Genomic DNA, 53,977 nt, shown 5'->3' with positions numbered 1-53,977 from the left:
CCACCACCCGGATCCAGCCCCTGCCCGACATGTCCGCCGCCACCGACCAGGCCGCCCCGTAGAGGGCCAGGATCATCACCGGGAAGATATAAAACACCTGCTCGCTCTTGGTGACCCAGGCGATGGCGAGCATCCCCAGGAAGGTGGTGAAGATCGCGAAGCCGACCGACGACCAGGCCGAGCCGGTGGCCTTGTTGACCGAGGAATTGGCCCCCGCCTGGCCGCGCGTGCGCTTGATCAGGATGGCGCAGGCGATGCCGAACAGCGCCCCGGCCCCAATCCAGATGCCCAGGAACATCCACTGGCTGACCCGCAGGATGCCTGACTGGACCATCCAATGCAGCACCGAGGCCAGGCCGAAGATCAGCCCGGCGGCGGCGCTGATGCCGCCCCCCAGCATCGGAACCTGACTCCCCTCCTCGGCCAGCGCCCGCATGAAGGCGATGTCGTCACGGACCGATTGAATCTGATCTTTGGTCATCGGGGGCGAATCCCTGAAAAGCCCTGAGTGTGTGCGTCCGTATAGCCACGGCACTTTGCATTGTAAAGTGCTTTTTCGATGTGGTGCTTGCAGGGCGACGTCTCGCGTTCGACAGTCTCCGGATGGACATCCAGGACGCCCTGGCGATCCGCTTCGCCTTCAATGCCGAGATCATCTCCTGGCGCGGCCCCTCGCCCTTCTTTTTCGCCCCGATCCCGGAGGCGCTGACGGCCGACCTGCGGCTGGCGGCCAAGGCGGTGTCCTATGGCTGGGGCGTGATTCCGGTCGAGGCGTCGGTCGGCGGCGTCGCCTTCACCACCTCCCTGTTTCCCCGCGATGGCGGCTACCTCCTGCCCCTCAAGGATGCGGTCCGCCATGCAGCCGGGGTCACGGCCGGCGACGGGATCACGGTCGAAATGAGCCTTCGCCCGCCCCGCCGATAGGGGTTGGTTGACGCTCCGTCCGTTCGCCTACGGTGGGAAAAAGACCGAGGAACCGCCCATGACCACGCCGATCCTGCATCACTACGCCACCTCGCCGTTTTCGGAGAAGGTGCGGCTGCTGTTCGGCCTCAAGGGCCTCAGCTGGTCGTCGGTCGACATCCCGGTGATCATGCCCAAGCCCGACTACACCCCCCTGACCGGCGGCTATCGCCGCACGCCCTCGCTGCAGATCGGCGCCGACGTCTATTGCGACACCCAGGTCATCCTGGCCGAGCTGGAGCGCCGCTTCCCCGACCCGCCGGCGGTGCGCGGCGGCCTCGACTGGGCGATCAACCTGTGGGCCGACCGGCTGTTCTTCCAGACCACCGTGCCGGTCATCTTCGGCGAGCTGGGCGAGCACGTCCCCGCCGACTTCATCAAGGACCGCGAGGCCCTCTCGGGCCGGCCCTTCGACACCGCCGCCATGAAGTCGGTCGCCCCGGCCCTGGCCGGCCAGTGGCGTGCTCAAGCCTGCTGGATCGAGGATCAGCTGGATCAGGGGCCCTGGATGTCGGGTTCCAAGCCCGGCCTGGCCGATATCGCCGCCTACATGAATGTCTGGTTCCTGGGCCGCACCCTGCCGGCCATGGTCGAGCGCCTGACCCAGGGCCTGCCGCGCTTTCCCGACTGGCAGGCCCGTGTCGCCGCCATCGGCCACGGAACCCGCACCGAAATGTCAGGCGCCGACGCCCTCGCCGTCGCCAGGGCGGCCACGCCAGCCCCTGTCTTCGACCACGACGCGGCCAACCCCCAGATGCTCACGCCCGGGCAGCCGGTGACGGTGATGGCCGACGACTACGGTCGCGACCCCGTGCAGGGGATCCTGGTCGCCGCCGCCCCTCACCGCACCGTCATCGCCCGCGAGGACCCCGCCGTGGGGACGGTCCACGTCCACTTCCCGAAGACGGGCTACCTGGTGTTTCCGGCCTGACCCCTAGGGCTATGAGGCGCCGCGACTCTCCCTTCTCCATCGAGGGGGGCTATCGCATATGGAACCAGCTGGCCAAGACTGGGGCAGCCGCCGTGAGAGGTCCCTTCTCCCCTTGTGGGAGAAGGTGGCGCGAAGCGCCGGATGAGGGGTCGATAGGTCTTTCAGCCGCGCGGAGGCGGTCGCGACAGGCTGTTTCGGATAGCGGGGAGCCCCCTCATCCGCCGGCTTCGCCGGCACCTTCTCCCACGAGGGGAGAAGGGAGCCCAGAGGCGAACTCACAAACATCCCGTCGCGGTCATATGCGATACCCCTGCCCCTGGAGGGGGGAAGGGAGCGATGTGAGATCGTCAAATCGCGCCCTGTTTAGGCCCGGTTTCCCGAGCCCGTCGGCGAGCCCGCCGGTTCAGCCCGGGCGATCCGGATCGGACGCGTGCCGACCGGCGCGCCGGTCGCCCGGTCGATGGTGACAGCATCGATCTGCGTTCCCGTCTCAGCGTCGAAGAAGCGGGTCACGTCGCCCGTTCCACGGTGCTTGCGCCCCCAGGCGTCGATCGCGAACAGCACCGGCAGAAAGTCGCTGCCGGCCTCGGTCAGCACATACTCGTCCCGCGGCGGCCGCTCGGAATAGCGCCGCTTCTCCAGCAGCCCCTCCGCCGTCAGCGACGCCAGCCGCGTCGTCAGCATGGTCGGGGCGATGCCGAGGCTTTTGCGAAACTCATCGAAGCGGGTCAGCCCGGCGTGGGCGTCCCGCAGGATCAGCATGCTCCAGGCGTCGCCGACAAGCGCCAGGCTCCGGGCGATCACGCAGGGTTGGTCGGCAAGATTTTTCATGTCCATATCTTTTTGATAGTGACTTCATACTGTTTTGATAGTAACTGGTTGCTTCTCGATATTCCACGACAAAATGAAGGTCCGAATCGATGAGCAAGACAGAACGCGGCGTCGCCCTGGTCACGGGGGCGTCTTCCGGCATCGGGCTGGTGACGGCGCAGGCCCTGCGGCGCAACGGCTACCGCGTGTTCGGCACCAGCCGGCGACCGCTGCCCGACACCCCGGACGGCATCGCCATGCTGGTCTGCGACGTCGTCGATGAGACATCCGTGCGCAAAGTCGTCGACGAGGTGCTGAGCCGCGCCGGACGCATCGACCTGCTGGTCAACAACGCCGGCATCGGCCTGCTCGGCGGGGCCGAGGAATCCACCATGCTGCAGGCCAAGGCCATGTTCGACGTCAACCTGTTCGGCGTCATTCGCGTGACCAACGCGGTGCTGCCGGTCATGCGACGCCAGGGCCGTGGCCGGATCGTCAACCTCAGCTCCGTGCTCGGCCTGATCCCCGCGCCCTTCAACGCGCTCTACGCCTCCACCAAGCATGCGGTGGAGGGCTATTCGGAGTCCCTCGACCACGAGGTGCGCACCCAGGGCATCCGCGTCGTGCTGGTCGAGCCTGGCCTGACCCGCACGTCCTTCGAGGAGAACCTGACCCGGCCGGACCGGCCGCTGGCCATCTATGACGCCATCCGCGCCGACGCCGAGATCCTGATGCGTGAGCTGATCGGCAAGGGCGATCCGCCCGAGGTCGTGGCCAAGACGGTGCTCAAGGCCGCCAACACCCCGTCGCCCAAGCGCCGCTACACGGCCGGCAAGGCCGCCGGCCAGATCCGCTTCCTGCGCCGCTTCATGCCCGAGGTCCTCGTCGACCAGAGCCTTCGCAAGTTCAACCAGCTTCCCGACTGAACGCGGCCCGTCGGGAGGCGCCTAGCCTGATGAATATGTCTAGACATATTGATCTGGGCCCGGATCGGGCCGACCGCGCCGGCGGCCCAGGCGTAGGTCGAGGCGGGCCCATCCCGACCAACATCCGGCAACGGGCGACCCACGGCCCGACCCACGCCCGGGGCCACATCCGGCAACAGCCGGACTACCGAAAAGGCACGGGATAACAAGGTGATAGGCAGTTTTCAGCGCTTGCCGCCCGGCGACCGCGCTATAATGGTTGGTCGCTTCGATAAGCCCTACAGCTTCAGCCCGCCCTCAAGCAGCTTGCCGTAGGTCGCCTTGGTCAGCTTCACATAGGCCTTCTTGGCCGGGCTCTTGAAGTAGATCGGATCCTTGGTCCTGGCCGGGTCGAAACCGTCCTCGACCAGATCCAGCTTGCGGTACTTGAAGGTGCCGGTGGTCTCGATATGCCGCTGCAGGCGCAGGAACATCGGCTGGGCGTAGGCCGGCATGTCCTTCTCGACCCGCTGGTAGAGGGTCGCCACGTCGAAGTCGTCGTCGACCGTCAGCGCCGCCATCCCCGCCTTGCCGTCCTGGCCGGGCACCGGCACGCCGTAGACATTGGCCTCCAGCACCCCCGGCGCCTGGGCCAGCTGTTCGGCCACCTCGGCGGTGGAGACGTTCTCGCCCTTCCAGCGGAAGGTGTCGCCGATGCGGTCGACGAAGTAGATGTAGCCCTCCTCGTCCTTGCGCATCAGGTCGCCGGTGCGGAACCAGGCGTCGCCCTTCTCGAAGACGTCGTGCAGCACCTTCTTCTCGGTCGCCGCCTTGTCGGCATAGCCGGTGAAGTTGGTGCGGGCGTCGCCGGCGTCGATCTTGCCGATGCATTCGCCGACCTGGCCGGGGCCGCACTCGATGCACAGGCCGCCGACGCCCCGGATCGGCTGTTCGGTGTCGAGGTCGAACTGCACGATCCGCGCGTTGACCCGCTTCTTCAGCCACTTGGGGATCCGCCCGATGGCGCCCACCGTGCCGTCGAAGTTGAACATCGACACATTGCCTTCGGTGGCGCCGTAGAACTCCAGCACCTCGGGGATGGCGAAGCGTTCCTGCAGCTGCGCCCAGACATCGGCCCGCAGGCCGTTGCCGAAGGCCAGTCGCAGCTTGTGGTTCCGCTCTTCCGGATGCGGCTCGGCGTTGACCAGGTAGCGGCACAGCTCGCCGATGTAGACGAACATGGTGCAGCCCTCGGCCGCCACGTCGCTCCAGAAGTGGCTGGTCGAGAACTTGCGCTTGAGCACGATCGAGCCGCCGGTCAGCAGCGCCGCCCCCATGGCGCACATGCCGCCGGTGGCGTGGTACAGCGGCAGCACCTGGTAGATGCGGTCGGTCTTCTCGGCCCCGGTCGAGCCGGCGAAGCCGCGCATGTAGAGCTGGGCCCGCATGTGGTTGATGCGGGCGGCCTTGGGCATGCCGGTGGTGCCGCTGGTGTAGATGAACAGGGCCGTGTCCTTGGCCCGCAGATCGCCCCGCGCCGTCAGCCGATCGGGCCGAAGCTGGCTGCAGCTCTTCAGGGCCGTGGTCAAGTCACGCCGATCGCCGCTGACCGGGCCCAGCGTCCACTGGTTCATGTGCCGGGCCAGCTGGCCGCGCACCGCCTCGAAGGCTGGCGAGGTCTCGGCGTCGACGATGCAGTGCAGGGCCCCGGAGATGTTCAGGCAATGGGCCAGCGCCGCGCCGGTCAGGTTGTTGTTGATCAGGGCGGTCGAGATGCCGACCTTGGTCAGGCCGTACCAGATGGGCAGGTATTCCAGCCGGTTGGGCAGGAACAGCGCCACCGTCTGGCCGCGGGTGATGCCCTGGCCCTTGGCCCAGTGGGCGTAGCGGTTGGCGATGGCGTCCATCTCGCCGTAGGTGACGGTCTTGCCCTCGAAGGTGATGGCCGGCCGCTCACGGTGCTCGTCGATGGCCCGCTCCAGGTCGTCGCAGATCAGGTTCGGGGAGTCCGGGGCAATGGGCTTGACCCATTTCAGCGTGCGCCGAAGCCCCTGGAAGAACTTCCAGTCCCGCGCAAGCCGCGCCCTCAGCTTCATGGCATGGCCCCTCTGCTAAAGCCCCCTTTGCAATGCCCGGGGGGCTCACTCCCGGTCAAGGCGAGGTTGGCGCCGAGGTCTTGAGGCGGTGTGAACGTGGCGCCGACGCCTCACCTGATAGGCGAGTTATGCGGCCGAGCGGCCCTTGGAAAGGCCGAAACATGGCAAGGGCTCGGCAGAATAACGGCGCTCTCTCCAAATAGACTTTCGACCGCCGGATAGACGTCATTTTTTATCTCTATGAATAATGCCTTCAACGCCAAGGCCTTGCGAAGAATTTCCTCGCATATCCACGCCTTGGCTCGACGCTTGTGCGGAACTGTCTGCCATAGAACCTCGTTAGGTTCCCCGAGCAATCCAAAACAAAGGAGGCCTCAAGTGGCCATCTATCGTGAAACCGCCCATGCCTTGTTTGGCGGGACCGACACCAGCGCTCCCACCAACAAGCCGCTCCGCGAGCCCGCCCAGGCCCGAGCGCCGCAGCCCGCGGCCAAGCCCTTCACCCGTGACACCACCGTCCGCACGACGGCGCCGGCGACCGAGTCCAGCTTCATGGCCGCCCCGGCCTTCGGCGAGCGGACCACGGCCAAGCGCAGCGGTTCGATGGCCCGGCCCCTGATCATCGCCGGTCTGGCCGGCATCATCGCCGTCGGCGCCGGCGCGGTCATCCTGCTGAGCAACAACGGCAGCCAGGGTGTGCCGACCGCCGAGGTCGCCGTGCCGACGGCCGTCACCCCGACGCCTCTGCCGGCCCCGGCGCCGGTCGAGACCACCGCCGCCGTTCCGGCCGCTCCCCCGGCTCCTGTCGAGGCCGCTCCGGTCCGTCGCGCCGAGGCCACGGCCCCGGCTCGCCGCGCCGCCGCGCCGGCCGCCCGCCGGGCCGCTCCCGCCGCGGCGCCTGAAGTGGTGACGCCGCCGACCACGGGTCCGGTGCCCTATACGAGCACCACCCCGGCTTCGGCCGCCGTGGCTCCGGCCACGCCGGCCCCGCCGCCGGTCATCGCGCCGGAACCGGTCGAGGTTCCCGCGCCGACGCCGCCGGCCGCCCCGGAACCGACCCCGGTTCCGCAATAAAAGCCTGACTTGAAACGAACTGGGGCGGCTCCTCGCGGAGCCGCCCCTTTTCTCGTCTAACCGATGGCGCCGAAGCACCAGGCCAGGATCGACTTCTGGGCGTGGATGCGGTTTTCCGCCTCGTCCCAGACCAGCGAGCGCGGCCCGTCGATGACCGCGTCGGTCACCTCCTCGCCCCGGTGCGCCGGCAGGCAGTGCAGGAACACCGCGTCCTGGTGGGCCTGGTCCATCAGCGCCTCGTCGACCTGGAAGGGTTCGAAGGCGTCGAGACGGGCCTCGCCGTCGGCGTCGCCCATGCTGACCCAGGTGTCGGCGATCACCGCATGGGCGCCGCGAACGGCCACCGCCGGATTGTCGGTCAGCTCCACCCGCCCCTGCTGCTCGGCCGCGCGGGCCAGGTCGTGCAGGTCGGGATGATACTCCGGCGGACAGGCGATGTTCAGCTTGAAGCCGAACTTGCTGGCCGCATGGATGAAGCTGGCGCAGACGTTGTTGCCGTCGCCGACCCAGGCCAGGGTCTTGCCCTGCACCGGGCCCAGCTTTTCCTCGATGGTCATGAGGTCGGCCAGGATCTGGCAGGGGTGGCTCTTGTCAGTCAGGCCGTTGATGACGGGCACCGTGCTGTTCTGGGCGAACAGCTGGACGTCCTCGTGACGGTTGGCGCGGATCATCACCGCGTCGACCATCCGCGACAGCACCTTGGCGGTGTCGTCGATGGTCTCGCCTCGGCCCAGCTGCATGTCCGACGCCGTCGAGATCAGGGTCGCGCCGCCCAGCTGGTGCATGGCGGCGTCGAAGCTGAAGCGGGTGCGGGTCGAATGCTTCTCGAAGATCATCGCCAGGCGTCGGCCCTTGGCCGGCGCGTCATGGTCGACCATGCCGGTCGTCCAGCCCTTGCGGCTGGCTTTGCGGGTATGGGCGTCGTCGAGAATGGTCCGGAGAGTCGCGCTGTCGAGCTTCCAGAGGTCGATGAAGTGCCGGACCTCGCTCATGCCGCCGCCTTGGCCCGCGCCACTTCGCAGGCCAGCTCCAGCTTCTCGACCGCTTCCCGCGCCTCTTCCTGGGTGATCAGCAGGGAGGGGAGCAACCGCACCAGGTTGTCGCCGCCGCCGGCCACCAGCAGGCCCTGGTCGCGGGCGATGCCCATGAACTCGCGGTTGTTGGGGATCAGTTTCAGGCCGATCAGCAGGCCCTTGCCGCGGATCTCGCTGATCACGTCCGGGAAGCGGTCGGCCAGGCCCGACAGCTGCTGCACGAAATAGCCGGCCACCTCACGAACGTGGGCCAGGGTCTCTTCCTTGGCGATCTCGTTGAAGGCCGTCAGCCCGACGGCCATGGCCAGCGGATTGCCGCCGAAGGTCGAGCCGTGGACGCCCACGGTCATGCCCTTGGCCGCTTCGGCCGAGGCCAGGCAGGCCCCAACCGGGAAACCGCCGCCCAGCGCCTTGGCCACCGCCATGATGTCGGGGGCGCCATCCTCGGCCCACTCGTGGGCGAAGAGTTTGCCGGTCCGGCCCATGCCGCTCTGCACCTCGTCGAAGATCAGCAGCACGCCGTGCTCGCGGCTGTGGCGACGCATCCAGCCCAGCTCGTCGACCGTCATCGCCCGGGCGCCGCCCTCGCCCTGCACGGGCTCGACGATGATGGCGGCGGTGGTCGGGTCCTCGATGGCGGCCTTCAGCGCATCGTGGTCGCCCCACTTCAGCTGGCTGTAGTTCTCCAGCCGCGGGCCAAAGCCCTCGACGTAGCCGGGATTGCCGGCGGCGTTGATGGCCGCGTACGACCGGCCGTGGAAGCTGCCGTCGAAGCCCCAGATCACCACCCGCTCCGGCGAGCCGTTGGCGGTGTGGTACTTGCGGGCCGTCTTCAGGGCGCACTCGATGGCCTCGGTGCCGCTGTTGGTGAAGAACACCACGTCGGCGAAGGTCTCCTCGCACAGCCGCTTGGCCAGTTTCTCCTGGCCCGGGATGCGGAAGATGTTGGAGGTGTGCCAGAGCTTCTCGCCCTGTTCCTTCAAGGTCGCGACCAGCTTGGGGTGGCAGTGGCCGAGCCCGTTGGTGGCGATACCCGCCACGCAGTCGAGATACTCGCGCCCGTCCTCATCCCACAGTCGGACCCCTTCGCCTCGTTCGACGGCCAGCGGGGCGCGGTTGTAGACGCCCATGATGTGGTCGTTGACGGGCTTGGCGGACTGTTGAGTGGACAAGGGTTGCCTCCCAAAAGGTGAAAGTCCCGCAGCGGTTAGCTACGGGACCGGAAGGCTTGGCGTTGTCGCGGGAGACCGCCGGAATGTCAATGATTGCGGGGCTGTTTCACGGCCTTGTCGGCCGCTTTCACCAGTTCCGCCGCCAGTTCGCCGGCCCGTTCCACCGTCGCCGGCTCGACGGCCGCCATGGTGTCGTTCGGGGTGTGGATCAGGCCCAGCACGTTGGGCAGGAAACCCGCCTCCAGGCCCGAGGTCTTGCCGGCGTGGGTGAACAGCCACAGCTGGTGGGCCTCGCGGGCTGGCAGGTAGCTGATCGAGGTCTCCGGAATGCCTGTCTTGCGGAAGGCCAGATGGTCGCTGGAGGGATAGCTGCCGAAGGCCAGGCAGTCCTCGCCGGCCGCCAGGCAGGCGTGCCGCACGGCCTTGGCCAGGGCCGGGTCCTTGGGGTCGGCGAAGAAGGGGGTGTCGCCATAGCCGTTGACGTCGAAGTTGATGACGGCCGCCACCCGCTTGCCGTCCAGGCCGGCCGCATAGGCCTTGGCGCCGAGCAGGCCCAGTTCCTCCTGGTCGAAAAAGATGATGCGCAGGCGATGCTTCAGCTTGCCAGGCTTGAGGCTCTTGGCGGCCTGGATGATGGCGACCACCGACGCGGCGTTGTCGACCACGGCGCCGGCCAGGGTCCCGTCCTTCATCACCTTGGCGTCGTAGTGGGCGGTCAGCAGGATGTCGCTCTTGCCGCGACCAAGCGTGACCACGACATTGCGGCCCTCCGCCGGCTTGCCGGCCTCGCCGCCGGCGAAGGTCTGGATCTCGTAAGGGAGGCCCTCGCGCTTGAGCAGCGCCTCCAGGGCCGCCAGCCGCGCAGCCTGCGTCGGCTGCTCGAAACTGGCCACGTCCTCCTTCGTCCCGGCCGCGGCCGGCAGGCCAGCCAGACACAGGGCCCCGGCCATCAGGGTCGTCAGAACAGTACGCATGGACGTCCTTTTAGGTCTTGAGCCGCCAGCCGGCGCGGAACAGCAGCCAGCAGGTCAACGCCAGGCCAACCACCAGCACCGCCGTCATCGCCGCGCCAATGCCCAGGTTGCCGTTGGCGTGGCCGATGAAGCCGTAGCGGAAGCCGTCGATCAGATAGAAGAAGGGGTTGAAATGGCTGGCCGACCTGAACGGCTCGGGCAGCTTGTCGACCAGGTAGAAGGTGCCGCTCAGGAAGGTCATCGGCATGATCAGGAAGTTGGTGATCGCCGCCAGGTGGTCGAACTTCTCCGACCACAGGCCGGTCAGGATGCCGACGAAGCCGAGGATCAGCGCGGCGCCGACCCCGAAGTAAGCGATGGCCCAGGGCTGGGCGAAGGTCATGTGGGCATTGGGCAGGAAGGCGACCACGACCGCCGTCACCAGGCCCACCACGATGCCCCGCGTCGCCGCCCCCAGGCTGAAGGCCATCACCTGCTCCAGCGGCGACAGCGGCGGGGTCATGAAGTCCGAGGTCAGCCCCATCATCTTGGCCTGCAGCAGGCTGGAAGAGCTGTTGGCGAAGGCGTTGTTCAGGATGGTCATCATGATCAGGCCGGGGGCCACGAAGGTGGCGAAGGCCACCCCGCTGATCGGCGGCGCCGCGCCCTTCACGGCGACCACGAAGACCATCATGTAGAGCAGGCTGGTGACCACCGGCGCGGCCACGGTCTGCATGCCCACCTTCCAGAACCGGCGGACCTCCTTGAGGTAGAGGGTGTAGAAGCCCGTCCAGTTGAAGCCCGCGTAGTCGCGCGGCAGGGGCGGAGTGGGTGCTGCGGCCATGTCCTTCATGGCCTTCAGATGCGCGCGCCGGCGCCGTTGCGCAAGCACCGGCCATCACAGGCGAAATCATGACGGTTCGGCGAACGCCGATTCAACATCTTGATCCTGTGGACAGAATCACCGGCGCCCATTGTGTGTCTTAATAAAAAGTTTACGATATCTGGTAGTGAGGCGGTCGAAATGGCCGCTCAGACACAAGATATAGGGCCGGTTCGTGTGGGGCTTACCGGTCCGCTCTAAGCCTGAAGGGGTGCTTTATGGGTTGGACCGACGAACGCGTAGATGTTCTCAAGAAGCTGTGGCTCGACGGCCTGTCCGCCAGCCAGATCGCCAAACAACTCGGCGGCGTCACCCGTAACGCCGTTATCGGCAAGGTCCACCGCCTGGGCCTCAGCGGCCGCGCCGCGCCGAGCCAGCCCGCCCGCCAGGTGTTCAAGGCTCCGCGCCCGGCCCGCCCGGTGACCACCTCCACCCCGTCGGCCCCGCGCCGCGTGGCCGAGCCCGCCGCCCCGACCGTCGCCAGCAGCGGCCCGGTCACCAGCGGCGGCGCCGCCCCGCCGACCCACATCATGCGCATCGAAGAGCCGGGTTCGGCCACCGTGCTGACCCTGGGCGCCCACATGTGCAAGTGGCCGATCGGCGATCCCTCCAGCGACGAGTTCACCTTCTGCGGCCGCCGCGCCAGCGAAGGCGTCTACTGCGTCGACCACGCCCGCGTCGCCTACCAGCCGGCCCAGACCGGCAAGAAGAAGACCGGCCCCAACGAACTGGCCCGCTCGCTGCGGCGCTACATCTGACGCCCTTCCCTTTGCGGGGGCGAGTTCAACGGCGGTGACCACGCGGTCGCCGCCGTTGTTCGTTTGGGTGGTTTCCAGCGACTCACCCTCGCCGCTATGGTCGGCCCGTGACCGACACTGAAACCGCCCCCGCCTCCAACGCCCAGGCCTATAGCGTCTCGGAGCTGGCCTTCGCGCTGAAGCGCACCCTTGAGGACGCCTACGGCTTCGTCCGCCTGCGCGGCGAGCTCTCCAAGGTCACCCACCACTCCAGCGGCCACGTCTACCTGACGCTCAAGGACGAGAAGGCCGCCCTCGACGGCGTCGTCTGGAAGGGCAGCGTGCGGAACCTCGGCGTCCGGCCCGAACAGGGGCTGGAAGTCATCGTCACCGGCCGTATCACCACCTTCCCGGCCGGCTCGCGCTACCAGATCGTTATCGAGACCATGGAGGCGGCCGGCGTCGGCGCCCTGCTGGCCCAGCTTGAGCGACTGAAAGCCAAGCTGGCCGACGAGGGCCTGTTCCGCCCCGAACGCAAGCGCCCCATCCCGGTCATGCCGGCCGTCGTCGGGGTCATCACCAGCCCGACCGGCGCGGTCATCCGCGACATCCTGCACCGCATCCGCGACCGCTGGCCCTGCCGCGTCATTGTCTGGCCGGTCGTCGTTCAGGGCGACGCCGCCGCCCCGCAGGTCTGCGCGGCGATTCGGGCCTTCAACGCCATGCAGCCCGGCGGTCCCGTGCCGCGCCCGGACGTGCTGATCGTCGCCCGCGGCGGCGGCTCGGTGGAAGACCTCTGGGCCTTCAACGACGAGACCCTGGCCCGCACCGTCTTCGAGGGAACCATTCCGCTGATCAGCGCCGTCGGCCACGAGACCGACACCACCCTGATCGACTTCGTCTCCGACCGCCGCGCGCCCACCCCCACCGCCGCCGCCGAAATGGCCACCCCGGTGCTGGCCGAACTGCGCGCCGCCCTCTCGGGCCTCGACCAGCGCCTCAGCCGCTGCGGCGGCCGGATGATCGAGGAGCGCCGCACCCGCCTGGCCGCGTCGGCCCGGGGCCTCCCCCGCCCCGCCGACCTGACCGCCGCCGCCAGCCAGCGCCTCGACTACGCCGCCAGCCACCTGACCGGCGGCTTGAGACGAAACCTCGACCTCCACGCGGGCCGGCTGGCCGGCGTCGCCTCGCCCCTGCGTCCCGGCCTGCTGCAGCGCCGCGCCGACCTCGGCCGCCAGACCCTGACCACCTTAAGCGCCCGCCTCGACGCCGCCATCCGCCGCGCCGCCGACACCAGGCCGCTGGAACAGCGCCTCGCCGACGCCGGCCGCCGCATGGGCAATTGCGCGGGCAAGGTGATCAGCGAGCGGCGCGAACGCCTCGAGGCCCTCGACAAGCTGCGCCTGTCCCTCGACCCCAAGCGCCCCTTGCGCAATGGTTTCGCCCTCGTCACCCGGCTCGACGGTTCGCTGGTGCGTCACGGCGGCGGCCTGACCTCCGGCGAGGCGGTCAGCCTGATGTTCGAGGACACCACGCGCCAGGCAGTGATCGACGGCGAGGAGGGACAGCTCGTCGCGGCCCCGGTCGCCAGGCCGGCCCCCAAGAAACCCCCGCCGCCAAGCAGCCAGGGAAGCCTGTTCTAGGTTCCCCATCACCGCATGTCCTCGCGAAGGCGAGGACCCATGCATACGAAGACACAACCGAAACGCCGGCCGAACGCTCGACCCGCGCATGGATGCTCGCCTTCGCGAGCATGGTCGGGATGAGGTGATGGTCAAAGGTTGGCCCGCGCCCTCCCCTTCGCTACATTACCCCCATGAACGCCTTCGATCGCGACATGGGCCGGGACCTTGCCCAACTCCACTACGGGGACGGTGAATTCGCCATCCTCAAGCCGGGCAAGCACGTGCTCTGCGCCGTCACCGGCGTGAAGATCCCCATCGAGGCCCTGCGCTACTGGAGCCCCGAGCACCAGGAAGCCTACGCCGGCCCGGCCGAGGCCCTGAAGCGTTGGAAAGAGCTGCAATCCTGAACCGGCGGTCCGCCCTCCTCGGCCTGACTTCGGCGGCTTTCGCGGTCCCCGCGCTCGCCGCGCCGCCGCCGCTCCGGCTCAGCGGCGCCTACCAGCAGGGCGGCTTCGCCTTCGGCCGCACCACGCCCCGCGCCGATCTCTGGCTCGACGAGGAAGCGGTCGGCCGCGCCGGCCCCAGCGGCCTGTTCGTCATCGGTTTCGACCGCGACGCCGCCGCGACCGCCAGCCTGCGCGTCTCGGCGGCCGGCGGCTCGGTCAGCCACGTCTTCGACCTGACGCCCGGCGATTTCGACATCCAGCGCATCGCCGGCCTGCCGCAGGACCAGGTCAGCCCCAGCGACCCGGCCCTGCTGGCCAGGCTGAAACAGCAGAACGCCCTCAAGCAGGCGGCCCTGGCCAGCCGCATCGACACCGAGGACTTTCGCGGCGGTTTCACCATGCCCCTGCCCGCCAAGAGCTGGCGGCGAACGGGGCGGTTCGGCGGCCAGCGCATCCTCAACGGCGAGGCCAAGCGGCCCCACTACGGCACCGACCTCGCCGCCCCCAAGGGCACGGCCATCCTAAGCCCGGCCGGCGGCGTGGTCAGCATGGCCGCCAGCGGCATGCACTTCGAGGGCGGCCTGGTGATGATCGACCACGGCCAGGGCCTGGTCAGCATCTACCTGCATCAGTCGAAGATCGTCTGCCACGCCGGCCAGCGGGTCGAACGCGGCCAGAAGATCGGCGAGGTCGGGGCCACCGGCCGCGCCACCGGGCCGCATCTCTGCTGGCGGATGACCTGGCGCGGACGCCATCTGGATCCGATGCTGCTGGTCGGCCAGACCGCCCCAGCCTAGAAAAATTACCCGTCAGTACGTTTCGCCGGCGAACCTACATACTCCGGTAACGGCTGAAGGCGTATCCCAGCGAACCGGGATCGCCCCACACCAATAACGTGTGCCGCCGATCCATCATCAGTCGATGCTTTTCGGGGGTTTCATGTCGATCGGGCTGGAGTCGCTGCGTGTGCTCTTGGTGGATGACAATCCCCATATGCGCGCCATCGTCGCCTCCATCCTCAAGGGCGTCGGCGTCCGTCAGGTGCGCGAGGCGCAGGACGGCGCCGACGGCCTGCAGGCCCTCCGCTCCTGGCAGGCCGACCTGGCCATCGTCGACTTCCAGATGCAGCCGCTCGACGGCGCCAGCTTCACCCGCCTGGTCCGGGGCAGCCAGGACAGCGAGAACATCTACCTGCCGATCATCATGATGACCGGCTTCGCCGACCGCGGCCGGGTGTTCGAGGCCCGCGACGCCGGCGTCACCGAAATGATCGCCAAGCCGATCACCGCCCGCGCCCTGCTCGATCGTATCGAGGCGGTGATCATGCGCCCCCGGCCGTTCGTGCGGACGGCGGACTATTTCGGCCCCGTGCGGCGCGGGATCGACGATGTGGTCGAGAAACCGAAGATGCGGGCGTTGGCGATCTAGGGCGGCGGCCCGAGCCCCTTCTCCGCCAGTTCCACATACGCCGCCTTCGGCCAGCGCCGATGGACCCAGAACCACTCTTCCGGCCGCTCGCGCACCTGGTCCTCGACAAACTTCGTCACCGCCGCCACGCCGGCGGCGATGTCGGCGGCCTTGTCACCAGTGTCGGGCACTTCGATGGGGTCGTGCACCACGGCCCGGAACCGCGCCCCTTTGAGCCGCTGCACGCTCATCGGCTGCAGCACCGTCCCGAAACGGAGCGCCAGGCGGCTGGGTCCCGGGGCCGCCATCACCTCGCGCCCGAAGAAGGGCGCCGCCACCCCGCCCTTGTTGAACTTCTGGTCGTTCATCAGGGCCACCGACTCGCCCTTCTTCATGCCATCGAGCAGCTCCCGCGCCCCATCGCCGCCCTTCGGCGCGAACAGCTGCACGCCATAGCGGGCCCGGCTGTCGCGGATGCGCTTGTCGACGTAGGGGTTGTTGGCCGCCCGGTAGGTCATCTGGCAGACCACGCCGCTGTCGACGATGGCCGCCGGCATCACCTCCCAGTTGGAGAAGTGACCCGAAACGAACACGACCGGTTTCCCGCCCTCGCGGATCTCGTCCATCCGCTCGCGGTTCACCAGCTCCACCCGCCCGGTCGAGGGCAGGATGCGGTCCATCTGCGGGAATTCGAAGACCGTGCGGCCGTTGCTCTCCCATTGGTCGCCCAGGACGCGCTGGCGCCAGGCCTCGTCCTTGTCCGGGAAGGCCAGGATCAGGTTCTGCCAGGCCAGGGCGTGGGTCTTGGTCAGCGGACCGAACAGGCGAAACAGCGCCCCGCCGGCTTCCGAGGCGAAGTCGGTCGGCATCAGCCGCATCAGGAAGGTGAAGACGTCATAGGCGACCGCCTCAGCCCGCCACGCCAGGTCCTGGCCCCATGAGACACGTCTGTCACGCATGCCCGGTAACTAAGTCACACGCCCAAAGCGCGCAATGTCGCACGGAACCTCGCTTGGCACGCGACATGCGGCGTTGAGGCCTGACCGTTTCAAATTGGGACGGCCACAGGCTTTAACCAACAGGGGGTTTTCAAGCCCATGGGCAACGACATCGACGTTCACCTCGGCAAGCGACTGCGTCGCCGCCGGCGTCTTCTGGGCCTGACCCAGCAACAGCTGGCCGGCTCGGTCGGCGTGCGCTTCCAGCAGATCCAGAAGTACGAGTGCGGGGCCAACCGCATCAGCGCCGCCCGCCTCTGGCAGCTTTCCGAAGCGCTGGAAGTGCCGGTCGGTTACTTCTACGACGGCCTCAGCGAGACCGATCGCCCGCAAACGGCGGCCAACGATGTCGAAGGCGGCGGCGAGATGTTCGCCCGCAAGGAAACCCTCGACCTGATCCGCGCCTACTACCAGCTCGGCGAGCGTCCGCGCCGCCGTCTGCTCGACCTCGCCAAGTCGCTGAACGGCGACGTCGAAGTCGCCTAAACACCGACCGTAAAGCTTGTGGCCGGCCAGACTGTCCCAGTGCGGATGGTCTGGCCTCCCAGCCTTACCTTGGCGTCACGCTTGACGCCTTCCCTATTGCGCCGCACAAACCCGCCCGATCTTCAAACGGGCGTTCTCAAATCAGCCCAGCGCAAGGGAATTGAAATTCATGGCCGACATCCGCTTCGACGGGAAAGTCGCGATCGTCACCGGCGCCGGCGGCGGCCTTGGCCGTCAGCACGCTCTGGAACTGGCCCGCCGCGGCGCCAAGGTCCTGGTCAACGACCTGGGCGGCAGCATGGACGGCTCGGGCGGCGGCTCGGACGCGGCCAACAAGGTCGTCGAGGAAATCAAGGCGCTGGGCGGTGAAGCCATCGCCAACGGCAGCTCGGTCACCGATGACGCCGGCGTCGCCCTGATGGTCAAGCAGGCGATGGACGCCTGGGGCCGCATCGACATCCTGATCGCCAACGCCGGCGTGCTGCGCGACAAGTCCTTCTCCAAGATGACCATCGACGACTTCGAGTTCGTGCTCGGCGTCCACCTGCTCGGCACCGTCAAGCCGACCAAGGCGGTCTGGGAGATCATGAAGGAGCAGAACTACGGCCGCATCGTCGTCACGACCTCCTCGTCGGGCCTGTACGGCAACTTCGGCCAGTCCAACTACGGCGCCGCCAAGCTCGGCATCATCGGCTTCATGAACACCATCAAGCTCGAGGGCCAAAAGAACAACATCCACATCAACGCCATCAGCCCGGTCGCCGCCACCCGCATGACCGAAGGCCTGATGCCGCCCGAGGTGCTGGAAAAGCTGAAGCCGGAATACGTCACCCCCGGGGTCGTCTACCTGGCTTCGGACGAAGCCCCCACCGGCGCCATCCTGACCGCCGGCGCCGGCGCCTTCGCCCTGTCGCGCATCTATGAAACCGAGGGCGTGTTCCTTGGCGAGGGCGGCCTGTCGGTCGAGGAGGTCCGCGACAACTGGGCCAAGATCAGCGACGAAACCGGCCAGAAGCCCTACTTCGCCGGCGGCGAGCAGGGCCAGAAGTTCTTCCGCAAGATGGCCGGCGGCTGATCGCCGACCCAGCTGTCTGTAGTTTGAAAGGGCCGGGCGGTGACGTCCGGCCCTTACTCTTTGGCCTCATAGCGTCGGAAGGTGCAGGTCTTGGGATCGACGGGGACGTAGACCAGCTCCCCCTCACCCGTTTCCTCGGTGAAGGCCGGCACGCCCTTCCACTTTCCCGCCTCGACCAGGCCGCCCATCTCGAACTCGCTCAATTCGCCCGGCAGGCCGAACGCCTCATAGCGGTCGCCGAACAGCTCGATCGGCTCGCCGTTGCGGTACCAGTCGGTCTGGCCGGCGGCCGGCAGGGCGATACCGGCGCCGGTGTTCGTCGGTCGCATCTCGGCCTCGAGATAGGTGCAGGACGCGGCCTCGGCCGCGCCGGCCAGGCTCACCGCGACGGTGAGGGACATCAACAGAAGGCGCATGGTCTCACTCCGGGACAGGCGGCCAGCATAGCGACCGGCCGAGGGCCGACATCTGCCAAATCGGGGGGTCAGGCGCCGGCCTCGGAGAAGGCCGCCCCGCGCGCCAGCGAACGCGCCAAGCCAAGCGTCATCATCCAGTCGCCGCCCCTGGCCATCTCGCTCGGCCCGAAGTCCCGCGACAGATGGTCCTGGATGGCCGGCGGAACCGCGCCCTCGGCCGCCAGCGGCGGGCCGGCGATCAGCTCGCGATAGCGGGCCTCGTCGGTCTCTTCGTCGCCGCTCAGCGGCCCCAGCCGCTCCAGCACGATCGGCGCGGCGACGATTGTGCGGCCGGGGTCCTGGGCGGTCGACAGGGTGATACCGTCGATCACCGCCACGGTCGGCTGGTTGACGCCGTTGAAGATGGCGAAGGCCATGGCCCCGCTGGTCACGTCGGTGGAGATGCAGATGATCTGGTTCTCCACCGGCAGCAGCCAGCCCTCATACTCGGTGCCGGCGATGCCCATGCGGTAGGCCATCAGTCCCGAGGCGTCCCGCCGGACCATGCCGCGGTCATGCAGATAACGCCCCGGCATCAGGGCCGAAGGCCGGGTGGTCTGGAAGAACCCTTCGTAAGCGGCGTGGCGCCGGTCGGTCAGCGCCGCCATCTGGTCCAGCAGCGGCAGCGGCAGGCCGGTGCCGAACCGCGAGGTGCGCACCGGCGACGGGGCCCCCAACGCAGCGCCGAAAGCGGCCAGGTCGCTGTCCCAGTCCAGCATGGTGAAGCTGGACCGCCGGGCGGCGATTACCGCCGTCAGCCGCTCCAGGTTATGCGGCGTCGGCCGCACCTGCCCGGCCAGCCAGCGGCCGATCACCGACTTGTCGACCTCCAGCTCGGACGCCATCCGGCTGCGGCTCATCGACAGCACCTTGAGGGCCAGTTCGAGCTTGGCGGCGAAGGTGCCGGTGTCCATGGCAGAGCCTTTGTATCTCGGCGGGCTACGCGGACGGTTCCGGCCAGGATCAACCCATACGCCGCCCCGCGCGCAGATGCACGCTGCTGCACGCGGATGCAGGCTGTCACACCTGTGGGGCCCCACCGATCGGCACATATTCCCCTCACGGAAACGCCCCCATGGGCGCCGTCACGGCCGGCGACGGCGCTGCAGAGCGCCAGGCTGGGGGAGCAGGATCATGATCAAGACCCGCAAGCCGTTCGGCGACGAGCAGCCGTTGAACGCGGCCCCGCCCCCGCCGCCGCCGATGGTCATCAACGGCACCTCCGGCCCCGACACCCTGACCGGCGGCGGCGGCAACGACACGATCAGCGGCTTCGAGGGCGATGACACCCTGACCGGCGCGGCGGGGAACGACACCCTCAACGGCTACGACGGCGACGACGTGCTGGTCGGCGGCTCCGGCGCGGACGCGATGTTCGGCCAGAACGGTTCCGACACCGCCAGCTACATCACCGCCACCACCTTGGTGAAGGCCAGCCTGCTCGATCCGAGCGTCAACTTCGGCCATGCGCTCGGCGACACCTACAACAGCGTCGAGAACCTGCGGGGCTCGAACTACAACGACAGCCTCTACGGCGACGGCGGCGCCAATGTGCTGGAGGGCGGCCTGGGCGCCGACCTGTTGAACGGCGGCGCGGGCTTCGACACCGCCTCCTACGCCCATGCGGCGGCCGGCCTGACCGTCAGCCTGGCCGCCCCGGCCCAGAACACCGGCGAGGCCTTCGGCGATACCTACGCCTCCATCGAGCACCTGCAGGGTTCGGCCTTCGCCGACATCCTGATCGGCAACGCCGGCTCCAACACTCTGATCGGCGGGGCCGGGGCGGACGACCTGCGCGGCGGCAACAGCTTCGACACCGCCTCCTACCGCACCGCGACCTCCGCCATCTGGACGACCCTGACCGCCGGAGGCTTCCTGAAGATCGGCGACGCCGCCGGCGACACCTACACCTCGATCGAAAACCTCCAAGGCTCGAACTTCGATGACATCATCCTCGGCGACGCCACGCCCAACGGCCTCGCGGGCCTGCTCGGCGACGACGTCCTCGGCGGCCTGGCCGGCGGCGACGTGCTCGACGGCGGCGGCGGCGTCGACACCGCCTCCTACGAGTCGGCCGGCGCCGCGGTGACGGCCAACCTGGCCAACATCCTCGTCAACACCGGGGACGCCGCCGGCGATACCTACATCTCGATCGAAAACCTGAAGGGCGGCTTCCATAACGACAAGCTGACCGGCGATGGCGGGGACAACCTGCTGGAGGGCCGCCACGGCGCCGACGTGCTGAACGGCGGCGGCGGCTTCGACACGGCCTCCTATCTGACCTCAGACAACGGTGTGACCGTCTTCCTGGCCTCGCCCAACCTCAACACCTTCGACGCCGTGGGCGACTCCTACATCTCCATCGAAGGCCTGCTCGGCAGCTTCTTCGACGATATCCTGGTCGGCGACGGTGGCGACAACCGGCTGCGCGGCTCGGACGGCGCCGACATCCTGCTGGGCGCGGTCGGAAGCGACCTTCTCGACGGCGGAAACCAGAACGACCTGCTGCAGGGCGGCCTCGGCGCCGATGTCCTCGACGGCGGCGGCGGCTTCGACACTGCCTCCTACGGCAATGCCGTCAGCGGTGTCGTCGTCAGCCTTGCCGCGCCCATCATCAACACCGGCGAAGCGTTCGGCGACAGTTTCATCTCCATCGAGAACCTGGCCGGCGGTGGCGACAATGACCAGCTGTACGGCGACGCCGGCAACAACCGGCTGTCCGGCAGCGCCGGCGGCGATCTCCTGGCGGGCGGGGCCGGGTCCAACTCCTTCAACGGCGGCTCCGGGGCCGACGTCTTCCGCGTCGAGGCCGGCGCGGGCGGCGACACCATCGAGGACTTCATCCACGGCCAGGATCTGATCGACATCGCCGCCTTCGGCAGCTACGCCAATCGCTTCCAGAACGGCGCCGACACCGTCATCACCCTCGGCGGCGGCCGCTCGCTGGTGCTCAAGAACGTCAACTCCGCGTCCCTGGTCGACGCCGACTTCATCGGCCTCAGCGCGCCGCCGCCGCCGCCTCCGCCACCGCCACCGCCACCGCCGCCGCCTCCGCCTCCGCCTCCTCCACCTCCTCCCCCGCCGCCGCCGCCGCCTCCGCCGCCTCCGCCGCCTCCGCCTCCGCCACCACCGCCACCGCCACCACCGCCGCCGCCGCCTCCTCCGCCTCCTCCGCCGGCGATCGGGTCCGAGCTGACGATCGTCGGGACGATTGGGGCCGACACCCTCACCGGCGCGGCGCTGTTCGAGACCATCCAGGGCCTGGACGGCAACGACACCCTGAACGGCATGGACGGCGGCGACCTGCTTGAGGGCGGCCTGGGCGCCGACAAGCTCAACGGCGGCAATGGCGATGACATCCTCATCGGCGGCGCGGGCCAGGACACGCTGACCGGCGGGGCCGGAGCGGACATCTTCGTCCTCGCGCCCGGCGACGGGGCCAACACCATCGCCGACTTCCAGGACGGCATGGACCTGATCGATATCTCCGCCTACGGCGCCTACACCTCCATCGTGCAGATGGCCGGGGGCGCGAAGGTGATCTTCGCCGACGGCGGCTATGTGAACCTGACCGGCATCATGGCCACCGACCTGAGCGCCCCCGACTTCATCGCCGGGATGTCGCCGCCTCCGCCTCCGCCACCACCTCCTCCTCCTCCTCCTCCCCCGCCACCGCCACCGCCACCTCCGCCTCCGCCGCCTCCGCCGCCTCCGCCGCCACCGCCACCGCCACCTCCGCCTCCGCCGCCTCCGCCGCCGCCGCCGCCGCCGCCGCCGCCACCACCGCCCCCTCCGGCCGGCTCTGAGGCGACGATCACCGGCAATGTCAGCGCCAACACCCTGACCGGCACGGATCTCTTCGAGACCATCCAGGGGCTGGACGGCAACGACACCCTCTACGGCATGGGCGGCGCCGACCTGCTGCAGGGCGGGACGGGAGCGGACAAGCTCTACGGCGGCGACGGCGACGATGTGCTGGTTGGCGGCGTCGGCCAGGACACCCTGACCGGCGGCGCGGGCGCGGACATCTTCGTCCTCGCCCCGGGCGACGGCGCCAACACCATCGCCGACTTCGAGGACGGCATCGACCTGATCGATGTCACCGCCTACGGCGGCTATACCTCGATCATCCAGATGGCCGGCGGGGCCAAGATCGTCTTCGCCGACGGCGGCTACGTCACCCTCACCGGGGTCATGGTCGCCAGCCTCACCGCCGCCGACTTCATCGGCCTGTCCATGCCGGCCCCGCCCGATCCCAAGGCCGACTGGCTGTTCGAATAGGCATCCGCGAACCGGAGCGTGGCGAAGACATCTGAACGCGCCACCTCTGGGGTCCTTCTAGTTGCAAGCCTCCTTGCCTTTCTGGGCCAAGGCCGGAAAAGTTCGGCCATGGCTATCGACTCGTTCGCCGCGAAACTCGACCTCACCCTCAAGGCCCTGTCGATCAGCCGGGGCCGGCTGGCCGCCGAGCTGCGCGTCCATAAGTCGGGCATCGCCCGCTGGCTGAACGGCCAGGCCGTGCCGTCCGACTACAACCTGCAGGGCCTGACCGCCCTCGTCGCCGCCCGCCGGCCGGACTTCACCACCCTCGACTGGGACCGCGATCTGGCCGGGTTCGCCGAGGTCCTGGGCGCCGCCTCCGCCGCCAGGCAGGCCAATGCCTTCAAGGGCCTCAGCCTGCCGCCCGCCCTGTTCGACCAGTTCGTCGCCACCGCCGAGCTGCGGGCCGACGCCTATGAGGGCTTCTTCCGCACCACCCGCCCGGTCGCCCTGCTGCCCGGTCGCTTCCAGCACGAGTACGGCATCGTCCGCCGCGACGAGACGGGCCTGCTCATCTACCGCATGGGCATCGCCGGCACCGAGCTGGAGGGCTGGATCCTGCCGATGCACCAGGCGGTCTTCTCGCTCTGCACCCAGCCGCTGACCGGCTCCATGGTCTTTGCCATCTTCAACGGCGTGTTGCAGCGGCGGGTCGACGTGCTCGACGGCATCAGCCTGTCCCAGGCCCCGGACGCCGGCCGCACCATCACCGCCGCCCCGATCATCTCCCAGCGCATCGGCAACCTGACCGGCGACATCGAAGCCGACGACGCCCACTACCGCGAGCTCATCCAGAACCACCCCCTGGCCCCGGAGGGCTCGATCCCCGACGCCATCCGCGACCATCTGCTGCGCGACGTCGGCCCCACGGCTTTCGCCCAGGGCGGCGACCTCCTGATGACCATGGCCCTGGCCCGGTCGATGGCCCGCGGGCCTCTGGTCGCCGGCGACGGTCCGGATATCGATTACTAGGTTCGGGTAACCAAACTACGCGCAACTCCGCGCAACTTTTCGCGCGCCGGCGCGACGCGACGCGCGTCGCCGCGCCTGATCGGGCTCGGCGACCGAGACATATAGCCCTCCCAGAAGACGCCCCCCGCGTCACCGACAATCGCCCCGCGCGCCGCGTAGGGCCTGGGAGCCTGAAGAGAGAATGATCAAGTCGTCCGTCACCGGCGCCGAGCCGCCGCTGTACCTGCCTGCCCCGCCGCCGCCGCCCCAGACCGCCACCGGCACGGAGGGCGACGACACCCTCACCACCGGCGCGGGGGCGGACACGCTAAACGGCCTGGGCGGCAACGACGTCCTCATCGGCGGCTCCGGCAAGGATGCGCTGAACGGCGGCGAGGGCTCCGACACCGCCAGCTACGTCAACTCGACCGGCCTGGTGAAGGCCAGCCTGCTCGACCCGAGCATCAACTTCGGCCAGGCCGCCGGCGACACCTACAGCAGCATCGAGAACCTGACTGGTTCGAACTTCAACGACAGCCTGTACGGCAACGCCTCGGCCAACGTCCTCGAAGGCGGCCTTGGCGGCGATCTGCTCAACGGCGGCCTCGGCAGCGACACCGCCTCCTATCGCAAGGCGACGACCGGCCTGACCGTGTCCCTCGTCGCGCCCGCCGGCAATACTGGCGAGGCCGCCGGCGACAGCTTCGTCAGCATCGAGAACCTGTGGGGTTCGGCCTTCGACGACGTGCTGACCGGCAACGCCGGCGCCAATGTGCTGACCGGTGGGGCCGGGGCCGACAGCCTGAACGGCGGCGGCGGCATCGACACCGTCTCCTACTCGACCTCCGCCCAGGCCGTCACCGTCTACCTGTCCGGGTCCGCCGGCTATGGCGGAGACGCGGCGGGCGACAGCTACAGCAGCATCGAAAACGTCGAGGGCTCCGCCCTCGGCGACTCCCTGCGCGGCGCCAGCACGGCGAACCAGCTGGCCGGCGGCCAGGGCGATGACTTCCTCGAAGGCCTCGGCGGCGGCGACGTCCTGCTCGGCGGCGACGGCCTGGACTTCGCCACCTACAGCGCATCCGACACGGCGGTGAAGGTCAGCCTGGCCTCTCCGAGCGGCAACACCGGCGACGCGGTCGGCGACAGCTACGTCTCCATCGAAGGGATCGAAGGGTCCGCCTTCGACGACACCCTGACCGGCGACGCCCAGGACAACGTCCTGATGGGAAGCGCCGGGGGCGACGTCCTCGACGGCGGAGCCGGCCAGGACACCGCCTCCTACGCCCAGGCGGCGATCGGCGTGCGGGTCAACCTGGTGAGCCCCGGCAACAACCTGGGCGAGGCGGCCGGCGACACCTACATCAGCATCGAGAACCTGGCCGGCTCCAACTTCGACGACAAGCTGACGGGCAACGCGCTGGCCAACACCCTGACCGGCGGCGGCGGCGATGACGAGCTGTACGGCCTGGGCGGCGATGATCTCCTGAAGGGCGAGTTCGGCGACGATCTGCTGCATGGCGGCGTCGGAGCCGACACGCTGGTCGGTGGCGAAGGCCTGGACATCGCCGCCTACTTCAATGCCCTCTCGGGCGTGGTCGCCAGCCTGTCCGACCCGGCCCAGGCGACCGGCGACGCGGTCGGCGACACCTACAGCTCCATCGAAGGCCTGCTCGGATCCAGCTTCGCCGACCACCTCTACGGCGACGCCCACCACAACAGCCTCGACGGCGACGGCGGCGACGATGTCCTCCAGGGCCGTGGCGGGACCGACAGGTATTTTGGCCGGGGCGGCCAGGATATCGTCTCCTACGGCGACCTTGCCACGGGGCTGACGGTCGACATGGCCAACAGCCTGAACAACACCGGCGAGGCCTTGGGCGACCAGTTCTTCAGCATCGAAGGCATCCAGGGCGGCCAGGGCGACGACATCCTGCGGGGCGACCTGATCGGCAACGTCCTCGATGGTCTGGCCGGCGACGATCTGCTGGAGGGCCAGGACGGCGCTGACGTCCTGCTCGGCGGCGTCGGGGCCGACGTCCTCAAGGGCGGCGCCGGGGACGACTTCATGACCGGCGACGGCGGCGCGGACGTGTTCGTCTTCGAAGCCGATTCCGGCCAGGACATCATCGTCGACTTCGGCCTGGGCCATGACAAGATCGACCTGACGGCGGTCGGCGGTTACCTGCAGATCGTCGCCAGCGGCGAGGACTCCATCGTGCAGCTGGCCGGCGGCGGCAGCATCCTGGTCAGGAACGTCAGCGCCCACACCCTGACCGACGCCAACTTCATCCTGCCGCCGCCGCCAGGCGGCCCGGCCCCCGGCTCGGAACTGACCCTGACCGGGACCGTCGGCGCCAACACCATCACCGGCGGCGACCTCTACGAGACCATCCTCGGCCTGGCCGGCAATGACACGCTCTACGGCATGGGCGGCGGCGACCTGCTGCAGGGCGGCGAGGGGGCCGACAAGCTCCACGGCGGCGACGGTGACGACGTTCTCGTCGGCGGCGCCGGCCAGGACACGCTCACCGGCGGGACCGGGGCCGACGTCTTCGTGCTGGCCACCGGTGACGGGGCCAACACCATCGCCGACTTCCAGGACGGCACGGACCTGATCGACATCAGCGGCTACGGCGGCGTCTACAATTCGATCGTCCAGCTGGCCGGCGGGGCCAAGGTCATCTTCGCCGACGGCGGCTATGTCACCCTGACCGGCGCGCAGGCGGCCAACCTCGGCGCGGCCGACTTCATCACCGGCGCCGAGCCGCCCCCGCCCTCACCACCCCCGCCGCCGCCGCCTCCCCCGCCGCCTCCGCCCCCGCCGCCTCCGCCCCCGCCCATGGTGACGGTCGGCTCGGAGGCGACGCTGACCGGCACCATCGGCGCCAATACCCTCAACGGGACCGACCTGTTCGAGACCATCGACGGCCTCGAGGGCAACGACACGCTGAACGGCATGGGCGGCGGCGACCTGTTGAAGGGCGGGTCGGGGGCCGACAAGCTGTTCGGCGGCGACGGCGACGATGTGCTGATCGGCGGGATCGGCCAGGACACCCTGACGGGCGGGGCCGGCGCCGACATCTTCGTGCTGGCGACCGGCGACGGCGCCAACACCATCGCCGACTTCCAGGACGGCGTCGATCTGATCGACGTCTCCGGCTACGGCGGCGCCTACAGCTCGATCGTCCAGCTGGCGGCCGGCGCCAAGGTGATCTTCGCCGACGGCGGCTATGTCACCCTGACCGGGATGCAGGCCGCCAACCTCACCGCCGCCGACTTCATCGGCCTGGCGTCCCCCGCCGCGCCCGACCCGAAGGCCGACTGGCTGTTCGAGTAGGCCGGGTCCTGACGGGGCGGCTCCCCACGCCGTCCCGTCAGGGCTACCCCTTGTCGTAGGCGTGGAAGGTGCAGGCGGCCGCGTCGATCGGCACGAACAGCAGGTCGGGCAGGTCCTCGTCGCGATAGAAGGGCACGCCCTCCATCTCCCCGACCTTCCTGAGGTAGCTGAATTCCGAGTCGCCGAAGACGCGCGGCGCGCCGGTCTTCTTGTAGCTGTCGTTGTCCAGGGTCAGGGCCTTGCCCTGCGCATACCAGGGCTTGCCCTTGGCGCCGGGATAGGGCGTCCCCTTCTTGGTGCTCATCTTGCCGGTGGCCGGGTCGATGGAGCAGGCCCCCGCCTGCCCGGCCGTCGCGAGCCCCAGAACCAGGGCCCCAATGAGCACGATAACTGTCTTCCTCACTGACGAACTCCCTCTTCTGTTCGCAAGGCCTCTCGGACCAGACGTCGGGGCCTTGTCGTAGTCGGCGGCGGCGATCAGCCTCCGCGGGATGCCGGGTTGTCCCGGCGAAAGGTGGATAGGATCGGTTCGGTGTTCCGGCCGCGCCTGGCGTCAAAGCCGCTGGCGGCGCCGGCCATCGCCGGCGTCGAAACCACGCCCAGTACAAGCCTGCGCCGCATGGTCAGCCCTCCCACGGGACGATCAGCGTGCGACGAACGGGGGTCTCTGTCCAGTGCCCGGCCCGCCGTTGACGATCCTTCTTGTATGACATACAACTAAGCCATGCCGAAGGTGCAGGCCCTCACCGATGTGCGCGCCGTCCGCGAGCCCGGAAAGCGGATGCGCTCGCGCCTGCTCGACGCTGCCGTCGAGCTGTTCAAGGCCCGCGGCGCGGCCGGGGTGGCGGTGGCCGAGATCGCCGCGGCGGCCGGCGCCTACCCCAGCCAGGTCACCTATTACTTCCGCACCAAGGAGGCCCTGTTCGTCGAGGCCGCCTGCCGCGAGATGCTCTACGTCGCCGCCCAGGCCGAGACCGCCGCTTCGACCGCCCCGACGGGCGGCGACTACAACCGCCGGCTGGTCGAGACCGTCATCGGCTCGCCGGGCCTGGCGCTGTTCGTCGAGGCCCTGTCCCTGACCCGCCGCCGCCAGGACTTGGCCCCGCTCATCGAACGCACCTTCGAACGCCTGCATGCCGAGGGCGACCGCGCCTATGCCGACGTCCGCCGCCGCCGTGGCTGGACCGGCCGGGAGGACGCCGCCACGACCGCCCGCCGCTTCTGGACCCTGGCCCTCGGCGTGTCCCTGCGCGAAGGAGCCACCGAGGCCACCGTTTCGCAGGCCGTCGAGGACATGCTCGCCCTGCTCACCCCCGCCCGAGGAGACGCCTGATGGCCGCCGCCGCCCGTGTCGCCCCCAAGTCCTACTTCACCCCCGAGGAATGGGCCCCGCTGGCCCACAAGTCGGTCTGGAAAGGCCCGGCCCTGATCGCCCACGCCTGGCTGGTCATCTTCGCCGCCGCCGCCATGGCCTTCCTCTGGCCGATCACCATCCCGCTGGCGGTGATGATCATCGGCGCCCGCCAGCTGGGCCTGGCCATCCTGATGCACGACGCCGCCCATGGCGCCCTGCACCCTGACCTGAAGACCAACGACTTCCTGGGCGACTACCTGACCCCGGGCGGCCTGGTCGCCTACCGCACCTATCACCTGGGCCACCACAAGTTCGCCCAGCAGGCCGAGGACCCCGACCTGGTCCTCTCGGCCCCCTTCCCGATCACCCGCCAGTCGCTGTGGCGCAAGGTGGTCCGCGATCTGACTGGCCAGACCTACTACAAGCAGCGCTGGGCCGGCCTGGTGAAGACCCTCGCCGAACGCAAGCCCGACCAGCCCCTGTGGCCGATCCTCAAGAAGGCCGTGGTCGCCCGCCGCCGCTTCTTCCTCGGCATGATCGTCACCGTCGCGGTCACCGCCCCGTTCGGTTTCTGGTGGGCCTGGCCGGTGCTGTGGCTGCTGCCGCAGGCGACCTGGCTGCCGCTCGTCACCCGCCTGCGCAACATCGCCGAGCACGCCTGCGTCGCCAAGGACGAGCCCGACCCGCTGCGCCACGCCCGCACGACCCGGGCCAACCTCATCGAGCGCGCCTTGCTGGCTCCCTACTATGTGAACTACCACTGCGAGCACCACATGTTCATGCATGTGCCCTGCTACAACCTGCCCCGGACCCAGCGGCTGCTGAGGGCCAAGGGCGTGCTGCCGGGGATGCTGACCTCGCCGGGGTACTGGGACGTGTTCAAGCTGGCCTCGAGCAAACCGGCGACGCTGGCGATGGCCTAACGCCGCGGTCGGCCGTAGAAGTCAGCCACGGCGAACCGGCGCCCTGGAAGCTTCTGACTTGATCGAACAGTTTGGATGGTCTGACCTGCTGGCGGCGACGTTCGCGCCGCACGCCCGCGCCGGCCATCTGCCGGGGCGGATCGTTGTCCAGCAGCGCAACGGATATCTGGTCGCCACCGCCCAGGGCGAGGTGCGGGCCAGGGCCTCCGGCCGCCTGCTGCACGAGGTCGGGGAGGTCGGCCAGCCGGCCGTCGGCGACTGGGTGGCGCTGTCGATCGATCGGGCGCAACGCTCCGCCACCATCCACGCCATCCTGCCGCGCCGCACCGCCTTCGTGCGGCGGGCCGCCGACAGCCTGGCCACGGTGCAGACGATCGCCAGCAACATCGATGTGGCCTTCGTGGTCGCGTCCCTGAACGCCGACCTCAACCCGCGCCGGATCGAGCGCTATCTCGCGGCCGCCTGGCAGAGCGGGGCGCGGCCGGTGGTGGTGCTGACCAAGTCGGACCTCTGCACCGACCTCGACGCCAGGGTCGCCGGGATTGCCGCCCTGGCCGCCGACTGCCCCATCGTCGTGGTGTCGGCCCGTCAGGGTCTTGGCCTTGACGCCCTGTTGGCCCAGGTCGGGCCCGGCGAGACCTGCGTGCTGATCGGCTCGTCCGGGGCGGGCAAGTCGACCCTGGTCAACGCCTTCCTGGGCGAAGACAGGATGGCAACCGCCGCCATTCGCGAAGGCGACGACAAGGGCCGCCACACCACCAGCCACCGCCAGCTGGTGTTGTTGCCCGGCGGCGGGTTGATCATCGACACGCCCGGCATGCGAGAGGTCGGGCTGATTGGCGAGGACGACGGGGTCGCCGCCGTGTTCGACGACGTCAAGGCGCTCGTCGCCAGCTGCCGGTTCAGCGACTGCGGCCATGAGCGCGAGCCCGGGTGCGCGGTGCGGGCGGCGTTGGAGAGCGGCGCGCTCGACCCCGATCGCTGGGCCCACTTCCAGAAGCTGGGGCTGGAGCTGGCGGCGGTGGCGGAGAAGGCCGACCGCGCGCAGAAGGACGCCGAACGCCGTGTCCACAAGACCTACCGCGCCAACAAGAAGGCCGACCGCGACTCCGACTGATCGACCGGCATTTTGAGAATGTAGGCGGCTTCGGCGAGGGAACAGGTTAGGTGGGGATTCCTGGAATCCCGAGAGACGACCATGCCCGCGTTCACCATCGTCACCACCAGTGCGACCCAAGGCAGCGATGCGGCGGAGGTCAGCACCCTGACCGATACCTTCGGCGATCAGAGCGAGGCGCTTGGCTATTCGCGCCGCATGGCCGAGGAGATGGTCGGCTACGCCCATCAGCTGTCCCTGGATTTCGACTACAGCAACGTCGGCCTCTATGACGGCGACCTGCTCGATGTGGAGCTGACGCCGGCGCATCCGGCCTTTATCGGCGTCTGGGTGCTGGACGACGAGGGCGCCGCCTTCGTGCCCGCCGACGAGTTCAACGACGGCGACGCCTAGGGCGACGCCCGCCTGCCGGCGGACGTCCGCTATCGAAGCGGCCAACCATTATACCGCCGCTCGGCTGACCAACAAAGAAGCCGATGCCGCTCGAAAGACGCGGAAACCGGGCCAGAACCCATGTCCCGTTGGCTTTGGCGTGGGCCGGGGCTGCGTGGACGTGGCCCGCGGCGTTGGCCGGAGTGTTGGTCGAGGCGCGGGGTTTGTTGGTCGAAAGGGCTACGGCGCGACCAACGCCATCGGCCGCACGCCCAAAAGCGACCAGTTCAAGCGATGAATATGTCTAGACATATTCAATAAGCTATTGAATTATTATATGTTTTTGTAGATCTAATTTCCCGAGACCCGGCCTAGCGCGGCGCGGTTTCCAGGACCTCGACGAAGAGTTTCAGGGTCGCCTCGGCGAAGGCCCACATGTTGGCGACCCGGTCGTTCGACCCGGTGCGCAGGGTGCGCGCCACGCTGACCGCGCCGACCACCGCCATGCAGGTATGGCCGGCCGGATCGCCATAGGGGTTGCCGTCCGGACCCGCCGCGCCGGTCTCCGACAGGCCCCAGCTGATGTGGCCGTGCCGGTTGCGGATCTCGGTGGCCAGCAGCAGGGCGTAGGGCTCGGAGCTGGAGCGGATGCCGTCGGCCCTCATCTGCTCGATGGAGATGCCGGCCAGGCCGCGGATCGACCGCGCCGAATAGGTGATGGCCCCGCCGGCGAAATAGGCCGAAGCGCCCGGCACGGCCAGCAGGCTGGCGGAGATCAGGCCGCCGGCCGAGGTCTCGCCGACGGCGACCTTCTCGCCCCGTTCCTTGAGCAGGGTCCCGGCGCGGGTCCCGAGGGCCAGGATGTCGTGCATGTCGTCCCCACGAAAAGCGTGGCCCGCTGTAGCTTGTGCGGCTCCGACGGGCTATCGCCTTGGCATGGCAAAAGGCAAGCAGCCCGTCGAATTCGAGATCACCGTCGATGGCGACCCCTACCTGTGGCGACTGCAGCGCCAGCCGCAATGGTCCAGCGATGCGAACGAGTATCGCGGCATGGCGCTGGCCGTCCGCCATGCGGAAGGCCAGCGCGAGGCGGTGGTGGAATTCCCGGCCGGCCGCCAGCCCCGCTACGGCGCCCCGCTGCTGAAACCGGCGATGATCAAGCCGGAGCTGGTCGTCAACGCCATCAAGTCGGCCATCTCGGCCGGCTGGGAGCCGCTGTCGCGTGGCAAGACGGTGGCCATCGTGGTGGACGAGACCGGCGCCTGAGTTGGGGCTAGGCAGCATTGGTTCGCCTACTTGCTGTCAGACTCCACTCCAATTTTCCGCTCATCCCGGCGAATGCCGGGACCCATTTCATAGGGCTCTGGCGGCCGAGACTCGTGCCTCCAGGCACGGCGAGGCCAAAGTTGCGAACGGTCACGGCCGTGCCCAAGGGCACGCTCTTCCGTCACCGAGCCCTATGAAATGGGTCCCGGCATTCGCCGGGATGAGCGGATTTAGGGGGATGTGGGACCGGGGCCTGAGAGCCTACAACAGCGCCCGAGCCGCCGCCTCAAAGCCCTTGGCGGCCAGGCTTTCGCCCCCCACCGCCGTCAGCGGACGGCCCTCGTCGCCGGCTTGGCGCAGGCCGATCTCGATGGGGATTTCGGCCAGCAGGGGCACGCCGAGCGCTTCGGCCTCGGCCCGGGCGCCGCCCGTACCGAAGATTGGAATCCGGGTTCCGTCCGGCCCTTCGAACCAGGCCATGTTCTCGATCACGCCCAGGATCGGGGTCGCCGTCTTGGCGAACATCGCCGCCGCGCGGCGGGCGTCGATCAGGGCGATCTCCTGGGGGGTTGAGACCAGCACCACGCCATCGACGGCCAGTTTCTGGACCAGGGTCAGGTGGATGTCGCCGGTGCCCGGCGGCAGGTCGACGATCAGGAGGTCGAGCGGCGTGCCTTCGGTGCCCCAGCGCACGTCCTGCACCATCTGGCGCACGGCCGAGGACGCCATCGGGCCGCGCCAGATCATCGGCGCCCCTTCGTCGACCATGAAGCCGATGCTCATCAGCTTGACGCCATGGGCGACCAGCGGCTCCAGCTTGCCGTCGACGAAGGCCGGCTCCTCGTCGATACCCATCATCTTGGGCGCCGAGGGGCCGTAGACGTCGGCGTCGAGCAGGCCGACGTTCAGCCCCAGCTTGGCGAAGGCGCAGGCCAGGTTGACCGAGACGGTGGACTTGCCGACCCCGCCCTTGCCGCTGGCCACGGCGATGACCCGCTTCACATGGGCCGGCTTCTCGGCCTGGGCGGCCTTGGGCTCGGAGGCCGGATCGGGGCTCAGCCGCGCGGTCTTGCGCTGGCGGGTGACGCCGACGGGGGCCTCGGCGGTCAGCACCACCTGGGCCTTGTCGATCCCCGGCAGGCTTTTCAGCACCTTTTCCGCTTCGTCGCGGATATAGCCGTATCGCCCCGCGTCGGCAGCCGGCACCTCGAGCATGAAACCGGCGGTTCCCTGCCGCAACACCAGCCCCTGCACCAGTCCGGCGGACACCAGGCCGCGTCCGGATCGGGGATCGATCACCTTGTCGAGGGCCGCCAGCACGGCGTCACGGTCGATTGCGGGGGCGGAAGACATACCGGTTCAGCTTGCGTTGAGGGCTTGGGGGTCTCATATCCGGCTCTATGCCCCGGTTTGCAACCGGGCTCCTTTATTCAGCCGACGGAAGCCCGCCGACTCCATGCCCTGGAACGATAACGCCAACCCCGGACCCTGGGGTTCGCCGCCGCCGGAAGGCGACAAGGACAAACCCGAGGCCCCGCGTGACGAACCGCGCAAGGCCCCGCCCCCGCGCCGCCCGCAACCGCCGCCCGCCGAGGGCGTCGACCTCAACGAGCTGATCGAGCGCTGGAGCGCCCGTCTGCGCGGCCTGTTCGGCGGCGGCAACGGCGGCGGTGGCTCGCCCCAGGGCGGCGAGGAGATGGTGCGGCGCTACGCCCCCGTCGTCGGCGGCCTGCTGGTCGCCGTCTACCTGCTGGCCGGCATCATCGTGGTCGGGGCCAAGGAGCAGGCGGTGGTCACCACCTTCGGCGCCTACACCCGCGACTACAGCTCGGGCATCGGCTATCACTTCCCGATCATCGAGGGCTACACCAAGGTCGACATCACCACGATCCGGCAGACCCCGGTCGGCGGCGAGAAGGCCAACACCAACACGGCCGAAAGCCTGATGCTGACCGGCGACGAGAACATCGTCGACATCGCCTTCGCGGTGAACTGGAAGGTCAACGACCCCGCCAAGTTCCTGTTCAACATCGACAACGGCGAGACCACGGTCAAAGCCGTGGCCGAGAGCGCCATGCGCGAGGTCGTCGGCCGCACCGGCCTGGACCCGATCATCTCCACCGGCCGTGGCAAGCTGCAGGCCGACGCCGCCGAGCTGATGCAGCGCATCCTCAACAGCTATGACGCCGGGGTGCTGGTCGACAGCGTGCAGGTGCGCGACGCCCAGCCGCCGGCCAGCGTCGTCGCCGCCTTCCAGGACGTCGCCGCCGCCCGCCAGAACTTCCAGGCCCGGGTCAACGAGGCCAACGGCAAGGCCGCGCAAATCCGCCAGGCCGCCCTCGGCTACAAGGCCCAGGCCGTCAACGAGGCGGTCGGCGAGGCCCAGCGCTTCAACCAGATCTACGAACAGTACCGACTGGCCCCCGGCGTCACCCGCCAGCGCCTCTATATCGAGACGATGAGCCGGGTGCTGTCCAAGTCCAACAAGGTGATCATCGACAGCAAGGGGGCCAGCGCCCCGATCATCCTGCCGCCCGACGCCTTCCGGCCGAAGGTCCAGACTCCCACCGTCCAGCCGGCGCCGCGCGCCCCGGGAGCCGCCCAATGATCGGTCGCAACAAACTGACCATCCTGGCGATTCTGGTCGGCGGCCTGCTGCTGATCGCCAGCCAGACCCTTTATGTCCTGGGCCAGACCCAGCAGGCGGTGGTGCTGCAGGTCGGCAAGGTGGTGCGGGTGGTCAACGCCCCCGGCCGCGGCGACGGTCCCGGCCTGAAGGCCAAGTGGCCGTTCACCGAAAGCGTCATCATCTTCGACAAGCGCAACCAGATGCTGGAGACGCGCAGCAACGAGGAAATCCTGACCGGCGACCAGGAACGGCTCGTGGTCGACGCCTTCATCCGCTACCGGATCAACAATCCCTACCTGTTCTACACCCGGCTGGGCGACAACGACACGGCCCGTCCCCTGCTGCAGCAGCGGGTCAACGCCGCCCTGCGCCAGGCCCTGGGCACGGTGGATTCCGACGACATCATCTCCGCCCGCCGGGCCGAGCTGATGAACACGATCAAGCTGAATCTGGCCCGCCAGGCGGTGTCGTCCAACCTGGGCATCCAGGTGATCGACGTACGCATCCGCCGCGCCGACCTGCCCGACGCCAACCAGCAGGCGGTCTATGAGCGCATGCAAACGGCCCGCCAGCAGGAGGCCACCAGCATCCGCGCCACCGGCGGCCAGAAGCAGCTGGAGATCATCGCCACCGCCACCGGCGACGCCGAGCGCATCCGAGGCGAGGGCGACGCCGAACGGGCCCGCCTGTTCTCCGAAAGCTTCGGCCGCGATCCGGCCTTCGCGTCCTTCTACCAGTCGATGCGGGCCTATGAGACCAGCCTCGGCCAGGGCGACACCACCCTGGTGCTGTCGCCGGACTCGGAGTTCTTCCGCTACTTCTCGCGGGGTCCGGGGCAGTAGGTCCTGGGCGCCTCCCCCCCTTTGGGGAACGCGCATATGAGCACGCGACCAAGATAGCGGCAGCTGCCGTGAGCGGTCCCTTCTCCCCTTGTGGGAGAAGGTGGCGCGAAGCGCCGGATGAGGGGTCGATAGGTCTTTCAGCTGCGCAGGGGCGGTAACGACAGGCTGTGTCGTAGGCCGGGGAGCCCCCTCATCCGCCGGCTTCGCCGGCACCTTCTCCCACGAGGGGAGAAGGGAGCCCCGAGGCGAACTCACAACCATCCCGTCGCGACCTGCGCGATTGCCCTGCCCCTTTGGGGAGCGACTAGTCGCGGTGGAAGTCGCTCTCGGAATACCCCTGGAAATACAGCAGCGCCGTCAGGTCGGCGTGGTCGACGCGGGCGTGGGCTTGGGCGGCGACCACCGGCTTGGCGCGGTAGGCGACGCCGAGACCGGCCGCTTCGATCATGGCAAGGTCGTTGGCGCCGTCGCCGACGGCCAGGGTCTCGTTTAGGGGAATGCCCAGCCGACCCGCCTCGCCCTGCAGCGCCGCCAGCTTGGCCTCGCGACCGAGGATCGGCTCGCCGACCTGGCCCGTCAGGCCGTGGGCGTCCTCGATCAGGGTGTTGGCCCGGTCCTCGTCGAAACCGGCGGCGGCGGCCACTCTGGAGGTGAAGAAGGTGAAGCCGCCGGAGACCAGCAGGCAGCGGGCGCCACCCGCGGCCATGGTGCGGACCAGGGCGCGGGCCCCGGGATTGAGCCTGACCCGTTCGTCGTAGCAGCGCTGCAGGGCAGACAGCTCCAGGCCCTTCAGCATGGCGACCCGCTCGCGCAGGGCGCCCTCGAAGGCCAGTTCGCCGCGCATGGCCCGCTCGGTGATGGCGGAGACCGCCTCCTTGACGCCGGCGAAGTCGGCCAGTTCGTCGAGGCATTCGCAGCCGATGATGGTCGAGTCCATGTCGGCGATCAGCAGGCGCTTGCGGCGGCCTTCGAGCGGCTGGACGCAGGCGTCGACCGGCAGGTCGCCGAGCACGGCGTCGAGCAGGCCGCGGCTCAGGGTTTCCTGGCCGGCGGCGGTCAGGTCGACGGCGCCGGGACCCAGCTGACGGGGCTCGCCGGCCCCGGTCTGGGAACGAACACGAAGGGTCGCGGCCGAGACGGCTTGCGGATCGGGGCTGACAAGGGTGATGGATAGCTGCATGGAGCCCCGCATCTGGCTGATCGCCGGACCCACCGCAAGCGGCAAGTCCGCCCTGGCCCTGCGCCTGGCCCGCCAAATCGGCGGCGAGATCGTCAACGGCGACGCTTTGCAGCTGTACGCCGACCTCACCGCGCTGAGCGCCCGGCCGACGCCGGAGGAGGAGGCGCAGGCCCCGCACCACCTGTTCGGCGTCGCCGACGGGGCCGACGGCTGGAGCGTCGGCCGCTGGGTGCGGGCCGCGACGCCGGTGCTGGAGGCGATCAACGGGCGGGGCCGGCCGGCCATCGTGGTCGGCGGCACCGGCCTTTATTTCAAGGCCCTGACCGAGGGGCTGGCCGATGTGCCCGCCGTGCCGGCGGACCTGCGCGACGCGGTCGAGGCGCGCTATGACGCCGAGGGCGAAGCGGCGGCGCGCGCGCGGCTGGCGGCGGCCGACCCGGCGGCGGCGACCCGAATCGCGCCCGGCGACCGTCAGCGGCTGACCCGGGCATTGGCGGTGCTGGAGGCGACCGGGCGGCCCCTGAGCGCCTGGCAGGCCGACACCCGGCCCATCCTGGCCGAGGGAGGCTGGCGGGCCCTGGCCCTGGAGCCGCCGCGCGAGGGGCTCTACGCGCGCTGCGATGCGCGGCTGGAGGCCATGCTGGCGGCCGGCGCGCTTGGCGAGGTGGCGGCGTTGATGGCGCGCGGGCTCGACGCCCGGCTGCCGGTCATGAAGGCCGTGGGCGTGCGCGAGTTCGCCGCCCATCTGGCCGGCGAGATCACCCTGGCGCGGGCGCTGGACGACGCGCGGCGCGAGACCCGCCGCTACGCCAAGCGCCAGCTGACCTGGCTGCGCAACCAGATGTCAGGCTGGCCGCGCGCGACCAGCCTGGATCCGGAAGAGCAGTGGCTTCAGTTGGTCAGCCAGTCTTCCTGAGTGCTGACCGCCCCGTCGACGAGGATGTCGATGCCGCGCTTGACCACGGCCGGGGTGATCGCGCGGTTCTCGACCGCCACGGCCATCCCCAGGGTGCCATCGTCGTACAGGTAGAAGTGGGCCGGCTGAATGTCGCCGGTCTTCGACAGGAAGGTGGCCCCGTCCTGGCCGGGCTTCAGCTTGTCGAAGGCCAGCTTCAGCCAGATGTAGTTGGTGCTGTCGCTCTCCTCGGCGAGGATATGGATGTCGAGGCCGCCTTCGCTGACGGTGAACTCGAAGTTCGGCGAGGCCGTGCCGCTGCCGTCCTTGGTCTCGAAGCCGAGGCCTTCGATGATCTTGCGCAGCTGCGAGACGGTGACCCCGCCCTTGTCCTTGGGCGTGGGCTCGGCCGCGACGGCGGCCACGGGCGCCAGGGCGGTGAAGGCCGCCAGCGGCGCGATGGCCAGGGCGGCGGCGAGAAGGATGGGACGCATTTTGGTGGTTTCCCCAGTTAACCCATTCGATGACGGCCCCTACAATTTCCCTTTCGGGGACCGGCGTCACCCCACATCGAGGGGGTAAAATGAAAATTGGAAGGAAGTTGCGCCGAAGCTTGCCTTGACCCCGGTTCGGGCGCGTGGCATGAGCCTTTTCGTGGATTTGGAGCAAACTTCGTGCGCATCGTGAGCATCGTACTTACATAGCGGCCCTGTCCGGCGTGTCCCCAGCACGCCGTTCAAGGCCGCATGCGCCAAGGCCCCCCGGGGCCTTTTTTGTTGTCCAAACCACACCCCTCCCCCGAGACCACTGCGATGACCGACCAGAAAACCGCCCCGCAAGCCGCCCCCGCTATCCATCTGGACACCCTGACCGGCGCCGAGATGGTGGTCCGCGCCCTCGTCGACCAGGGCGTCGAGGTGCTGTTCGGCTATCCGGGCGGGGCGGTGCTGCCGATCTATGACGCCCTGTTCCAGGACAACGCCGAGCATGGCGAGCGCCTGCGCCACATCCTGGTCCGCCACGAGCAGGGCGCCGCCCACGCCGCCGAGGGCTATGCCCGCTCGACCGGCAAGCCGGGCGTCGTGCTGGTCACCAGCGGGCCGGGCGCCACCAACGCCATCACCGGCATCGTCGATGCGCTGATGGACAGCATTCCGATGGTCGTCCTGACCGGCCAGGTCCCCACCCACCTGATCGGCACCGATGCCTTCCAGGAGGCCGACACCGTCGGCATCACCCGCGCCTGCACCAAGCACAACTACCTGGTGAAGGACATCAAGGACCTGCCCCGCATCCTGCACGAGGCCTTCCACATCGCCACCAGCGGCCGGCCGGGGCCGGTGCTGGTCGACCTGCCCAAGGATGTGCAGTTCTCGCGCGGCGTCTATCAGGGCCCGGACGAGGTCAAGTTCGGCCACGCCTACGCCCCGCGCACCAAGGGCGATCCCGGCCGCATCGCCGAGGCGGCCCGGCTGATCGCCCAGGCCAAGGCGCCGATCTTCTATACCGGCGGCGGCGTCATCAACGCCGGACCGGAAGCGGCCAAGGCTCTGCGCGAGTTCGCGGCCATGACCGGCGCGCCGGTGACCTCGACCCTGATGGGCCTGGGCGCCTTCCCGGCCGCCGACCCGGCCTGGCTGGGGATGCTGGGCATGCACGGCACCTTCGAGGCCAACCACGCCATGCACGACTGTGACGTGATGATCTGCGTCGGGGCGCGGTTCGATGATCGCGTCACGGGCCGGCTGGACGCCTTCTCGCCGGGCTCCAAGAAGATTCACATCGATATCGACGCCAGCTCGATCAACAAGAACGTCCGGGTCGACATCGGCATCGTCGGCGACGCCGGCAGCGTGCTGGCCGACCTGATCGCGTCCTGGAAGGCGCAGGGCCTGTCGGCCAACCGCCAGGCCCTGGACGAGTGGTGGCGGCAGATCGAGGGTTGGCGGTCGGTGCGCTGCCTGCGCTACGGCAAGAGCGAGACGACCATCAAGCCGCAGCTGGCCATTGAGCGCCTGTACGCCCTGACCAAGGACCGCGACGCCTACATCACCACGGAAGTCGGCCAGCACCAGATGTGGGCCGCCCAGTTCTACCGCTTCCAGGAGCCCAACCGCTGGATGACCTCCGGCGGCCTGGGGACCATGGGCTACGGACTGCCGGCCGCCGTCGGCGTGCAGCTGGCGCATCCCGAGTCGCTGGTCATCGACATCGCCGGCGAGGCCAGCATCCAGATGTGCATCCAGGAGATGTCGACCGCCGTGCAGTACCAGCTGCCGGTCAAGATCTTCATCCTCAACAACGAGTGGATGGGCATGGTCCGCCAGTGGCAGGAGCTGCTGCACGGCCAGCGCTACAGCCAGAGCTATTCGAGCAGCCTGCCCGACTTCGTGAAACTGGCCGAGGCCTATGGCGCCAAGGGCATCCGTTGCGAGGATCCGGCCGAGCTGGACGCCAAGATCATGGAGATGATCGACCATCCCGGCCCGGTGATCTTCGACTGCCGGGTCGAGAAGGCCGAGAACTGCCTGCCGATGATCCCGTCGGGCAAGGCCCACAACGAGATGATCCTGCCCGAGGAACTGGACGATCTGGGCTCGGTGATCGACGAAGCGGGGCGTAGGCTCGTCTGATGACGTCGCACAGCTTTGTATGTACATAATTGGACGTACATGATATGGAATTCGAATGGAATGCGGACAAGGCGCGGACCAATCGAAGCAAGCATGGCGTCAGTTTCGAACAGGCGACCGGCGTCTGGTTCGATCCGTTGCATCTGATCATTCCGGACCGAGTCGTAGACGGAGAAGAGCGCTGGTGGGCAATTGGCCGTATCGAGCCGGGCGGGCTTCTGGTGGTTGTTCATGCCTACCCGGATCCGGACGATGAGTCTCTTGTGCGCCTGATCAGCGCCAGAAAGGCGGAACCTCATGAGCGAAGACAGTACGAAGATGGTTCGCTTTAAGCCTCCTCCCGGCGGCTACGTGCCGACCGCCGAAGAACGGGCCGACCTTGAACGGCTGGAAGCCATGCCGGACGAGGAGATAGACTTCTCCGACATCCCGCCGATCACCGCCGAACAGTTCGCCAACGCTCGCCGCGGCGGCCCCTATCGCCCGGTCAAGCAACCCGTCACCATCCGTCTCGACGCAGACGTGGTCGGCTGGTTCAAGGACAAGGCCGGCGACGCGCCTTACCAGACCGAGATCAACCGGGTGCTCCGCCAGCATGTGGCGCGCCAGCTCCTGCAAGACCGAAAGAAGCGCGCTTGACCCTCCCCGCCCAACCCGCCTCCGCCTACGACCTCGCTCACGAGACCGAGGCCGAGCAGCTCGCCACCTTCGCCCTGCTGGTCGACAACGAGGCGGGGGTCCTGCACCGCGTGGTCGGGCTGTTCGCGGCGCGGGGCTACAACATCGAGAGCCTCACCGTCGCCGAGACCGACCGCAAGGCCCACACCAGCCGCATCACCATCGTCACCCGCGGCGCCCACCATGTGCTGGAGCAGATCGAGGCCCAGCTGGAGAAGGTGGTCAGCGTCCGCCGGGTGCATGACGTCACCAAGGACCCCAACGGCGTCGAGCGCGAGCTGGCGCTGGTCAAGGTCAAGGGGGCGGGGACCGAACGGGTCGAGGCTCTGCGGGTGGCGGAGATCTTCCGCGCCCGGGTGATCGACACCACCTCCGAAAGCTTCGTCTTCGAGATCACCGGCGCGCCGGGCAAGATCGACAGCTTCGTCGAGCTGATGCGGCCGCTGGGCCTGGTCGAGCTGTCGCGCACCGGCGTGCTGTCGATCGAGCGCGGCGCCGAAGGCATGTAGTCAGACCCGGGCGGTCTCGCCGTGCTCGCGGCCGGCGATCGCCCCGGCGACGATCCTCAGGCCCTGTTCCAGCCGCTCGCGGTCGCGCACCGCGCCCAGGCAGAGGCGCAGGCCGCGGGTCGCGCCCTGGCCGACCAGCGGCGCGTCGGGCGGGGTCAGCTGCACGCCGCCGCGCAGGGCCCGGCCGGCGACCCGCTCGGCTTCCAGTTCCGCCAGCGGCAGCCAGAGATGCAGGCTGGCCTGGCCGCCCGGCCGCTCGGCCGCCGGACCCAGAACCGCCAGGGCCAGGGTTAGTCGGGCCTGCGCTTCGACGATGTTCTCGCGAGCGATGGTCTCGGCGGTGCCGTCCTCGATCCATTGGACGGCGATCATCCGGCTGAAGGTGTCGCCGGCTCCGTACAGGCCCTCGAGGGCCAGCAGGATGCGGTCCTGTCCGGCCCGGTCAGGGGCGACCAGCACGCCGGCCCTCAGGCCTGGGGCGACCAGCTTGGACAGGCTGGCGAGGAAGAAGGTGCGCTCAGGGGCCAGGGCGGCGATCGGCGCATGGCGGGCGGGGCCGGCATAGAGGCCGTAGACGTCGTCCTCGATGATCCACAGGCCGTGCTGGCGGGCGATTTCGGCGATGGCCTGGCGGCGGGCCGGGCTCATGGTGCGGGCGGTCGGGTTCTGCAGGGTCGGCAGGACGTAGATAGCCTTGGCGCCGGACGACCGGGCGGCCGCCGCCAGCGCCTCGGGGACCATGCCCTCACCGTCGAGGGCGACGCCGGCGAGGCGGTAGCCGGCCGCCTCGGCCAGGGGCTTGAGGCCCATGTAGGTCGCCTCCTCGCAGAGCACCGCGTCGCCGGGCCGGCAGGCGGCGCCGAGGGCCAGGGCCATGCCCTGCTGGGCCCCGCCGCAGAGGATGACCTGTTCGGGCGCGAGGCCCGGCAGGCCGCAGGCCATGGCCAGCCAGGCGGCCAGGGCGGCGCGGTGGGTCATCTCGCCGGCCCGGGGAGCGTAGGTCAGGGCCGTCGCCAGGTCCGGCCGCCGCTGTAGCCGGGCGACCGCCTGGCCGATCAGCGCCTCGGCCCGGCCCATGGGCGGCAGGTTGCGGGAGAGATCGATCATCGCCTCGGCCGGCGGCGCGGCCCGCTCCGCCACGAACGAGCCCCGGCCGACCCGCGCCGAGATCAGGCCGCGCTGCTCGGCGGCCGCATAGGCCCGGGTCACCGTGCCGAGGCCCAGGCCGGCCGCATGGGCCAGGTCCCGCTGGGCCGGCAGGCGGGTTCCAGGCGTCAGGGCGCCGGCGTCGATGTCGCGCGCCAGGGCGGCCAGCAGCCGCTCATGCAGGGGCTCGCGTCCGTCGGGCAGTCTCGGCGTCCAGGTCATCGGCCCCTCCAATTGTCACGATACAATACTATGATTGACTCTGGATCAATCCTGTTGAAATTCCCCGTCAACAAGGAGACAAGCCATGGCCCGCTATGCCGGCGCCTGCCATTGCCGGGCGATCCGGTTCGAGGTCGACGCCGATCCGGTGGAGATGACGACCTGCGATTGCTCGCTCTGCGCCAGGCGCAACGCGGTGATGATCCAGGTCCCGCAGGTGGCGCTGCGGCTGCTGGCCGGCGAGGATCAGCTGGGAACTTACGTCTGGAACACCGGCGTCGCCCGCCACCACTTCTGCCGGCGGTGCGGCGTCTACACCTTCCATCGCAAGCGGGCCGCGCCCGAGACCTTCGGGGTCAATGTCTTCTGCCTGGAAGACTTCGACCCCGCCGCCCTCCCCGTCCGCCGCACCAACGGCGCCGGCATGTCGCTTCAGGAGCCGCATCCATGAAACTCCCGATCTACCAAGTCGACGCCTTCGCCGACGGCCCCTTCCAGGGCAACCCGGCCGCCGTGGTTCCCCTGGACCGTTGGCTCGAGCCCGAGCTGATGCAGGCCATCGCCGCCGAGAACAATCTGGCCGAGACCGCCTTCTTCGTCGCCGAGGGGGAAGGGTTCGGCCTGCGCTGGTTCACCCCCGCGGTTGAGGTGCCCCTCTGCGGCCACGCCACCCTGGCCAGCGCCCATGTCCTGTTCAGCCATCTGGGTTTTGGCGGCCGTGAGATCGTCTTCCAGACCCACAGCGGTCCTCTGCGGGTCAGCCAGGGCGAGGCCGGTCTGCTGGAGATGGATTTTCCCGCCCGTCGCGGGCCCGAGAGCCCCGTCCCGCCGGCGCTGGCGCAGGCCCTGGGCGCGGAGCCGCGCGCCGTCGTCGAGGGATTGACCATGCTGGCCATCTTCGACGACCCGGCGGCGATCGCGGCGATGACGCCGGACTTCGCGGCCCTGGCCCGGTTCTGCCGGCCACTGGACAACATCGGCGTGGCGGTGACGGCGCGGTATCAGGGGCCAGAGCCCTGGGACTTCGTCTCGCGCTTCTTCGCTCCGGCCAAGGGCATCGACGAGGATCCCGTCACCGGCGGCGCCCACTGCGCCCTGACGCCCTATTGGGCCGAGCGGCTGGGCAAGACCAGCCTGGTCGGCCGCCAGCTCTCGCGGCGCGGCGGCACGGTGCTGTGCGAGGACCGTGGCGACCGGGTCGGGCTGAAGGGTCGTTGCGCCGACTACCTGGTCGGCGAGATCTCGGTCTGAGAGCCCTCCCCGGCGCGCCGCGCCGGGGAACGCTCCGTTCCTGCTAGTCGCCGACCTTCAGCAGGTTGAAGCGGAACAGCAGGCCGCCAAGCGCCGCGCCGACGGCCGGGGCGACGATGAACAGCCACAGCTGGGCCAGGGCCTCGCCGCCGACCAACACCGCCGGTCCGAAGCTGCGGGCCGGGTTGACCGACACGCCGGTGACCTGGATGCCGACGATGTGGATCACCGCCAGGGTGATGCCGATGCCCAGGCCCGCGAAGCCGGGCGCCGAGCCGGCCCCGGTCGAGCCCAGTATGACGATGACGAACAGGGCGGTCATCACCACCTCGAAGATCAGCGCCGCCTGCATCGAATATTCGCCCAGATATCCCGGGCCCCAGCCGTTGCGGCCCAGGCCGCTCTCGGCCCCGGTCTTGGCCAGGACCATCAGGATGGCGGCCCCGGCCAGGGCGCCGAGGAACTGCGCCGCCCAGTAGAGCAGCATGTCCTTGACGCTCATCCGCCCGGCCACGAAGGCCGCCAGGCTGACGGCCGGATTGACGTGGCAGCCCGAGATCGGGCCGATGCCGTAGGCCATGGCGACGATGGCGAAGCCGAAGGCCAGAGCGATGCCCAGCTGGCCGACATGCTCGCCGCCCAGGACCGCGGCGCCGCAGCCGAACAGCACAAGGGTAAGGGTGCCGATGAATTCGGCGATGAACTTGCTCATATGACGTGTCTCCCGATTTGATCGCCCCCGATTTGGGAGAGGCGTGCCGGGAGCCTGAGCCAGTTCGCGCAAGTTGGGAACTGGCGAAAAACCGACGTTCTCTTCGGAGACCGCCCAGCCAATTCCGAGGGAGGTTATTCCCTTCGCAGGGTTCAGCGCCTATATTGGACCTGTTCGGGCTTGCCCGGACTATGGAGATAAACGCGCACGTAATAAGCGGACTGGACCCGGGTGCGATTCCCGGCGGCTCCACCATTCTCTCCCGAGTTATCACGGGAAGCGCGGGGCCGATCAGCATCGACAGACGTGTAAAGGTGATTGCTTTCTCTCGGCCTGACCCACCGTTTCGGGTTTTAAACTAACTGCGAACGATAACTTCGCTGAAGAGTTCGCCGTCGCCGCGTAATGCAGCGCCGGAGCACTCGCTCTAAAGCCCTGCGGGTTTAGCACCTTCAGGCGGGGCCCGGGGGGAGCCTGGCAACAGAATCCCCCCACCTTCTCCGACGGCTGATGAGGCTCCCCCTTCCTTTCCTGGAAGAATGCGGGAGCCTGGCAACAGAATCCCCCCACCTTCCTCCTGCATCCCCCATTTTGAGACTCCACCGGTCTCGTCGGCTGGGCGATAGTCCGTCCAAAGGCTGGAGGGTTTCATGCGTCTGTGGCGTCCGCTTGCGATTGTCAGTCTGCTCTTCTGCACGGCGGCGGCCGCCGAGCCCGAGTACTGGGGCGACGCTGAGTTCCACAAGGAATACGGCGACAGCGTCGCCATCTGCGCCAAATACCGCAAGGTCGAGCCGCCGGCCGCCGACCGGCCGACGGCCGCCCAGCTGGCGGCGCTGAAGGACTGCGATTCCGCGGACGCCTACTACGCCATCACCGGCGTGGAAGACCCGGTGAAGGCCCGCCAGTGCGCCTTCGTCGAGATGGCGCGGAACGAGAACGACGGACCGTCCGGGGCGGGCGTGCTGATGATGCTCTATGCCAACGGCCGGGGGGTGAAGCCTAACCTGCCCTACGCCATCCGCATGGCCTGCACGGTTGGTGGCGCGCCGTTCGAGGTCGAGGGCCGGATCAGCGCCCTGCAGGCGCGGATGAAGGGCGGCGAAGCCGACGCCGCCTTCGACTACTGCGACGACGTCACCAGCGGCTATGCCACCGCCCACTGCGCCATGATCGGCTCGCGGGTCGGAGACCACCAGCGGGAGACCCAGATCGCCGAGCTGGGGCGCGGCTGGACCCCGGCCCAGAAGGCGGCCTGGGGCAAGGTCGTCGCCGCCGAGACGGCTTACGCCGACGCCATGACCAACGGCGAGGTCGACCTCTCCGGCACCCTGCGCGGCGTCTTCGCCCTGGAGGCCGAGCGCGGGATCAAGGACCAGACGCTCGGCCTGCTGGAGGCGCTGGACGGCAAGGCGATGGACAAAGCCGGCCCCGGCCAATTCCAGCGCAGCGACGCGGCCCTGAACGCGGCCTGGAAGAAGGTCATGGCCAACAGCTTCGAGGACTCCGGCACCGTGACCCTGGGCGGGGTGCGCGGGACCCAGCGCGCCTGGATCAAGTACCGCGACGCCTGGAGCGGGTTCGCCAACCTGTCCTGGCCCGGCATGGGCGAGACGGCGGCCGACTACCTGACCAAGGAGCGGACCAACGCCCTGCTCTGCCTGATTGGCGACGACGCCTGCGTGGCGAAGCCGGAAGAAGACGACCCCGGCAACTTGTGAGTTTTTCGCACATCAATCGACCGATTGATCGATTGCCCGCCCGGGCCCTGGTCGGCAGGTTCGCGGCCAGGAGAACCGCCATGACCTTGAAACCCGTCGACTACGATGACCGCCAGCACGCCGTCTACGCCAAGGCCCGGGCCATCGCCCCGGACATGCTGACCCAGTGGATGGATGTCTTCGAAGACGTCATGCCGACCCGCCGGCCCCTGGCCATCCTCGACCTGGGCTCCGGCAGCGGCCGCTTTACGCCGGCCCTGGCGGCGCGGTTTGGAGGCCCCGTCACCGGCGTCGAGCCCTCGGCCGCCATGCGCCAGATGGCGCAGGCCCAAGGCGGCCCGCCGACCGTGCGCTACCTGGCCGGCGGGGCCTCGGCCGTTCCGCTGGACGACGCCTCGGTGGATGCGGTGCTGATGTTCCTTTCCTTCCACCACTTCCCCGACCGCGCCCTGGCGGCGCGGGAGATCGCTCGCGTGCTGGCCCCCAGCGGCCGGGTGCTGCTGCGCGGGGTCTTCTCCGACCGGCCGCCGGGCGAGTGGTGGAACCCCTTCTTCCCTCGCCTCGAGGAGATCGGCCGCCAGATGTTCCCGACGCTTGGCGAAACGACCGACCTGTTCGCCGCCGTCGGCCTGCATCCCGAGGGCCTCATCGAGGTAACAGAGCGCTATTCGGCCAATGAAGAGGAAGCGCTGGAACGCCTGCGGCTGAAGGGCATCTCGACCTTCGAGCACCTGACGCCGGCCGAGCTGGCCGACGGCTTCGCGGCGCTGGACCGGGCCGTCGCGGCCGGGACCTTGCGCATCCCGCTGACCGGCCGCAGCGACCTGCTCGTGCTCGGCTGAGGCGCCGCGCGACTTGCAGTTGTCCACCCCTTCGAAATGCTGTTGAGTTGCGGTTCAGCGTGGAAGGGGACTTGAGGCCATGGCCAGGATCAACGCCCAGAAATTCGCCGGCTTCGCGCCCAAGGCCCTGCCCGGCACCCTGCCCGCCCTCGAAGCGGCGGCCGCCAAGCATGGCCTGACCGACAAGCTGGTCCTCGCCCACTGGCTGGGTCAGATGTATGTCGAGAGCAAGGGCTTCTCGACCCTGACCGAGAACCTCAACTATTCGGTCGAGGGGCTGATGAAGACCTTCAGCCGCAAGCGGATCAGCGCCGCCGACTGCGCCAAGTTCGGCCGCACGCAGGGCCGCGCCGCCAACCAGAACGCCATCGCCAACATCGTCTACGGCGGCGCCTTCGGAAAATCGGACCTGGGCAACGACCAGCCCGGCGACGGCTGGCGGTTCCGCGGCGGCGGCGTCAAGCAGATCACCGGCCGCGCCAACTACCGCCAGGCCGGACACGAGGCCGATCCGGACGTGCTGCGGACCGACGTGAAGGCCTCGGCCGAGGCGGCGGCCAACTTCTTCGTCAAGCACAGGTGCGTCGCCGCCGCCCTGACCGACGACGTCAAGGCCGTGACCCTGCTGGTCAACGGTGGGACCAACGGCCTGGACGATCGCAAGGTGCGCACCGCCGCCGCCAAGAAGATCGTCGAGTAGGCCTGTACACAGGCTGGTGACCGGCGGGGGCGTTGACCTGGGGGCCGTTACAGGCCAGTTGCGGACGCTCTGAAAGACGGGCGCAACAAAGCCCGCATCGTGAAATTCCGCGGGACCGGCCGGAGAGGCGCGCAAACCTCCGACGACCCCGCCTTGGGAGCGTGAATGCCCGGTCGTCACCATATCCTGCGCCGCCGCCGCGCCAAGGTCGTCGCCACCCTGGGGCCCGCCTCGGCCTCGGCGGAGATGATCGAGGCCCTGCACAAGGGCGGCGCCGACGTCTTCCGTCTCAACTTCAGCCACGGCGACCACGCCGCCCACGCCCAGAACCTGGCCTGGATCCGGGCGCTGGAGAAGAAGACCGGCCATCCCATCGGCGTGCTGGCCGACGTCCAGGGGCCCAAGCTCCGCGTCGGCCGGTTCAGCAACGGCCATGTCATCCTGCAAAAGGGCCAGGCCTTCCGCCTCGACCTGTCGCCGACGCCGGGCGACGCCCGCCGCGTGCAGCTGCCGCATCCCGAGATCATCAACGCCGCCACGCCGGGGATGAATCTGCTGATCGACGACGGCAAGCTGAAGCTGCGCGTCGAGCATGTGCGCGAGGATCACCTGGAGACCACCGTCACGGTGGCCGGCCGGATCAGCGACCGCAAGGGCGTCAACGTGCCCGACGTCATGCTGCCGATCCCGGCCCTGACGGTGAAAGACCGAGAGGATTTGGCCTTCGCCCTGGAGGCCGGCGTCGACTTTGTCGGCCTCAGCTTCGTGCAGCGGGCCGAGGACGTCATCGAGGCGCGCGAGCTGGTCGCCGGCCGCGCCTGGATTCTGACCAAGCTGGAAAAGCCCCAGGCCCTGGTCAATCTCGACGAGATCATCGCCCTCAGCGACGCCGTCATGGTCGCCCGCGGCGACCTGGGCGTCGAACTGCCGCCGGAAGAGGTGCCGCTGGCTCAGCGCCGCATCGTCCGCAAGGCCCGGGAGCTGGGCAAGCCGGTCATCGTCGCCACCCAGATGATGGAGAGCATGATCAGCTCGCCGACCCCGACCCGGGCTGAGGCCAGCGACGTCGCCAACGCCCTGTTCGAGGGGGCCGACGCGGTGATGCTGTCGGCCGAGACCGCCGCCGGCCAGTACCCGCTGGAAGCCGTCGACATGATGGACCGCATCCTGACCCGCACCGAGCGCGACGAGGAATGGCGGCGGGTCATCGACGACCGGCCGCTGGCGGCGGAAACCACCTCCGCGGGGGCCATCGCCACCGCCGCCCGCCAGGTGGCCGACGCCTCCGGCGCCAAGGCCATCGCCGCCTACAGCCATGGCGGCTCAACCGCCTTGCGCATCGCCCGCCAGCGGCCGACCGCGCCGATCCTGGGCCTGACGCCCGTGGTCGAGACGGCGCGCCGCCTGACCCTGGTCTGGGGGGTCCATCCGGTGGTCATCGCCCCGCACGAGACGATGACGGCGGCGGTGTCGGGGGCGCTGGAAGCCGCCAGGCGCGAGGGTTTCGCCACCTGGGGCGACGAGATCGTGGTCACCGCCGGGGTGCCGTTCAACACGCCGGGGACCACCAATGCCCTACGCGTCGCCACGGTCTCCCGGGGTCCGCAACCGGCCGCCGGCGACGAGAACTGAAAATCGCTGTTCGCGTTGTGAATGAGCCGCTTTGCGCGCGGCTCGTGAACCGCTACGTTGACGCGAGTTTGTTTTAGGGAAGTGACGCCTCGATGGCCCAGGACAAGCCGCCCCAGGACCTGATGCACTACGAGGCCATGGCCCAGGACGCCCTGCGCGGCGTCGTCAAGGCGGCCCTGAAGCGGGCCGCCGCGCCCGGCGGCCTGCCCGGCGAGCACCACTTCTACATCACCTTCAAGACCAAGGCCCCGGGCGTTTCGGGCCCGCCGGAGGTGCTGGGCAAGTACCCCGACGAGATGACCATCATCCTGCAGCACCAGTACTGGGACCTGGCGCCGGGCGAGACTTTCTTCACCGTCACCCTGAAGTTCGGCGGCCAGCCCAAGCGGCTGTCGATCCCCTATGCGGCGGTGGTGCGATTCTTCGACCCCTACGTGCAATTCGGCCTGCAGTTCGAACCGCCCGAGGCCTTCGAGATCGCCGAAGAGGGCGAGGACTTCGACCACGGCGACGACGAAACGCCAGCGGCCGAGGCCGGCGAACCGGAGGCGAAGGTCGTCTCCCTGGACCAGTTCCGCAAGAAGTAGCAATCACCAACCCCCGGGGGCGATCGATGAGGCTTGTGTTGGCGGCGCTGGCGGGGCTGGTGGCCCTGGGCATCTCCGGTTCGGCGCCGGCGGCGCAGACAAGCTTCAAGGACTGGGCCGCCGTGGTCGTGGCCGGCGACTTCGCCGGGGCCCACAACGAGGGCGACACCGAGGCCTTCGACAACGCCCGCCGCGACGTCTCCAAGGCCCTGGTCGAGCGGATGGGCTTTTCGCCCCAGAACGTCCTGCAGTTCTCCGTCCGCCCCGACCGCTATCCCGACACCCACCCCGGCCGCAGCCGGCTGTTCGAGATTCACGACGGCCTGGCCGGCGCGGCCCAGAAGGCCAAGGCCGGCTGCCTGTTCTACTTCACCTCGCACGGCATCCAGTACGGGGCCTTCCTCAATTCCGAGGACCCGAAGAAGCAGACCGTCATCCTGCCCCAGGTGATGGCGGAGATGGTCGACAGCGCCTGCCCGGGCCGGCCCAGCATCGTCATCATCTCGACCTGCTTCTCGGGCGTGAACGTCCCGGCCCTGCAGGACGCCAACCGCATGGTGATGACCGCCTCGGCCAAGGATCGCAGTTCGTTCGGCTGCGGCCAGCAGAACACCTATCCCTACTTCGACGACTGCTTCCTGCAGTCGGTCAAGACGGTGAAGACCCTGGCCGCCCTGCCTCCGGCGATAACCGGCTGCGTCGAGCGGATGGAGCGCGAGACCGGCATGTCGCCGCCCTCGATGCCGCAGGTCTGGGTCGGTTCGACCCTCAGGCCGATGCTTATGCTTTACGCGTTCCCCAAGGGGAGTTAGCGAGGAGCGCAAATCCCCGGCCGCCCCCCACCCCGGCCGGAGAGGGAGAGCAGTGTGTCTGTGAAATCGGTTCTGAAGGGCGGCCTTGCGGCTGTCCTGTCCCTGGTCGTCGGCGCCGCGCCGGCCGTCGGATTCACCCAGGATCCCGCCCCGGCCACCCCCGCCGCCCCGATTCCCTACACGCCCGTTCCCGCAGCCCAGCCCAAGGCGCGCCCGCCCGCCGCCCGGGCTCGCCCGGCGCCGGCCGCCGCCACGCCCGCGGCGCCGGTCGCCAACGTCGTCGCCCCTGTCGCGCCCATCGACCCGGCCCAGCTGGAGGCCTTCGTCGACGGGGTGGTAACCACCAGCATGGCCCGCGACCACATCGCCGGTGTCACCGTCTCCATCGTCCAGAACGGCCAGGTGGTGATGAAGAAGGGCTACGGCTTCGATCGCCTCAGCCCCGCCCGCCGGGTCGATCCCGACCGCAGCCTGTTCCGCCTGGCCTCCATCTCCAAGACCTTCACCTGGATCTCGGTGATGCGGCAGGTCGAGGCCGGCCGCATGCGGCTGGACGCGCCGATCAACCTCTACCTGCCCGAATCCGCGCGGGTGCCCGACCAGGGCTTTGCGAAGGAGATCCGGGTCATCGACCTGATGAACCACCGCCCGGGCTTCGAGGATCGGGCCTTCGGCCAGCTGTTCGAAAAGGACCCGGCCCGCGTCCGCCCGATCCTCACCTGGCTGAAGCAGGAGCGGCCGCGCCGCGAATGGGCCCCGGGGACCGTGCCCGCCTACTCCAACTATGGCGTCGCCCTGGCCGGGGTGGCCGCCGCCCGCCAGGTCAACAAGCCCTTCGAGCAGATGATCGAGCAGGAGATCACCGGCCCGCTGGGCATGACCCGCACCACCTTCCGCGACCGCTATCCGCCCCGCCCCGACCTGCCCGCGCCGATGCCGGCCAACCTGGCCGGCGATGTGGCCGAGGGCTATTTCTGGAACGGCACCCGCTTCACCCCGCGGCCCTACGAATACGTCAGCCAGGCCGCCCCGGCCGGCGCCGTCTCCTCCACGGCCGCCGACATGGCCCGTTACATGACCATGCTGCTGAACGGCGGCGCGCTGGACGGCCAGACCATCTTCAATCCCCAGACCTCGGCCGGCTTCCGGACCGTGTCGGACCGCGCCACGCCGGGGGCCGGCGGCTTCGCCCACGGCTTCATGGAATTCCAGCTGCCGGGGAACCGCGTCGGCTACGGCCACGGCGGCGCGACCCTGAGCTTCATGTCCAACATGGTGGTGATCCCGGAACTGGGCCTCGGCGTCTTCATCTCGACCAACACCGAGACCGGCTATGGCCTGGAGGCCACCCTGCCCGGTCGGATCGTCGAGCGCTTCTACGGCCCGCCGCCGGCCGCGCCGCGCGTCTCGCAGTGGCTGAAGGACAACCGCGGGGCCTTCTCCGGCCAGTACCTGTCCTCGCGCCGCGCCTTCCACGGCATGGAAAAGTTCGTCGGCCTGTTCAACGGCCGGGTCACGGCCAAGGTCGACGGCCAGGGCCAGCTGGTGCTCAAGGACTTCAACGGCGTCACCATCTGGACGCCGCTGGACACCACCGGCCGCTTCCAGTCGGCCAGCGACTCGCGGGTCATCGTCTTCACGATGGAGAATGGCCGGGCGACCGGCTTCTACGACAGCATCGCCAGCCGCTACTCCAAACGGCTCAACATCCTCGGCAACGACTTCTGGCTGGTCTGGTCGGCGATCCTGGCCGGGCTGGCGGCGATCGTCACCGTCGTCGGCGCCCTGCTGCGCCTGCGACTGAACCTGCGCCAGACCACGGTTCAGGCCCGCGCCAGCCTGATCCAGACCATCCAGGCGGTGCTGTGGCTGATCATGCTGACCAGCTTCATCCTGTGGTTCGGCAAGGTCGGCGACGTCGCCGCCATCTTCTACGACTGGCCGGGCCCGCTCTTAATCATCGCCTCGTCCTGCGGCCTGGTGGCGGCCATCCTCAGCGTCGTGGTGGTCATCCTCACCCCCTTCGTCTGGCAGGGCGGCCGGCGGGTCGACAGCTTCACCCAGGGGCGCAAGCTGCGCTTCACCTGGACGGCGGCGGTCTTCCTGCTGTTCTCGGTGGTCCTGGCCTTCTGGGGCGCCATCTTCCCTTGGGCCAACTAGGGGGCGGACTGAGGCGGATTGGCGCAGCGGTTAAGTTTTCAACAACCATTACGCGGCGCCCCCTTGTCGGCACGGCTCTGGCAGAGCAACCCTTGTCATCAGGGACTGTGGGGTTGGGTCGTGTCAAAAGAAGACGCTTTTGCCTACGGAATTGCCGGGGTGGCCGCCTGGGTCGCCGTGACCGCCTTCTACGGCGCGTTCGGCGGCGGCATCCTGGAGAGCAGCTTCCTGGCCTATGCGGCCAACGCCGCCCTGGCGACCGCCGCCATGGGGGTGGCCTTCTGCATCGCCACCCGCCTGCGCCGCACGCCGCGCGGCCGCCGGGCCCTGCCGGCGCTGGTGTTCTTCGCGCCGGGCCTGGTTGGCGGGCTGATCGCCCTGCTCAATCTGCAAAGCCTGTTCCCGCAAGCCAGCCAGGGCCGTTACGGCGCCTTCCTGCTGGTCGCCTATGCGGCGGTGGCGATCCTCTCGATGGAAAAGCCGCGGCGGCGAATCTAGTCCCGCTTCTGGACGCGGATGCTGATCCGCTCCCGCTCGCCCTGCCGCCGCTCGACCAGCAGCTTCCAGACCTGGGCGTCGTCGTGGAAGGCATAGCCCTTGATGGCGTCGAGCAGGGCCTTGGCCAGGTTGTCCAGGTCCATCCACGGCGGATCGCCGGTGTAGTCCATGAAGATCTCGACCGAGAACTCGCCCCATGCCGGCCGCGAGCCGCGCCAGGACTTGCGGAAGAACTCGTAGATCAGCGGCTTGTAGTAGCGGGCCTGGGTGGTCAGGCCGTCGACGACGATCTCCAGCACGCCGCCCTCCTCGCGGGCCCGGACCTTGCCGTGCTGTGTCCAGTCATCGCTCATTCGGTCCTTCTAGACCGTCGCGCCCCTTGCAGTCTGCCCCCCTCGCGCTAAACCCCTGCCAGCCATTCTGACAGGGACCCGCCGATGACCAGCCGCACCGAAACCGACACCTTCGGCCCCATCGAGGTCGACGCCTCCCGGTACTGGGGCGCGCAGTCGCAGCGGTCGATCGGTAACTTCAAGATCGGCTGGGAAAAGCAGCCCCTGCCGGTGGTCCGGGCCCTGGGCATCGTCAAGCGCGCCGCCGCCGAGGCCAACGCCTCGCTAGGCCGCCTCTCCCCT

General features: G+C 69.1%; 55 protein-coding genes and 1 other RNA gene (2 of these 56 cut by a window edge). 38 read left to right on the top strand and 18 right to left on the bottom strand.

Annotated elements, in window-relative coordinates:
• Nucleotides 1–481 carry the 5' portion of a hypothetical protein gene (locus AC1RSK_RS04510; protein ID WP_492905917.1) on the bottom strand. The gene continues 146 nt to the left of window position 1, outside the view, so 481 of the gene's 627 nt are visible here — the first part of the coding sequence; the start codon lies at nt 479–481; its stop codon lies off the left edge, out of view.
• Nucleotides 482–603: 122 nt separating this feature from the next.
• Between AC1RSK_RS04510 and AC1RSK_RS04505 the strand changes: the two genes are divergently transcribed.
• The gene (locus AC1RSK_RS04505; RefSeq protein WP_492905915.1) at nt 604–924 is read left to right on the top strand and encodes a DUF1905 domain-containing protein; all 321 of its coding nucleotides are present in this window, start codon (nt 604–606) and stop codon (nt 922–924) included.
• Nucleotides 925–982: 58 nt separating this feature from the next.
• Nucleotides 983–1,894: a glutathione S-transferase family protein gene (locus tag AC1RSK_RS04500; RefSeq protein ID WP_492905913.1), complete on the top strand. Its 912-nt coding sequence runs from the start codon at nt 983–985 to the stop codon at nt 1,892–1,894.
• A gap of 363 nt (nt 1,895–2,257) precedes the next feature.
• Here AC1RSK_RS04500 and AC1RSK_RS04495 read toward each other — a convergent pair whose 3' ends face one another.
• Complete coding sequence (locus AC1RSK_RS04495) at nt 2,258–2,725, bottom strand: winged helix-turn-helix transcriptional regulator (protein WP_492905912.1); 468 nt, start codon at nt 2,723–2,725, stop codon at nt 2,258–2,260.
• A gap of 89 nt (nt 2,726–2,814) precedes the next feature.
• Between AC1RSK_RS04495 and AC1RSK_RS04490 the strand changes: the two genes are divergently transcribed.
• Nucleotides 2,815–3,630 (top strand): oxidoreductase, encoded by an 816-nt coding sequence (locus AC1RSK_RS04490; protein ID WP_492905910.1) that lies wholly within the window; start codon nt 2,815–2,817, stop codon nt 3,628–3,630.
• Nucleotides 3,631–3,908: 278 nt separating this feature from the next.
• Here AC1RSK_RS04490 and AC1RSK_RS04485 read toward each other — a convergent pair whose 3' ends face one another.
• Nucleotides 3,909–5,705 (bottom strand): long-chain-acyl-CoA synthetase, encoded by a 1,797-nt coding sequence (locus AC1RSK_RS04485; protein ID WP_492905908.1) that lies wholly within the window; start codon nt 5,703–5,705, stop codon nt 3,909–3,911.
• 378 nt (nt 5,706–6,083) lie between these two features.
• Here AC1RSK_RS04485 and AC1RSK_RS04480 point away from each other — a divergent pair, with 378 nt between their 5' ends.
• Nucleotides 6,084–6,779 (top strand): hypothetical protein, encoded by a 696-nt coding sequence (locus AC1RSK_RS04480; protein ID WP_492905906.1) that lies wholly within the window; start codon nt 6,084–6,086, stop codon nt 6,777–6,779.
• Nucleotides 6,780–6,835: 56 nt separating this feature from the next.
• Here the strand turns inward: AC1RSK_RS04480 and argF are convergent, their stop codons facing one another.
• From argF to AC1RSK_RS04460, 4 genes are all read right to left on the bottom strand, one after another.
• The gene (gene argF, locus AC1RSK_RS04475; protein WP_492905904.1) at nt 6,836–7,771 is read right to left on the bottom strand and encodes an ornithine carbamoyltransferase; all 936 of its coding nucleotides are present in this window, start codon (nt 7,769–7,771) and stop codon (nt 6,836–6,838) included.
• A complete protein-coding gene (locus AC1RSK_RS04470; protein ID WP_492906459.1) occupies nt 7,768–8,943 on the bottom strand; it encodes an aspartate aminotransferase family protein in 1,176 nt (391 codons plus the stop codon). Before AC1RSK_RS04470 ends, argF begins: the two co-directional genes overlap by 4 nt.
• Nucleotides 8,944–9,071: 128 nt before the next feature.
• Entirely contained in the window at nt 9,072–9,959 is an 888-nt protein-coding gene (locus tag AC1RSK_RS04465) for a M28 family metallopeptidase (RefSeq protein WP_492905902.1), read from the bottom strand.
• A 10-nt stretch (nt 9,960–9,969) separates the two neighbouring features.
• Nucleotides 9,970–10,791 (bottom strand): ABC transporter permease, encoded by an 822-nt coding sequence (locus tag AC1RSK_RS04460; protein WP_492905900.1) that lies wholly within the window; start codon nt 10,789–10,791, stop codon nt 9,970–9,972.
• 248 nt (nt 10,792–11,039) lie between these two features.
• Here AC1RSK_RS04460 and gcrA point away from each other — a divergent pair, with 248 nt between their 5' ends.
• From gcrA to AC1RSK_RS04435, 5 genes are all read left to right on the top strand, one after another.
• A complete protein-coding gene (gene gcrA / locus AC1RSK_RS04455; RefSeq protein WP_492905898.1) occupies nt 11,040–11,579 on the top strand; it encodes a cell cycle sigma 70 cofactor GcrA in 540 nt (179 codons plus the stop codon).
• 107 nt (nt 11,580–11,686) lie between these two features.
• Nucleotides 11,687–13,201, top strand: coding sequence for an exodeoxyribonuclease VII large subunit (xseA, locus tag AC1RSK_RS04450; RefSeq protein ID WP_492905896.1), 1,515 nt, complete (start codon nt 11,687–11,689; stop codon nt 13,199–13,201).
• Between the two features lie 173 nt (nt 13,202–13,374).
• A complete protein-coding gene (locus tag AC1RSK_RS04445) occupies nt 13,375–13,590 on the top strand; it encodes a DUF2093 domain-containing protein (protein ID WP_492905894.1) in 216 nt (71 codons plus the stop codon).
• Nucleotides 13,569–14,426, top strand: coding sequence for a M23 family metallopeptidase (locus tag AC1RSK_RS04440; RefSeq protein ID WP_492905892.1), 858 nt, complete (start codon nt 13,569–13,571; stop codon nt 14,424–14,426). The genes AC1RSK_RS04445 and AC1RSK_RS04440 overlap by 22 nt, the downstream gene beginning before the upstream one ends.
• Nucleotides 14,427–14,568: 142 nt before the next feature.
• Nucleotides 14,569–15,057, top strand: a complete 489-nt coding sequence (locus AC1RSK_RS04435; protein WP_492905891.1) for a response regulator — start codon at nt 14,569–14,571, stop codon at nt 15,055–15,057.
• On the opposite strand, the gene AC1RSK_RS04430 is transcribed toward AC1RSK_RS04435, so the two are convergent.
• Complete coding sequence (locus AC1RSK_RS04430; RefSeq protein ID WP_492905889.1) at nt 15,054–15,995, bottom strand: lysophospholipid acyltransferase family protein; 942 nt, start codon at nt 15,993–15,995, stop codon at nt 15,054–15,056. The two genes, AC1RSK_RS04435 and AC1RSK_RS04430, sit on opposite strands and share 4 nt — an antisense overlap.
• 138 nt (nt 15,996–16,133) lie before the next feature.
• Between AC1RSK_RS04430 and AC1RSK_RS04425 the strand changes: the two genes are divergently transcribed.
• Both AC1RSK_RS04425 and AC1RSK_RS04420 read left to right on the top strand, forming a co-directional pair.
• Nucleotides 16,134–16,520, top strand: a complete 387-nt coding sequence (locus AC1RSK_RS04425) for a helix-turn-helix domain-containing protein (RefSeq protein WP_492905887.1) — start codon at nt 16,134–16,136, stop codon at nt 16,518–16,520.
• Between the two features lie 169 nt (nt 16,521–16,689).
• Entirely contained in the window at nt 16,690–17,595 is a 906-nt protein-coding gene (locus AC1RSK_RS04420) for an SDR family NAD(P)-dependent oxidoreductase (RefSeq protein WP_492905885.1), read from the top strand.
• A gap of 53 nt (nt 17,596–17,648) precedes the next feature.
• On the opposite strand, the gene AC1RSK_RS04415 is transcribed toward AC1RSK_RS04420, so the two are convergent.
• On the bottom strand, nt 17,649–18,011 hold the full coding sequence (locus AC1RSK_RS04415; RefSeq protein WP_492905884.1) for a hypothetical protein: 363 nt from the start codon (nt 18,009–18,011) through the stop codon (nt 17,649–17,651).
• Nucleotides 18,012–18,079: 68 nt separating this feature from the next.
• A complete protein-coding gene (locus tag AC1RSK_RS04410) occupies nt 18,080–18,964 on the bottom strand; it encodes a helix-turn-helix domain-containing protein (protein WP_492905882.1) in 885 nt (294 codons plus the stop codon).
• A gap of 220 nt (nt 18,965–19,184) precedes the next feature.
• On the opposite strand from AC1RSK_RS04410, the gene AC1RSK_RS04405 reads away from it, so the two are divergent.
• The 3 genes from AC1RSK_RS04405 to AC1RSK_RS04395 all read left to right on the top strand — a co-directional run bounded on the left by AC1RSK_RS04405 (nt 19,185) and on the right by AC1RSK_RS04395 (nt 26,661).
• Nucleotides 19,185–22,331, top strand: a complete 3,147-nt coding sequence (locus AC1RSK_RS04405; protein WP_492905880.1) for a hypothetical protein — start codon at nt 19,185–19,187, stop codon at nt 22,329–22,331.
• 108 nt (nt 22,332–22,439) lie between these two features.
• On the top strand, nt 22,440–23,342 hold the full coding sequence (locus AC1RSK_RS04400; RefSeq protein ID WP_492905878.1) for a helix-turn-helix domain-containing protein: 903 nt from the start codon (nt 22,440–22,442) through the stop codon (nt 23,340–23,342).
• Nucleotides 23,343–23,523: 181 nt separating this feature from the next.
• Nucleotides 23,524–26,661 (top strand): hypothetical protein, encoded by a 3,138-nt coding sequence (locus tag AC1RSK_RS04395; RefSeq protein WP_492905876.1) that lies wholly within the window; start codon nt 23,524–23,526, stop codon nt 26,659–26,661.
• Between the two features lie 43 nt (nt 26,662–26,704).
• Here the strand turns inward: AC1RSK_RS04395 and AC1RSK_RS04390 are convergent, their stop codons facing one another.
• Nucleotides 26,705–27,064, bottom strand: coding sequence for a hypothetical protein (locus AC1RSK_RS04390; protein ID WP_492905874.1), 360 nt, complete (start codon nt 27,062–27,064; stop codon nt 26,705–26,707).
• Nucleotides 27,065–27,385: 321 nt separating this feature from the next.
• Between AC1RSK_RS04390 and AC1RSK_RS04385 the strand changes: the two genes are divergently transcribed.
• The 4 genes from AC1RSK_RS04385 to AC1RSK_RS04370 all read left to right on the top strand — a co-directional run bounded on the left by AC1RSK_RS04385 (nt 27,386) and on the right by AC1RSK_RS04370 (nt 30,448).
• Nucleotides 27,386–27,994, top strand: a complete 609-nt coding sequence (locus AC1RSK_RS04385) for a TetR/AcrR family transcriptional regulator C-terminal domain-containing protein (protein ID WP_492905872.1) — start codon at nt 27,386–27,388, stop codon at nt 27,992–27,994.
• Entirely contained in the window at nt 27,994–28,938 is a 945-nt protein-coding gene (locus tag AC1RSK_RS04380; RefSeq protein ID WP_492905870.1) for a fatty acid desaturase family protein, read from the top strand. The genes AC1RSK_RS04385 and AC1RSK_RS04380 overlap by 1 nt, the downstream gene beginning before the upstream one ends.
• A gap of 58 nt (nt 28,939–28,996) precedes the next feature.
• Complete coding sequence (rsgA, locus tag AC1RSK_RS04375) at nt 28,997–30,055, top strand: ribosome small subunit-dependent GTPase A (protein WP_492905869.1); 1,059 nt, start codon at nt 28,997–28,999, stop codon at nt 30,053–30,055.
• An 81-nt stretch (nt 30,056–30,136) separates the two neighbouring features.
• Nucleotides 30,137–30,448, top strand: coding sequence for a hypothetical protein (locus AC1RSK_RS04370; RefSeq protein WP_492905867.1), 312 nt, complete (start codon nt 30,137–30,139; stop codon nt 30,446–30,448).
• 350 nt (nt 30,449–30,798) lie between these two features.
• On the opposite strand, the gene AC1RSK_RS04365 is transcribed toward AC1RSK_RS04370, so the two are convergent.
• A complete protein-coding gene (locus AC1RSK_RS04365; protein WP_492905865.1) occupies nt 30,799–31,299 on the bottom strand; it encodes a CinA family protein in 501 nt (166 codons plus the stop codon).
• A 64-nt stretch (nt 31,300–31,363) separates the two neighbouring features.
• Between AC1RSK_RS04365 and AC1RSK_RS04360 the strand changes: the two genes are divergently transcribed.
• Complete coding sequence (locus AC1RSK_RS04360; protein WP_492905863.1) at nt 31,364–31,693, top strand: hypothetical protein; 330 nt, start codon at nt 31,364–31,366, stop codon at nt 31,691–31,693.
• Nucleotides 31,694–31,954: 261 nt separating this feature from the next.
• On the opposite strand, the gene AC1RSK_RS04355 is transcribed toward AC1RSK_RS04360, so the two are convergent.
• A complete protein-coding gene (locus AC1RSK_RS04355; RefSeq protein ID WP_492905862.1) occupies nt 31,955–33,046 on the bottom strand; it encodes an Mrp/NBP35 family ATP-binding protein in 1,092 nt (363 codons plus the stop codon).
• A 103-nt stretch (nt 33,047–33,149) separates the two neighbouring features.
• Here AC1RSK_RS04355 and hflK point away from each other — a divergent pair, with 103 nt between their 5' ends.
• Both hflK and hflC read left to right on the top strand, forming a co-directional pair.
• Entirely contained in the window at nt 33,150–34,301 is a 1,152-nt protein-coding gene (gene hflK / locus AC1RSK_RS04350; protein WP_492905860.1) for an FtsH protease activity modulator HflK, read from the top strand.
• Nucleotides 34,298–35,164 carry a protease modulator HflC gene (hflC, locus tag AC1RSK_RS04345; protein ID WP_492905858.1) on the top strand — a complete coding sequence of 289 codons (867 nt, stop codon included), beginning with the start codon at nt 34,298–34,300 and terminating at the stop codon, nt 35,162–35,164. The genes hflK and hflC overlap by 4 nt, the downstream gene beginning before the upstream one ends.
• 304 nt (nt 35,165–35,468) lie before the next feature.
• On the opposite strand, the gene serB is transcribed toward hflC, so the two are convergent.
• Nucleotides 35,469–36,344: a phosphoserine phosphatase SerB gene (serB, locus tag AC1RSK_RS04340; protein WP_492905856.1), complete on the bottom strand. Its 876-nt coding sequence runs from the start codon at nt 36,342–36,344 to the stop codon at nt 35,469–35,471.
• Between serB and miaA the strand changes: the two genes are divergently transcribed.
• The gene (gene miaA / locus AC1RSK_RS04335; RefSeq protein ID WP_492905854.1) at nt 36,343–37,260 is read left to right on the top strand and encodes a tRNA (adenosine(37)-N6)-dimethylallyltransferase MiaA; all 918 of its coding nucleotides are present in this window, start codon (nt 36,343–36,345) and stop codon (nt 37,258–37,260) included. The genes serB and miaA overlap by 2 nt on opposite strands.
• Here the strand turns inward: miaA and AC1RSK_RS04330 are convergent.
• Nucleotides 37,236–37,733: a hypothetical protein gene (locus tag AC1RSK_RS04330; RefSeq protein WP_492905852.1), complete on the bottom strand. Its 498-nt coding sequence runs from the start codon at nt 37,731–37,733 to the stop codon at nt 37,236–37,238. The two genes, miaA and AC1RSK_RS04330, sit on opposite strands and share 25 nt — an antisense overlap.
• 318 nt (nt 37,734–38,051) lie before the next feature.
• Between AC1RSK_RS04330 and AC1RSK_RS04325 the strand changes: the two genes are divergently transcribed.
• Genes AC1RSK_RS04325 through ilvN form a run of 4 tightly spaced genes read left to right on the top strand, consistent with a single transcriptional unit; the run spans nt 38,052 to nt 41,059 of the window.
• Nucleotides 38,052–39,872, top strand: a complete 1,821-nt coding sequence (locus AC1RSK_RS04325; RefSeq protein ID WP_492905850.1) for an acetolactate synthase 3 large subunit — start codon at nt 38,052–38,054, stop codon at nt 39,870–39,872.
• A gap of 44 nt (nt 39,873–39,916) precedes the next feature.
• Nucleotides 39,917–40,204: a BrnT family toxin gene (locus AC1RSK_RS04320; protein WP_492905848.1), complete on the top strand. Its 288-nt coding sequence runs from the start codon at nt 39,917–39,919 to the stop codon at nt 40,202–40,204.
• Nucleotides 40,191–40,511, top strand: a complete 321-nt coding sequence (locus tag AC1RSK_RS04315) for a BrnA antitoxin family protein (RefSeq protein ID WP_492905846.1) — start codon at nt 40,191–40,193, stop codon at nt 40,509–40,511. Before AC1RSK_RS04320 ends, AC1RSK_RS04315 begins: the two co-directional genes overlap by 14 nt.
• Nucleotides 40,508–41,059, top strand: coding sequence for an acetolactate synthase small subunit (gene ilvN, locus AC1RSK_RS04310; RefSeq protein ID WP_492905844.1), 552 nt, complete (start codon nt 40,508–40,510; stop codon nt 41,057–41,059). The genes AC1RSK_RS04315 and ilvN overlap by 4 nt, the downstream gene beginning before the upstream one ends.
• On the opposite strand, the gene AC1RSK_RS04305 is transcribed toward ilvN, so the two are convergent.
• Entirely contained in the window at nt 41,060–42,427 is a 1,368-nt protein-coding gene (locus AC1RSK_RS04305) for an aminotransferase-like domain-containing protein (RefSeq protein ID WP_492905842.1), read from the bottom strand. It abuts the gene before it with no gap.
• Between the two features lie 85 nt (nt 42,428–42,512).
• On the opposite strand from AC1RSK_RS04305, the gene AC1RSK_RS04300 reads away from it, so the two are divergent.
• Entirely contained in the window at nt 42,513–42,878 is a 366-nt protein-coding gene (locus AC1RSK_RS04300) for a GFA family protein (protein WP_492905840.1), read from the top strand.
• Nucleotides 42,875–43,678: a PhzF family phenazine biosynthesis protein gene (locus AC1RSK_RS04295; RefSeq protein WP_492905839.1), complete on the top strand. Its 804-nt coding sequence runs from the start codon at nt 42,875–42,877 to the stop codon at nt 43,676–43,678. Before AC1RSK_RS04300 ends, AC1RSK_RS04295 begins: the two co-directional genes overlap by 4 nt.
• 43 nt (nt 43,679–43,721) lie before the next feature.
• Here the strand turns inward: AC1RSK_RS04295 and AC1RSK_RS04290 are convergent, their stop codons facing one another.
• Nucleotides 43,722–44,390, bottom strand: coding sequence for an aquaporin (locus AC1RSK_RS04290; RefSeq protein WP_492905837.1), 669 nt, complete (start codon nt 44,388–44,390; stop codon nt 43,722–43,724).
• Nucleotides 44,391–44,523: 133 nt separating this feature from the next.
• Between AC1RSK_RS04290 and ssrA the strand changes: the two genes are divergently transcribed.
• The 9 genes from ssrA (at nt 44,524) to AC1RSK_RS04245 (ending at nt 53,342) form a co-directional block, all read left to right on the top strand.
• Nucleotides 44,524–44,886, top strand: a transfer-messenger RNA (tmRNA) gene (ssrA, locus tag AC1RSK_RS04285).
• A 154-nt stretch (nt 44,887–45,040) separates the two neighbouring features.
• On the top strand, nt 45,041–46,111 hold the full coding sequence (locus AC1RSK_RS04280; RefSeq protein WP_492905835.1) for a lysozyme inhibitor LprI family protein: 1,071 nt from the start codon (nt 45,041–45,043) through the stop codon (nt 46,109–46,111).
• Nucleotides 46,112–46,191: 80 nt separating this feature from the next.
• Nucleotides 46,192–46,953, top strand: coding sequence for a class I SAM-dependent methyltransferase (locus AC1RSK_RS04275; protein WP_492905833.1), 762 nt, complete (start codon nt 46,192–46,194; stop codon nt 46,951–46,953).
• Between the two features lie 79 nt (nt 46,954–47,032).
• Nucleotides 47,033–47,653 carry a glycoside hydrolase family 19 protein gene (locus tag AC1RSK_RS04270; RefSeq protein ID WP_492905831.1) on the top strand — a complete coding sequence of 207 codons (621 nt, stop codon included), beginning with the start codon at nt 47,033–47,035 and terminating at the stop codon, nt 47,651–47,653.
• Between the two features lie 165 nt (nt 47,654–47,818).
• Nucleotides 47,819–49,285: a pyruvate kinase gene (gene pyk, locus AC1RSK_RS04265; RefSeq protein WP_492905829.1), complete on the top strand. Its 1,467-nt coding sequence runs from the start codon at nt 47,819–47,821 to the stop codon at nt 49,283–49,285.
• Nucleotides 49,286–49,377: 92 nt separating this feature from the next.
• Nucleotides 49,378–49,872, top strand: coding sequence for an SspB family protein (locus AC1RSK_RS04260; RefSeq protein ID WP_492905828.1), 495 nt, complete (start codon nt 49,378–49,380; stop codon nt 49,870–49,872).
• A 26-nt stretch (nt 49,873–49,898) separates the two neighbouring features.
• Nucleotides 49,899–50,684: a C13 family peptidase gene (locus tag AC1RSK_RS04255; protein WP_492905827.1), complete on the top strand. Its 786-nt coding sequence runs from the start codon at nt 49,899–49,901 to the stop codon at nt 50,682–50,684.
• Between the two features lie 60 nt (nt 50,685–50,744).
• Nucleotides 50,745–52,844 (top strand): serine hydrolase domain-containing protein, encoded by a 2,100-nt coding sequence (locus tag AC1RSK_RS04250; RefSeq protein WP_492905826.1) that lies wholly within the window; start codon nt 50,745–50,747, stop codon nt 52,842–52,844.
• A gap of 120 nt (nt 52,845–52,964) precedes the next feature.
• Nucleotides 52,965–53,342 (top strand): hypothetical protein, encoded by a 378-nt coding sequence (locus AC1RSK_RS04245; protein WP_492905825.1) that lies wholly within the window; start codon nt 52,965–52,967, stop codon nt 53,340–53,342.
• Here AC1RSK_RS04245 and AC1RSK_RS04240 read toward each other — a convergent pair.
• Complete coding sequence (locus tag AC1RSK_RS04240) at nt 53,339–53,695, bottom strand: RusA family crossover junction endodeoxyribonuclease (RefSeq protein WP_492905824.1); 357 nt, start codon at nt 53,693–53,695, stop codon at nt 53,339–53,341. The genes AC1RSK_RS04245 and AC1RSK_RS04240 overlap by 4 nt on opposite strands.
• Before the next feature lie 84 nt (nt 53,696–53,779).
• On the opposite strand from AC1RSK_RS04240, the gene fumC reads away from it, so the two are divergent.
• On the top strand, nt 53,780–53,977 hold the beginning of the coding sequence (gene fumC / locus AC1RSK_RS04235; RefSeq protein WP_492905823.1) for a class II fumarate hydratase. It continues 1,191 nt past the right edge of the window; the window shows 198 of its 1,389 coding nt (coding positions 1–198); it begins with the start codon at nt 53,780–53,782; its stop codon lies off the right edge, out of view.

Source organism: Caulobacter sp. GW821-FHT11A05, from assembly GCF_058809015.1.
Note: the sequence above shows the minus strand (reverse complement) of the source record. Positions and strands in the feature narration are given on the sequence as shown.

What these genes read in the sequence shown, in the direction of transcription:
- AC1RSK_RS04365 (WP_492905865.1), bottom strand. Translation starts at nt 31,299, where the DNA reads ATGCACGACATCCTGGCCCTCGGGACCCGCGCCGGGACCCTGCTCAAG.
- AC1RSK_RS04360 (WP_492905863.1), top strand. Translation starts at nt 31,364, where the DNA reads ATGGCAAAAGGCAAGCAGCCCGTCGAATTCGAGATCACCGTCGATGGC.
- AC1RSK_RS04315 (WP_492905846.1), top strand. Translation starts at nt 40,191, where the DNA reads ATGGTTCGCTTTAAGCCTCCTCCCGGCGGCTACGTGCCGACCGCCGAA.
- AC1RSK_RS04370 (WP_492905867.1), top strand. Translation starts at nt 30,137, where the DNA reads ATGCCCGCGTTCACCATCGTCACCACCAGTGCGACCCAAGGCAGCGAT.
- AC1RSK_RS04290 (WP_492905837.1), bottom strand. Translation starts at nt 44,390, where the DNA reads ATGAGCAAGTTCATCGCCGAATTCATCGGCACCCTTACCCTTGTGCTG.
- AC1RSK_RS04320 (WP_492905848.1), top strand. Translation starts at nt 39,917, where the DNA reads ATGGAATTCGAATGGAATGCGGACAAGGCGCGGACCAATCGAAGCAAG.
- AC1RSK_RS04270 (WP_492905831.1), top strand. Translation starts at nt 47,033, where the DNA reads ATGGCCAGGATCAACGCCCAGAAATTCGCCGGCTTCGCGCCCAAGGCC.
- AC1RSK_RS04430 (WP_492905889.1), bottom strand. Translation starts at nt 15,995, where the DNA reads ATGCGTGACAGACGTGTCTCATGGGGCCAGGACCTGGCGTGGCGGGCT.
- AC1RSK_RS04490 (WP_492905910.1), top strand. Translation starts at nt 2,815, where the DNA reads ATGAGCAAGACAGAACGCGGCGTCGCCCTGGTCACGGGGGCGTCTTCC.
- gcrA (WP_492905898.1), top strand. Translation starts at nt 11,040, where the DNA reads ATGGGTTGGACCGACGAACGCGTAGATGTTCTCAAGAAGCTGTGGCTC.
- AC1RSK_RS04330 (WP_492905852.1), bottom strand. Translation starts at nt 37,733, where the DNA reads ATGCGTCCCATCCTTCTCGCCGCCGCCCTGGCCATCGCGCCGCTGGCG.
- AC1RSK_RS04380 (WP_492905870.1), top strand. Translation starts at nt 27,994, where the DNA reads ATGGCCGCCGCCGCCCGTGTCGCCCCCAAGTCCTACTTCACCCCCGAG.
- AC1RSK_RS04465 (WP_492905902.1), bottom strand. Translation starts at nt 9,959, where the DNA reads ATGCGTACTGTTCTGACGACCCTGATGGCCGGGGCCCTGTGTCTGGCT.
- AC1RSK_RS04280 (WP_492905835.1), top strand. Translation starts at nt 45,041, where the DNA reads ATGCGTCTGTGGCGTCCGCTTGCGATTGTCAGTCTGCTCTTCTGCACG.
- AC1RSK_RS04260 (WP_492905828.1), top strand. Translation starts at nt 49,378, where the DNA reads ATGGCCCAGGACAAGCCGCCCCAGGACCTGATGCACTACGAGGCCATG.
- AC1RSK_RS04400 (WP_492905878.1), top strand. Translation starts at nt 22,440, where the DNA reads ATGGCTATCGACTCGTTCGCCGCGAAACTCGACCTCACCCTCAAGGCC.
- AC1RSK_RS04395 (WP_492905876.1), top strand. Translation starts at nt 23,524, where the DNA reads ATGATCAAGTCGTCCGTCACCGGCGCCGAGCCGCCGCTGTACCTGCCT.
- AC1RSK_RS04485 (WP_492905908.1), bottom strand. Translation starts at nt 5,705, where the DNA reads ATGAAGCTGAGGGCGCGGCTTGCGCGGGACTGGAAGTTCTTCCAGGGG.
- hflC (WP_492905858.1), top strand. Translation starts at nt 34,298, where the DNA reads ATGATCGGTCGCAACAAACTGACCATCCTGGCGATTCTGGTCGGCGGC.
- miaA (WP_492905854.1), top strand. Translation starts at nt 36,343, where the DNA reads ATGGAGCCCCGCATCTGGCTGATCGCCGGACCCACCGCAAGCGGCAAG.
- AC1RSK_RS04300 (WP_492905840.1), top strand. Translation starts at nt 42,513, where the DNA reads ATGGCCCGCTATGCCGGCGCCTGCCATTGCCGGGCGATCCGGTTCGAG.
- hflK (WP_492905860.1), top strand. Translation starts at nt 33,150, where the DNA reads ATGCCCTGGAACGATAACGCCAACCCCGGACCCTGGGGTTCGCCGCCG.
- AC1RSK_RS04275 (WP_492905833.1), top strand. Translation starts at nt 46,192, where the DNA reads ATGACCTTGAAACCCGTCGACTACGATGACCGCCAGCACGCCGTCTAC.
- AC1RSK_RS04415 (WP_492905884.1), bottom strand. Translation starts at nt 18,011, where the DNA reads ATGCGCCTTCTGTTGATGTCCCTCACCGTCGCGGTGAGCCTGGCCGGC.
- AC1RSK_RS04425 (WP_492905887.1), top strand. Translation starts at nt 16,134, where the DNA reads ATGGGCAACGACATCGACGTTCACCTCGGCAAGCGACTGCGTCGCCGC.
- serB (WP_492905856.1), bottom strand. Translation starts at nt 36,344, where the DNA reads ATGCAGCTATCCATCACCCTTGTCAGCCCCGATCCGCAAGCCGTCTCG.
- AC1RSK_RS04445 (WP_492905894.1), top strand. Translation starts at nt 13,375, where the DNA reads ATGAACGCCTTCGATCGCGACATGGGCCGGGACCTTGCCCAACTCCAC.
- AC1RSK_RS04505 (WP_492905915.1), top strand. Translation starts at nt 604, where the DNA reads ATGGACATCCAGGACGCCCTGGCGATCCGCTTCGCCTTCAATGCCGAG.
- argF (WP_492905904.1), bottom strand. Translation starts at nt 7,771, where the DNA reads ATGAGCGAGGTCCGGCACTTCATCGACCTCTGGAAGCTCGACAGCGCG.
- AC1RSK_RS04355 (WP_492905862.1), bottom strand. Translation starts at nt 33,046, where the DNA reads ATGTCTTCCGCCCCCGCAATCGACCGTGACGCCGTGCTGGCGGCCCTC.
- AC1RSK_RS04420 (WP_492905885.1), top strand. Translation starts at nt 16,690, where the DNA reads ATGGCCGACATCCGCTTCGACGGGAAAGTCGCGATCGTCACCGGCGCC.
- AC1RSK_RS04405 (WP_492905880.1), top strand. Translation starts at nt 19,185, where the DNA reads ATGATCAAGACCCGCAAGCCGTTCGGCGACGAGCAGCCGTTGAACGCG.
- AC1RSK_RS04460 (WP_492905900.1), bottom strand. Translation starts at nt 10,791, where the DNA reads ATGAAGGACATGGCCGCAGCACCCACTCCGCCCCTGCCGCGCGACTAC.
- AC1RSK_RS04295 (WP_492905839.1), top strand. Translation starts at nt 42,875, where the DNA reads ATGAAACTCCCGATCTACCAAGTCGACGCCTTCGCCGACGGCCCCTTC.
- AC1RSK_RS04470 (WP_492906459.1), bottom strand. Translation starts at nt 8,943, where the DNA reads ATGGGCGTCTACAACCGCGCCCCGCTGGCCGTCGAACGAGGCGAAGGG.
- AC1RSK_RS04500 (WP_492905913.1), top strand. Translation starts at nt 983, where the DNA reads ATGACCACGCCGATCCTGCATCACTACGCCACCTCGCCGTTTTCGGAG.
- AC1RSK_RS04305 (WP_492905842.1), bottom strand. Translation starts at nt 42,427, where the DNA reads ATGACCTGGACGCCGAGACTGCCCGACGGACGCGAGCCCCTGCATGAG.
- pyk (WP_492905829.1), top strand. Translation starts at nt 47,819, where the DNA reads ATGCCCGGTCGTCACCATATCCTGCGCCGCCGCCGCGCCAAGGTCGTC.
- AC1RSK_RS04255 (WP_492905827.1), top strand. Translation starts at nt 49,899, where the DNA reads ATGAGGCTTGTGTTGGCGGCGCTGGCGGGGCTGGTGGCCCTGGGCATC.
- AC1RSK_RS04495 (WP_492905912.1), bottom strand. Translation starts at nt 2,725, where the DNA reads ATGAAAAATCTTGCCGACCAACCCTGCGTGATCGCCCGGAGCCTGGCG.
- AC1RSK_RS04410 (WP_492905882.1), bottom strand. Translation starts at nt 18,964, where the DNA reads ATGGACACCGGCACCTTCGCCGCCAAGCTCGAACTGGCCCTCAAGGTG.
- AC1RSK_RS04435 (WP_492905891.1), top strand. Translation starts at nt 14,569, where the DNA reads ATGTCGATCGGGCTGGAGTCGCTGCGTGTGCTCTTGGTGGATGACAAT.
- AC1RSK_RS04240 (WP_492905824.1), bottom strand. Translation starts at nt 53,695, where the DNA reads ATGAGCGATGACTGGACACAGCACGGCAAGGTCCGGGCCCGCGAGGAG.
- AC1RSK_RS04325 (WP_492905850.1), top strand. Translation starts at nt 38,052, where the DNA reads ATGACCGACCAGAAAACCGCCCCGCAAGCCGCCCCCGCTATCCATCTG.
- AC1RSK_RS04385 (WP_492905872.1), top strand. Translation starts at nt 27,386, where the DNA reads ATGCCGAAGGTGCAGGCCCTCACCGATGTGCGCGCCGTCCGCGAGCCC.